This window comes from Bacteroides intestinalis DSM 17393 (assembly GCF_000172175.1).
GTDB lineage: Bacteria > Bacteroidota > Bacteroidia > Bacteroidales > Bacteroidaceae > Bacteroides > Bacteroides intestinalis.
This window is the reverse complement of sequence record NZ_ABJL02000008.1, coordinates 3,284,926-3,342,596: the sequence shown is the minus strand read 5'-3', so window position 1 is coordinate 3,342,596 and position 57,671 is coordinate 3,284,926. Positions and strand designations below refer to the sequence as shown.

Genomic DNA, 57,671 nt, shown 5'->3' with positions numbered 1-57,671 from the left:
CAGTATGAATGAACTGATGAAGCATACTTTAGTGCATTCAGTGAGCGGACGAATTGTAGAGGGTAAGGTTTTTTATATCATATTGCGAGGTTCCGGTTTCTTTCAAGTAGATGAAAAGTGGTAAAAGCAGATGTTGCGAATAGGTGTAAAGACGTCGATGTGGAATCCTTGGCACGGTTGTCATAAGTTTAGTACAGGGTGTCAGCATTGCTATGTTTATCGTACGGATGGTAAATATGGTAAAGATAGTTCTGTTGTAACAAAGACGGAAAAGTTCAATCTACCCATACAACAGAAGAAAAATAAAACATACAAGATACCTTCCGGTAATCTGGTCTATACTTGTTTTACTTCTGATTTTCTGGTAGAAGATGCTGACGTATGGCGTCCTGAAGCATGGGAGATGATGCGGTTGAGGCAAGATCTTCATTTCCTTTTTATCACTAAACGCATTGACCGGCTGAAGGATTGTTTACCTCCTGATTGGGGAGAAGGATATGATAATGTAACGATCTGTTGTACGATGGAAAATCAGGATCGGATTGACTATCGCCTGCCTATTTATAAGGCAGCTCCCATAAAGCATAAAATCATTATTTGTGAACCTCTTCTCAGTCGGATAGATTTCAGGGGAGAGTTAGGTGAATGGGTTGAGCAGGTTGTGGCTGGAGGAGAATCCGGTCGGGATGCCCGTATATGCGATTATGACTGGGTTTTGGAGATTCGTCGCCAATGCATAGATGCCAATGTAGGCTTCTGGTTCAAACAAACAGGCTCTTTTTTACTGAAAGAAGGAAAGGAGTTTAAAGTGGCCCGGCAGTTTCAGCATTCGCAGGCCCGTAAGGCAGAAATAAATTATGAGCCGGATCGCCCCTCTCTTATAGAAGAGAATACGGGTAATGTGATTTTGTAGTCCCCTGCGTTCAACTATCCTACCGGTTTGATTGTTATATATTCAATATATCAATAACATAAGATTTGTTGGAGAACTGAAGATATGAAACAACTCATATTTGTTTTTATATTGTTAACGAGTTGTCTGGCTTGTGCCAATAACCGCGCTGGGCAGACAGAAAAGAAAGAAGATATGAAATCAACTAAGGAAATTTATTTGGCAGGAGGCTGTTTCTGGGGAACCGAACACTTTCTGAAACTGATTGATGGCGTAGAGGCAACGCAAGTAGGTTATGCAAACGGCAATATTGCCAATCCGACTTATAAACAGGTATGTACCGGAACTACCGATTTTGCAGAAACCGTGAAAGTGCAGTATGATCCCGTGAAAGTGGACCTGCCTTTTCTTATAGATCTTTATTTCAAAACCATCGACCCTACCAGTGTAAACAAGCAAGGTAATGATAGGGGTACTCAATATCGTACAGGCATCTATTACACCGATCCGGCAGATTTATCGGTCATTCAGGAAACGGTACACCGTTTGGCTGCAACTTATACCCGTCCGCTGGCAGTAGAAATGAAGCCTTTGGAGAACTTTTATCCGGCAGAAGAATATCATCAGGATTATCTGGATAAGAATCCGGGTGGGTATTGCCATATCCATCCTGAGTTATTCGACTTGGCACGTAAGGCTAAAATGCAGAAGAAATCTGCCCCCGCTTATAGTAAACCGGATGATGCGGCCTTACGTTCCAAACTTACTCCGGAACAATATGCCGTGACTCAAAAGAATGCAACCGAGCTGGCTTTTCATAATGATTATTGGGATGAACACCGTCCCGGCATTTATGTAGACATCACTACGGGTGAGCCTTTGTTTGTTTCAACTGATAAGTTTGATTCCGGTTGTGGTTGGCCCAGTTTCTCAAAGCCGATTGACCGTAAACTTATTCAAGAGAAAATGGATACATCCCATGGCATGGTGCGTACAGAGGTCCGGAGTGCTGCAGGCGATGCCCACTTAGGGCATGTCTTTACAGATGGTCCAGCGGATAAAGGCGGTTTACGCTATTGCATCAACAGTGCTTCGTTGCGCTTTATTCCTAAAGATAAAATGAAGGTGGAAGGATATGGAGATTACATCGACTTGGTAAAGTGATGTTCCGTATCCGGATGATACTTATGTACGAAAAGGATGGAGTGCTTCTGGGGGTGTGGATATCTTATCCGTGTCCTTCCGGACAAAGAAATTTTAGATGTAGGAATGTGGGTGAATCCGGTATTTCGCAGGCAAGGGTATGCTACGCTCATAATTTCACATCTGAAGGAAACATGCTTGAAAGCGGGATATACTCCCATTGCGGGTTGTGCCGCTGATAATATCGTTTCGCGAAGAACGTTGGAAAAATGCGGGTTTATGACGAAGCATTGCGCTATCGTTTTTGAGTTTTAAAAACATTGTTTGCATTCGATATGTTATCATATCATAAATAAACAGTTTTCAAATAGTACGATTATGGCTAAAAAAGCCCTATTTGGAAGGTAAAGTATTTTTGTGGTAAAGGTTTCCATATTGTTTTGAGAAAGAGAATGAAGACTTGAATTGAGCAATGGAGTGCTTGTTGCAGTGTCACAGTTGTTTACGTGTGGAATATGAAGAGCGTATACCTTTCTTGACCCCATTAGTGCATCTGCTGGTCAGCAACAATGAGGGAGCAAGACTGTATGGATTTCGCGCACTTGCCAATACCCTGCATCTGCTTATAGATTTCATGGATGCGGATGGAAGTAGACATGTGATAAGCATTAAAGCGTTGAAAAACAGTTGTTCATGGTGCAAATCGAGTTGTATCCGAAGGACTGATTTCTGTTTCCTTTTTTGATTTCCAAATAATACAAAACGGCTTTTTTCGCGAAAAGTCGTTTTTGGTATATTGGTATATATGTCGGATCTTTGCAGAGTCAAAAAGATAAATTATTTAAAACAGAATTAAGCAGAAATGAATAAGCACTTTTACCTTAAACATGAGATTATGGCTTTCAATGATCCCCGCATCCAGAACATGCTCCGTCAGGAAGGCGGCAAGGCTTACGGCGCCTACTGGTATATAATGGAAAAGCTGAGCCTGCTGCCTGATATGGAAGCGGAGCTGAAATACCTGAAACCTTTTGCCACTCGTAATTTTACCTATCCTTATATGATGAAGATCGTTACGGATTTCGGTTTGTTCACCGTCACCGACAGTTGTTTTTCACCTGTGCAGCTCAATACGAAATGCGTTGTAGAACCGCAAAAAGCAGAAGAAAACATAGCGGAAAACAGTGGGCAAAATGGCAAAAAGTACCCGGACAATGATGTAAAACCGGGCAAAAATGCCGTCTTTTCGACGAAAAACAGGCAGACAATGGACAAAAATCGCGATGGAAATGAATCTGAAATAAATTGCAATACTCCGAATATCAGTGGCTTATCGAATGAAAATCTACAGCAAAAAGAGAATATAAGAGATATAATAACAACAGCAGCAAAAGAAAAAGAAATATCTGCTGCTGTTGATCGTAATGATACCAGTGTCCCTGCCGATACCGGTGTCTCCACCAATGCTTCCGTTGCTCCTTTTTCCGGCGGTAGTCCTCTTCGCGCCATTCGTCCCTGGCAGGAATTGGTGGACGGGCTGTGCCTGGAAAGCAGTTGGGCGGAAATCGCCTGCATGAAATCCGGCTATGGTGGTTTGTTGAACCGTCACTTCAAAGAGGCCGTAGGCTTTTTCAAGCAGCACATCCTGCTCTACGACAAAGGGCCGTCCTTGCTGAACAGCAGTGACGTACACCAGTATTTTGCTAATTTCACGGTTCCCGGCAGCCGTACCTCAGCCTTCCTGCATGCAGAGCTTTTGAAGCTGGAGGCTGCCGAGCAGAGCCATTCACTCGACCCTTACCGCTTCGAGAAGCGTATCGGTGGGCAGCGCACCTACATGGGTTGCCCCATCCCCGACGAAGCACCTCCCCGCCCGGAAGACAATGCTATCTGGAACGACCGGACGAAGCAATGGATTCTTCCCCGGCTTCGAAGCAAAGCGGCCTCGTGAAGTGACGAAATCCGTCTCACGGGACGGCACCACCTCGCCCCGTGGGATGACAAACATCCTTCCACGAGACGAAAAGAACGGTCTCGTGGGGCAAATCTTTGCATTGCGGCTTATCGTTGATACGAAATATGATTTAACCACGGAGCACTTGCGTTAGAGCTTCTCCGGTGTAGGCTATCTCAATTCCTCTTTCTCGCGTGCACGTATATATATAATGTATATCCTTCCGTGCCCGCCCACACCTCCTTTTAAAAATATGTTCTACAACATCCTTATCAATCAACGAGTTACAAATTAGTTTCAAAAAACTTGTGAAAAAATGATAGATATATTTGGATTGAATGGATATATGCGCTACTTTTGCACCCGCTTTCCAAGAGACGGAAAGCCTTGCAATTGACATTCTGACAGAAACGGCGTAAGAACTCTGACGTTTTTCTTTCCTTTTGCCTTAATTCCAACCAAGAATGCGGCAGTCGAAAAGAAATTTGAAAAAAAACTTCCGAAACATTTGGAGGTTATGTGATAAAGTTCTTACCTTTGCACCCGCTTTCCGAAAGGAATGCAATCGACGATTGACTTGCTGATTAAGAAACCGGTTTGCTAAGAACTCCTTTCTCTTCTTCTTTTACCTCCCTTTCGCAAAGAGAGACGACGAGAAAAAGAAAAAAGAAAAAAAACTTCCGAAATTATTTGGAGTATATGCTTAAAAGTTCTTACCTTTGCATCCGCTTTCTGAAAAGAAAATCAGTTTAAAAAAGAAGCGATCTTTGAAGAATTTACATAAACAATACAAGTAGTACAAGAGCAAGGTTACTGCATTTTTGGAGTAATCTTGGGTATAAAAAAAGAACCGTCAAGTAACTTATATATATAGGTAATTTGAAAACTTTTAATAGACCGAGCGTCCTGAACAGAGCAAGAATCGGTAGCAATACCGACTAACAATACTTTTACAATGAAGAGTTTGATCCTGGCTCAGGATGAACGCTAGCTACAGGCTTAACACATGCAAGTCGAGGGGCAGCATGACCTAGCAATAGGTTGATGGCGACCGGCGCACGGGTGAGTAACACGTATCCAACCTGCCGATTATTCCGGGATAGCCTTTCGAAAGAAAGATTAATACTGGATAGCATAACGAGAAGGCATCTTCTTGTTATTAAAGAATTTCGATAATCGATGGGGATGCGTTCCATTAGTTTGTTGGCGGGGTAACGGCCCACCAAGACATCGATGGATAGGGGTTCTGAGAGGAAGGTCCCCCACATTGGAACTGAGACACGGTCCAAACTCCTACGGGAGGCAGCAGTGAGGAATATTGGTCAATGGACGAGAGTCTGAACCAGCCAAGTAGCGTGAAGGATGACTGCCCTATGGGTTGTAAACTTCTTTTATATGGGAATAAAGTGAGCCACGTGTGGCTTTTTGTATGTACCATACGAATAAGGATCGGCTAACTCCGTGCCAGCAGCCGCGGTAATACGGAGGATCCAAGCGTTATCCGGATTTATTGGGTTTAAAGGGAGCGTAGGCGGATTATTAAGTCAGTTGTGAAAGTTTGCGGCTCAACCGTAAAATTGCAGTTGATACTGGTAGTCTTGAGTGCAGCAGAGGTAGGCGGAATTCGTGGTGTAGCGGTGAAATGCTTAGATATCACGAAGAACTCCGATTGCGAAGGCAGCTTACTGGACTGTAACTGACGCTGATGCTCGAAAGTGTGGGTATCAAACAGGATTAGATACCCTGGTAGTCCACACAGTAAACGATGAATACTCGCTGTTTGCGATATACAGCAAGCGGCCAAGCGAAAGCATTAAGTATTCCACCTGGGGAGTACGCCGGCAACGGTGAAACTCAAAGGAATTGACGGGGGCCCGCACAAGCGGAGGAACATGTGGTTTAATTCGATGATACGCGAGGAACCTTACCCGGGCTTAAATTGCAACTGACGGATTTGGAAACAGATCTTCCTTCGGGCAGTTGTGAAGGTGCTGCATGGTTGTCGTCAGCTCGTGCCGTGAGGTGTCGGCTTAAGTGCCATAACGAGCGCAACCCTTATCTTTAGTTACTAACAGGTCATGCTGAGGACTCTAGAGAGACTGCCGTCGTAAGATGTGAGGAAGGTGGGGATGACGTCAAATCAGCACGGCCCTTACGTCCGGGGCTACACACGTGTTACAATGGGGGGTACAGAAGGCAGCTACACAGCGATGTGATGCTAATCCCAAAAGCCTCTCTCAGTTCGGATTGGAGTCTGCAACCCGACTCCATGAAGCTGGATTCGCTAGTAATCGCGCATCAGCCACGGCGCGGTGAATACGTTCCCGGGCCTTGTACACACCGCCCGTCAAGCCATGAAAGCCGGGGGTACCTGAAGTACGTAACCGCAAGGAGCGTCCTAGGGTAAAACTGGTAATTGGGGCTAAGTCGTAACAAGGTAGCCGTACCGGAAGGTGCGGCTGGAACACCTCCTTTCTGGAGCGACGCTCAGAGTATAATGAGGCGCAAGCCAAGTATTATATTAAAAAAGTTGGTTCTTTAAGTCATGCTACCATAAGAACCTCTTGGACTACGAGTAATTGTTTATTTAAACATATAAAATGAGAAAGAAGAAGCCGAGCCGCAAGGCTAGGGTTTGACTGACAGTCCTATAGCTCAGTTGGTTAGAGCGCTACACTGATAATGTAGAGGTCGGCAGTTCAACTCTGCCTGGGACTACGCAGTTGGCAATCTGTTGGTTGCTTACTTCGGGGGATTAGCTCAGCTGGCTAGAGCACCTGCTTTGCACGCAGGGGGTCAACGGTTCGAATCCGTTATTCTCCACTCTACCTTTTACAGGTAAACGATCTTTGACATGATGTACAAAAAAAGTAAAGTTATAACAAGCTGAAAGTATATATCGAGCCATACGGCTAGGTAAGACTAAAAGTAAGCAAGGGCGCATGGCGGATGCCTTGGCTCTCGGAGGCGATGAAGGACGTGATAAGCTGCGATAAGCCGCGGGTAGGTGCAAATGACCTTTGATCCGCGGATTTCCGAATGGGACAACCCAATATCTTGAAGAGGTATTATCCTACTAAGTAGGAGGCAAACGCAGGGAACTGAAACATCTTAGTACCTGTAGGAAGAGAAAATAAATAATGATTCCCCTAGTAGTGGCGAGCGAACGGGGAACAGCCCAAACCATATGTGTTACGGCATGTATGGGGTTGTAGGACCACGTCGTGGGACGACAGTTAGTGAGTAGAATGATCTGGAAAGTTCAGTCATAGACGGTGATAACCCGGTATACGAAGCTAACTTAACCCTAGTGGTATCCTGAGTAGCGCGGGACACGAGAAATCTTGCGTGAATCTGCCGGGACCATCCGGTAAGGCTAAATACTCCCGAGAGACCGATAGCGAACCAGTACTGTGAAGGAAAGGTGAAAAGCACTTCGAACAGAAGAGTGAAATAGTCCCTGAAACCATGCGCCTACAAGCGGTCGGAGCAGCTTTATGCTGTGACGGCGTGCCTTTTGCATAATGAACCTACGAGTTACTTTTTCCGGCAAGGTTAAGGATCTTGAGATCCGCAGCCGAAGCGAAAGCGAGTCTGAACAGGGCGGATAGTCGGAAGGAGTAGACGCGAAACCAAGTGATCTACCCTTGGCCAGGTTGAAGGACAGGTAACACTGTCTGGAGGACCGAACCGATAAGCGTTGAAAAGCTTCCGGATGAGCTGAGGGTGGGGGTGAAAGGCTAATCAAACTTGGAGATAGCTCGTACTCCCCGAAATGCATTTAGGTGCAGCCTTGATTTATACTAATATGAGGTAGAGCGACTGATAAGATGCGAGGGCTTCGCCGCCTATCAAGTCTTGACAAACTCCGAATGCGTATTAGTTCTATATCAGGAGTGAGGGCATGGGTGCTAAGGTCCATGTCCTAAAGGAGAACAATCCGGACCATCAGCTAAGGTCCCGAAATAACCACTAAGTTGATCTAACGAAGTCAGATTGCTAAGACAGCTAGGATGTTGGCTTGGAAGCAGCCATTCATTTAAAGAGTGCGTAACAGCTCACTAGTCGAGGAGTTTGGCGTGGATAATAATCGGGCATAAGTGGTTTACCGAAGCTATGGGATGTTTAATACATCGGTAGGGGAGCATTCCACTCCGCGTCGAAGGTGAAGCGTGAGCTTTGCTGGAGCGTGTGGAAAAGCAAATGTAGGTATAAGTAACGATAAAGGGGGTGAGAAACCCCCTCGCCGAAAGACTAAGGTTTCCTGATCAACGCTAATCGGATCAGGGTTAGTCGGGTCCTAAGGCTCAGCCGAACGGTGAGGCCGATGGCAGAACAGGTTAATATTCCTGTACTACCTTAAAGAGTGACGTGGAGACGGAGGCGTGACAGTGCCGCGGACTGACGGAATAGTCCGTTGAAGGGTGTAGATGTTGATCGGGGTAGGCAAATCCGCTCCGAGAGTCGAACCTGATAGTATGGAGCGTTCTTCGGAACAATCCAATAGCGCATGTAATCATACTCCCAAGAAAATCCGCTAAACTTAATCTTTAAGGTACCCGTACCGTAAACGGACACACGTAGTCGGGTTGAATATACTAAGGCGCTTGAGTGATTCACGGTTAAGGAACTAGGCAAATTGACCCTGTAACTTCGGGATAAAGGGTCCCCACTGTAAGGTGGGGCGCAGAGAATCGGTCCAGGCAACTGTTTAACAAAAACACAGGGCTGTGCAAAATTGAAAGATGAAGTATACAGCCTGACACCTGCCCGGTGCTGGAAGGTTAAGAGGAGATGTCATCGCAAGAGAAGCATTGAATTGAAGCCCCAGTAAACGGCGGCCGTAACTATAACGGTCCTAAGGTAGCGAAATTCCTTGTCGGGTAAGTTCCGACCTGCACGAATGGTGTAATGATCTGGACACTGTCTCAACCGTGAGCTCAGTGAAATTGTAGTATCGGTGAAGATGCCGATTACCCGCGATGGGACGAAAAGACCCCGTGAACCTTTACTATAGCTTAACATTGAATTTGGGTAATTGATGTGTAGGATAGGCCGGAGGCTTTGAAGCAGGTACGCCAGTATTTGTGGAGCCGCTGTTGAAATACGGCCCTTTGGTTATTTGAGTTCTAACTCGTGATACGAGGACACTGTTTGGTGGGTAGTTTGACTGGGGTGGTCGCCTCCAAAAACGTAACGGAGGCTTCTAAAGGTGCCCTCACGACGATTGGTAACCGTCGGCAGAGTGTAATGGCATAAGGGCGCTTGACTGGGAGACTTACAAGTCGATCAGGTAGGAAACTAGAGCATAGTGATCCGGTGTTTCTGTATGGAAAGGACATCGCTCAAAGGATAAAAGGTACTCCGGGGATAACAGGCTGATCCCTCCCAAGAGCTCATATCGACGGAGGGGTTTGGCACCTCGATGTCGGCTCGTCACATCCTGGGGCTGGAGAAGGTCCCAAGGGTTGGGCTGTTCGCCCATTAAAGTGGCACGCGAGCTGGGTTCAGAACGTCGTGAGACAGTTCGGTCTCTATCTATCGTGGGCGTATGAAATTTGCGTGGCTCTGACACTAGTACGAGAGGACCGTGTTGGACTGACCTCTGGTTTACCAGTTGTGCCGCCAGGTGCATTGCTGGGTATCTAAGTCGGGATTGGATAAGTGCTGAAAGCATCTAAGTACGAAGCCAGCCACAAGATTAGATTTCTTAGGGTCGTCAAAGACGATGACGTTGATAGGATGCAGGTGTACAGGTGGTAACATCATAGCCGAGCATTACTAATTGCCCGTTCACTTTTGGTTCTTGCCTTGTATGGCGGATATATACGTTCAGTTTTCTGACTTTACTTTTTACATCGTGTCTGACTTATTCAGGTGACTATAGCATCAGGGTTCCACCTCTTCCCATTCCGAACAGAGAAGTTAAGCCTGATCACGCCGATGGTACTGCGTCAAGTGGGAGAGTAGGTAGTTGCCGTTTTTCAGGAAAGCCTCCATATCGAAAGATATGGGGGCTTTTTGTATTTACCCTCTACTGTTCTATTCAATTCTCCTCCTCCTGGAGGAAGAGTACCTGCAGGAAGAGGTGGCAGGTAAACAATATACTGCCTATTAATAATAAGAATAAGGAACCTTTTTCTCACCTACTCCCCTATCTTTTGTGTACTGATGGAAAGAATATTTAGTGCTGTTTTTACATTTTAATTGCATACTTATAATAGAATATGCATTGTTGTATTATCTTGTAATAGCACCTGATTATAGTTCGGAATTAATGATTAAAACTACTTAAAATCAAGAAATTATATCTTATCTTTGCTTTCGTATTTGGTGTTTTATTCGTACCTTTACTTCGTCTTAAAAGGTACTATAAATCCTTTATTTACTGAACATTATTTTTTTATTAAAAGAAAATTCGATTTTAGTAAAACAAAAAACAGTCATTAGCTGTTGTTACTAATAGAATTGAAAGCGACATGAGAACAACTGTAAAGACATTCTTGGTATTTGTGCTACTTATGGTGACCTATAGTCTCAGTAGCAGAGCCGTCAACTTTACGGGGATGGTTGATAAAGCAGCATCTACATGTGAGGTGAGTACTTCTTCATCATCATTAAAGAATGCTTCTTCAGATAATGTCGCTAATAATACACGAAGCTTATTTACTAATTCCAAGTTTATGTGGACTACGGATGCAGAACTTGGAAACAAACCTATCTCTGAAAGATATTCTTTTAATCCCTATCGTTTTCGCAGAGCTGTTGAAACTGCATCTTTTATGAAGGGGATTCTGTTAATTTCATCTCACCATAACTTATTGGTACACGATCAATCTAAATTATACTATTCAGATAAAGATCCGCATTACACTTCTTTTAGTAGTGAATACTACATCTATACTTTGCGGCGGATTGTGATTTAAACTTCCTTTTATTAGTTTTTCCTTTTTCCCTTTACTCCTTTCCCTAAATATGGCTGAAAGTAGGTGACCTTTTACAACCCTATGTCTTGGGGTGGGTTATACGGGTGTTAGCGGCGTGTTCATGCTGTGAAGGGGAGAACTATATCCATGCGCATAATTTTTAAAAATCAATTTTAATACAAACCCATTTAAATTTTTCATCATGGAAACTATTCAAAAGAAATCTGCCTCTTTTAAAGGCATCAAATCAGCCGGTTGGGTAATCGTAATTTGCTTTATCGTTGCCGTGCTTATTTTTCACTTTGTGTTGGGAAATCCCTCTAACTTTATGAACAATGACCCGAACAATCATCCGCTGCCAGGGAACTTCCTCGGTACTATCTATAAAGGTGGATTCATCGTTCCGGTTATTCAGACTCTCTTGCTGACTGTTATCGCACTGAGTATTGAACGCTACATTGCAATTGGTGCTGCTTTCGGTAAAGGTTCATTGGCTAAATTCGTTGCTAACATTAAAGCTGCTCTGGCTGCTGGCGATATGAAGAAGGCTCAGGAACTTTGTGACAATCAACGTGGTTCTGTTGCTAATGTAGTAAATGCTACTCTGAAGAAGTATGCTGAAATGGAAAATGATACGACTCTTGCCAAAGACCAGAAGTTGCTTGCTATCCAGAAAGAGCTGGAAGAAGCTACTGCACTGGAATTGCCAATGATGGAGCAGAATTTACCTATTATCGGTACTATCACTACTCTGGGTACATTGATGGGATTGCTTGGTACAGTTATCGGTATGATCCGTTCGTTTGCCGCTTTGGCTGCCGGAGGTTCTGCTGACTCAATGGCATTGTCACAAGGTATTTCCGAGGCTTTGATTAATACTGCTTTCGGTATCTTAACCGGTGCATTGGCCGTTATCTCCTATAACTATTATACCAATAAGATTGATAAGTTAACTTACAGCCTTGACGAGGTTGGTTTCTCTATTGTGCAGACATTTGCAGCTACGCATAAATAGATCGGTCGAACCCTTTTAAAATACTACAATTATGGGTAGAGCGAAAATAAAAAAGAAAAGTACGTTCATCGACATGACGGCGATGAGTGACGTAACTGTATTGCTGCTGACATTCTTCATGCTGACGTCTACGTTCGTGAAGAAAGAGCCGGTACAAGTTACCACTCCGGCTTCCGTATCCGAGATTAAGATCCCGGAAACGAATATCCTGCAGATATTGGTCGATCCGGACGGAAAAGTGTTTATGAGTCTGGACAAACAGTCTGACTTGCGCGAGGTGCTGGAAGCAATGGGGCAAGAATATGGGGTGACTTTCACTCCGGAGGAAACTAAGAAATTCTCATTGGCATCTACTTTCGGAGTGCCGATGAAGAGTATGAAGAAGTACCTCGATTTGCCGCAGGATCAGCAAGACGCTGTGTTAAAGAATGAGGGGATACCTACCGACAGTATCGATAATCAGTTTAAAGCTTGGGTACGTAATGCCCGTGCTACGAACAAAGATTTACGTATCGCCATCAAGGCGGATGCCAATACTCCTTATTCCGTAATCAAGAATGTGATGAACTCACTTCAGGACCTCAGAGAGAACCGGTATAACCTGATTACTTCTCTGAAGACTACTTCTGAAGACTAACAGAAAGGAAATATTATGGCTGAAATACAAGAAAGCGGCAATAAGAAAAAAGGCGGAAAAAATAAGCAAAAGAAAATGACCGTCAGGGTGGACTTTACACCGATGGTGGACATGAATATGTTGCTGATTACCTTCTTTATGCTTTGTACTTCACTGAGTAAACCTCAGACTATGGAGATAAGCATGCCGAGCAATGATAAGAACGTCACAGAAGAACAGCAGTCGAAAGTGAAGGCTTCACAAGCTATCACATTACTGTTGGGAGGTGACAATAAATTGTATTATTACGATGGAGAGCCCAACTATAAGGACTACAGTTCGCTGAAGGAAACAACCTATCAAGCGGACGGTCTGAGAGCAATGCTTTTGCAACGTAATAGAGCTGCTGTAAATGAAGTGAATAACTTGAAACAGCAGAAACTGGATCTTAAGATATCAGAGGAAGAATTTACGAAGAAACTGGGTGAAATTAAGAGCGGAAAGGATACTCCGACCGTAATTATCAAAGCCACAGATGATGCTTCGTACAAGAATCTGATTGATGCACTCGATGAAATGCAGATATGTAATATAGGTAAGTATGTGATTACGGATATCGCCGAAGCCGATGAGTTCCTGATAAAGAACTATGATAGCAAGGGAGAATTGTCGCAGAACATTGCCGAATAATGTGTAACACCTAAAAAAGTAAGAATATGGCTAAAGTAGATTTAAGTTCTTCGGAATGGTGTGACCTGATATTCAGTGGCAAGAATAAAGCCTATGGTGCTTATCAGTTAAGAGAGAAATCTCCGAAGCGTCATAACATTGCTGTGATACTGGTGATCGTCATCGCATTGGTAGGATTCAGTATCCCTACCTTGATTAAGATGGCTACGCCGAAACAGAAAGAAGTGATGACTGAGGTGACTACCTTATCTCAATTGGAAGAACCGGAAATTAAGCAGGAAGAAATGAAAAGAGTGGAGCCGGTTGCTCCCCCGCCTCCTGCACTGAAGAGTTCTATCAAATTTACGGCTCCCGTCATCAAGAAAGACGAGGAAGTGAGAGATGAGGATGAAATTAAGAGCCAGCATGAATTGGCGGAAACGAAGGTGACTATTTCTATCGCTGACGTGAAAGGTAATGACGAAGAGCATGGTAAGGATATTGCCGACCTGAAGCAAGTGGTAACACAGGCTGAACCGGAACCTGAAAAGGTTTTCGATATGGTAGAGCAAATGCCTCAGTTCCCCGGTGGTCAGACAGAGATGATGCAGTTCATCAGCAAAAACATGAAGTATCCGACTATCGCTCAGGAAAACGGAACACAAGGCCGTGTAACTTGCCAGTTTGTGGTGGGTGCCGACGGACGTGTACGTGATGTGAATGTACTGAGAGGTGTAGACCCTTATCTGGACAAAGAAGCTGTCCGCGTGATCATGTCTATGCCGAAGTGGATTCCCGGTAAGCAGAATGGTAAAGCAGTGTCGGTGAAGTATACAATACCAGTTGTGTTTAAGTTGCAATAATAATGTGTGTGTCATGAAAACGGTGAAACAACTTCAACTTTTAGGTTTGGCGGTGATACTGATTCTAGTGTCTGCCTGCCAAAGTAAGTCCAAGGACGGACTGACGGATACGTACACTTCCGGCGTGATAGCAATTGCTGCGGACGAAAGCTTCCAGCCTATCGTGCAGGAAGAGGTGGATGTATTTGAAGGTGTATTTCCTTTGGCAGGAATTGTGCCCCGTTATGTGACGGAAGTAGAAGCCGTCAATCTATTGCTCAAGGACAGTCTGCGGTTGGCAATCACCAGCCGCAGACTGACACCGGAGGAGATGAACTCTTTCAACAGCCGGAAGTTCTTCCCGCAGGAGATAAAGATTGCTACGGATGGGTTAGCGTTGATTACCAATAAAGATAATCCTGATACGCTAATTACCGTGAATGATATTCGCGACATCCTGACGGGAAAGACCACACAATGGAGAGAAATTTATCCGGCATCTCAGCTGAAAGATATTCGTCTGGTATTTGATAACAAGAATTCCAGTACCGTTCGTTTTGCTGTAGATTCTATTTGTAAGGGTGCTCCACTGTCAGACCAGATAAAGGCGTTGAAGACTAATAGAGAGGTCATTGACTTTGTGTCAAAGACTCCTGATGCTATCGGTATTATCGGCGTGAATTGGCTGAGCGACCGCAATGACAGTACTGGACTCTCCTTCAGCAAAGAAGTACGGGTGATGTCCGTCAGTGCTGCCGACAAGGCAACGCCGGAAAACAGTTTCAAACCCTATCAGGCATATTTGTTTTACGGTGATTATCCGTTGACACGCAGCATCTATGCCCTGTTGAACGATCCGCGAAGTGCACTTCCGTGGGGATTTGCTTCTTTCCTCGCATCCGACCGGGGACAGCGGATTATTTTAAAGTCGGGATTAGTACCCGCTACCCAACCGGTACGGGTGGTGAATATAAAAGATAAATAACTAAAATGAATGCTATTATGAAAACGATGTTAGTTCTTAGTATGGGAGCGTTGCTGTTGGCCGGCACACTTTCCGCACAAACGCCTGTACCTGAATGGCAGGCTGGGGTAGATAAAATGAAAAGCCTGATTCAGACAAATCCTGCACAAGCTTCTGAAGAAGTAGGGGAATTGCTGAAAGGGAAAAACAAAAAGAATGTGGATCTTGTAACTTCCGTAGCCCATGTTTATCTGGATGCCGGGAAGCTTACCGAAGCTCAGGAATACCTGGCAATGGCGAAGAAAGCCGATAATAAAGATCCCAAGGTATCTGTGTTGGAGGGTGATATTGCTCTTGCACAAAAAAATATAGGGCAAGCTTGCCAGCTTTATGAGCAAGCCATCTATTTTGACCCGAATTGTAAGGAGGCTTATCTGAAGTATGCACAGGCTTATAAGTCTGCCAGTCCTGCACTGGCTATTGAGAAGTTGGAACAACTCAAAGCTGTAGATCCGAATTGTCTGGAAGCCGATAGGGAACTGGCGGAGGTATACTATTCCAGCAATCGTTTCGGCAAAGCTGCTGAAATGTATGCTAAGTTCATCGATACGCCTCTTGCTACGGAAGATGATATGCTGAAATATGCTTTTGCACTGTTCCTTAATCATGATTTTGAGAAGTCATTACAGGTTGCTCAGAAAGGTTTGCAGAAGAATGCCCGTCACGCTGCTTTCAACCGTCTTGTCATGTATAACAATACGGATCTGAAACGCTATGAAGATGCGGAGAAGGCTGCTCATGCTTTCTTTAATGCTTCGGACCGTGCTGATTATTCTTACTTGGATTACCGTTATTATGGTGCTCTGCTGAGTGCATTGAAGAAATACGATGAAGCTATTATAGAATATGGTAAAGCATTAGAGAAAGATGGTACGCAAGTAGACTTGTGGCGTGAAATCTCCGATGCCCATGAAATGAATAATAATTATGCAGAGGCTATTGCTGCGTACCGTAAATATTACGATGCATTAGCCAAAGACAAGAAGACTCCTGAAACATTATTCCAGTTAGGACGTCTTTATTACGGACAGGGCACGTCTTCGGACTCGCTCGCCGTGCAGCCTGCCGACCGTAAACTGGCATTGCAGTCTGCTGACTCTGTGTTCACCCTTGTTTCCGAACAAGCTCCCGACAGTTATCTGGGAGAAATGTGGCGTGCCCGGACCAATTCTGCCATGGACCCCGAAACTACTGACGGGCTGGCGAAACCTTATTACGAAAAGGTAATGGACATGCTGCTGAGTAAAAATGAACCGAAGTATAACTCTGCGTTGATAGAGTGCTACAGTTATCTGGGCTACTACTATCTGTTAAAGAGCGACTATCCTACTTCAAAAGAGTTCTGGAATAAAATTCTGGCTATAGACCCCACCAATGCTACTGCCAAAAAGGCGTTGGAAGGCATCAAATAGCAACAATTTTAGTTGTTTGTCGTGTCGGGAGGAGTGGAGAGTGATTCTTAGCTCCTCCTTTTTTTATGTTTTTTTCTGTAAACGCTTGGATTATTAAAAAGATTATCTACCTTTGCGGCGTACTAATAAACTAATACACTAATATTGGAATTAACAAGGTGTCAGATACCAGTTGACAAGGCCTTCTTCTTGTATCTTATTTCCTTGCCACCTATAAAAACATATAAGTATGCTACAGGTAGAAAACATTTCGTTCAGTTATCGTCGGGGGAAAAAAGAAGTCCTGCACGATTTTTCGCTCTCATTAGAGAGAGGTAGGGTATACGGGTTACTGGGAAAGAACGGTGCCGGCAAATCTACACTGCTTTATCTGATGAGCGGTTTGCTTACTCCTAAGAGTGGGAAAATAATGTACCATGATACCGATGTACGTCGTCGGTTGCCTATCACACTACAGGATATGTTCCTGGTTCCCGAAGAATTTGAATTACCTCCTATATCTTTAGTTAGCTACGTGGAGCTGAATAGTCAGTTCTATCCCCGTTTCAGTAAGGAGGATATGGTGAAATATTTGCATTACTTTGAAATGGAGCAGGATATTGATCTGGGAGCCTTGTCTATGGGGCAGAAGAAGAAAGTCTTTATGAGCTTTGCATTGGCTACCCACACCTCACTGTTGATTATGGATGAACCGACCAATGGTCTTGATATTCCGGGTAAGAGCCAGTTCCGTAAGTTTATTGCTTCGGGCATGTCGGACGATAGAACTATTATTATCTCTACCCATCAGGTGCGGGATATTGATAAGATACTGGATCATGTGGTGATCATGGATAATAGTCATGTGTTGCTTGACGCATCCACTGCCAACATCTGTAGTAAGTTTCTTTTCGTTGAAAGTGATGACCGCGAATTGACAGAAGCAGCAATTTACACGCTTCCTTCCATACAGGGTAATTTCTTGATGTTGCCGAATACGGATGATGAAGAGTCGGAGATCAATCTTGAATTGTTGTTCGGTGCTGCGCTTACGGACCCTGAGAAAATAAAAGGAATGTTTCACCCTAAACAGAATGAACAATGATACGCGATACCTTTTTTAGTGCACCCCGTTTTGTGAACTTATGTCGCAAAGAAATGGTGGAGAGTTGGAAGGCAAATTTGCTCCGCTTCGTAATGATGTACGGTATAATGGCGATTGCTTTCGTATGGAACGGATATTTTCAATATAATTATCCGGAAGGTCTGATTAATAGAGGGGTAACTCAGGATCCTATCTGGAATTTTGAGTTAGGAGCTTTCGTCTGGGCACTTGTTATTATGGGGCTTTTGAGTGCTTCGTTTATAATGGAGCGCATGAAGACTAAAACGAGCCGGATAGCTATGTTGATGATTCCTGCCACAATGTTCGAAAAGTTTTTCTCACGTTGGCTGGTATTTACCTTCGGTTTCCTTATCGTATTTCTAATAGCTTTCAAACTGGCGGACTGGACACGTGTAACAGTTTATATGATTAGTTATCCCGAGTTGAAAGGCATTATTGCTTCTACTCCGCTTTCCCATCTGGTAGGAAAAGGACAATTCTGGACGGTTTTCGATGATTGCAATTATTTCATGTTGGGAGTAAGTGCTTATTTCTTTGCACAGTCCCTGTTTGTTTTGGGTAGCTCCATTTGGCCAAAGAATTCATTTGTGAAGACTTTTTCAGCTATTGTTGTGATTGCTATAGTTTATATAGCGATAGGCTCAGTATTAGCGAAAATGCTATTTGAAGGTCGCAGTGGTGGAGTAAATCAGACCGTATCGGATGAAACGATGACACTCTCAACTACGGTAATCTTTTTCGCAATGGCCGTCTTTAACTGGATAGTTGCCTATTTCCGTTTTAAAGAGTCTGAAATCATTAACCGCTGGTAAGTATGAATTTTAAAGAAAGTAAAGCCATCTATCTTCAAATAGCAGATCGCATTTGTGACGAGGTACTTCTCGGGCAATATCGGGAAGAGGAACGCATACCATCCGTCAGAGAATATGCAGCTGTGGTAGAGGTGAATGCCAATACGGTGATGCGTTCATACGATTATCTGCAATCGCAGGAAGTTATCTATAACAAACGTGGTATCGGTTATTTTGTTGCTTCCGGTGCTCGCGCGTTAATCCTTTCATTGCGCAAAGAGTATTTCCTCAAAGAAGAAGTAGATTATTTCTTTAAGCAGATGTATACCCTCGGTATTTCGGCGGAAGATATGTCCGCTATGTATCGGGAATTTAGTAAGAAACAAAAATAAAGAAGAAGATTATGAAACGAACAACTTATATAATATTTGGAATGTTGCTTACCGGATTGGTTGTGGTGTGCGCTGGCATATTCTACGCCTCTATGCAAGTTACAGGTTGGGATAATAATTTCCTGGATATTAAAGGAGAAAAGAAGACGGTTCAACTGCCGGAATGCAAAGTTATACAGATGGTGGCAATTAGAAATATCATCACTACCGGCGAGGGCGAAAAGAAGGGAATAAGAATGCCGGCATTTGGAGAGCTCCCTTTGAAAATTACTCCTGCCGAAGCTGGACAGGGAACTTTCACTTATGCTTCCGGTATGGATGAATTTATGACGATGAACTCAGTTGGAGATACATTACGTATCGTATTTGATTTTCCTAATGATAAGCTTGAAAAGAAATATCATGACCTGTATTGGCTTTATTTACGCTCCGAAGAGATGACTATAGCTCTGCCGGATCATGTTCAGTTCTTACAGACCAGTCTTGAAGCTCAAAAAATGACTGTTGAAGGGTTAACCCGCGATTCATTGTCTTTGATGGTGCAAGATTATGCTACCATAAATGACTGTAATTTTAGAGCTCTAACAGTCCAGAATGGTGCGTGGTTGTTTAATACTGGCAAAGCGGACAATTTGTATCTTCATTTGAACGGGATACGGAGTTGGAATGTGAATGCAAGTTCTTTCCATGTTGATACGGAATATCTATATGCTCATGGTAATCAAAAATGTACTTTGGAGAAAGGCGAATGTCGACAGGTACTTTGGATGCCTCAATCGGAAGGCGCTTCATTGGATATAAAGTTGAAAGAAGCAGCGACAGTAGTTGTGAAATAACAATAGGTATTGCTAGAATACGAAAAAAGACCGTTGAAAAACGGTCTTTTTTATTTAGTTGCGGAGATCCGACTCGAACGAATGACCTTTGGGTTATGAGCCCAACGAGCTACCAACTGCTCCACTCCGCGATGTTTAACGGGTGCAAAGGTACGGCTTTTTGTGGAATAAACAAATAAAATCCATCTTATTTTTCCTAAAAAGTGTAACATATAGCCTAACATGTTGATAAGTAGCTTTATAGTAAATATGCTTTTTTATCCTCTTCCTGTGACCGAATGTTAATAAAATCTGCGTTTTCTTGTGTGGTATACAGAAATGTTTTACTTTTGCTCAAATTATTAAGCAATGTGCAATTATTAATATATGGCCGTATCGAAGACAAAAGCTAAATTAGTGGATGTAGCCCGTCAGCTATTTGCAAAGATGGGTGTTGAGAATACCACGATGAACGATATCGCCCTTGCTTCAAAGAAAGGTAGAAGGACGCTCTATACCTATTTTAAAAGTAAGGAAGAGATCTATATGGCTGTTGTCGAATCGGAGCTGGACATCCTTTCGGATATAATGAAGCGGGTGGTAGAGAAAGATATCTCGCCCGATCAGAAGATAATCGAAATGATTTATACCCGCCTGGATGCCGTGAAAGAGGTGGTGTACCGGAATGGAACACTCCGTGCTACCTTTTTCCGTGATATATGGAGGGTAGAGAAGGTGCGAAAACGTTTTGATGCCAAAGAAATACAGCTTTTCAAGGATGTTCTCCGTGAGGGCGTGGAGAAAGGGGTGTTTCTGGTTGACGATATCGACATGACTGCCGAATTGGTGCATTACAGTGTGAAAGGTATTGAAGTGCCTTACATACGTGGGCATATAGGTGCTAAACTGACCGATGAAACACGTGGACAATACGTTGAGAACATCGTGTTCGGAGCACTGCGTAGAAAAGAATAACTTTAATCAATAATTAAAAAAGTATGGGATTATTAGATGGAAAAACAGCCATTGTAACTGGTGCTGCACGCGGTATCGGTAAGGCTATCGCATTAAAGTTCGCTTCTGAAGGAGCAAATATCGCATTCACTGACTTGGTGATTGATGAAAATGCAGAGAATACGGCAAAGGAAATTGAAGCAATGGGCGTGAAAGCTAAAGGTTATGCTTCAAACGCTGCTAATTTTGAAGATACTGCCAAGGTGGTAGAAGCTATTCATGCAGACTTTGGCCGCATCGATATTTTGGTAAACAATGCAGGTATCACCCGTGACGGTCTGATGATGCGTATGAGCGAGCAACAATGGGATATGGTTATCAACGTTAACCTGAAATCCGCTTTCAATTTCGTTCATGCTTGTACTCCGATTATGATGCGCCAGAAAGCTGGTAGCATAATCAATATGGCTTCTGTTGTAGGAGTTCACGGCAATGCCGGACAAGCCAACTATGCAGCTTCCAAAGCAGGTATGATTGCCTTGGCTAAATCTATCGCACAGGAATTAGGTTCTCGCGGTATCCGTGCCAACGCTATCGCTCCGGGCTTTATCCTGACCGATATGACTGCTGCATTGTCTGACGAGGTAAGAGCCGAATGGGCAAAGAAGATTCCTTTGCGTCGTGGTGGTACTCCCGAAGACGTGGCAAACATTGCTACCTTCCTGGCTTCTGATATGTCTTCTTATGTATCAGGACAGGTGATTCAGGTAGATGGTGGTATGAATATGTAAGAAAGCGTATGACTGTCGTATACGAGGACAATCATATCATTATAGTCAACAAGACCGCTTCCGAGATCGTTCAGGGAGACAAGACGGGGGATACGCCGCTTTCGGAAATCGTAAAGCAGTATCTGAAGGAGAAATACCAGAAACCCGGTAATGTCTTCATCGGTGTTACCCACCGGCTGGACCGCCCCGTGAGCGGTCTTGTTGTATTTGCCAAGACCAGCAAGGCGTTGTCCCGCCTCAATGAAATGTTCAAAACCAGTGAGGTGAAGAAGACTTACTGGGCTATCGTAAAGAATGCCCCGAAGGAGCCGGAAGGAGAATTGGTGAATTATCTGGTGCGCAATGAGAAGCAGAACAAAAGTTATGCTTATGATAAGGAAGTGCCGAAGAGTAAAAAGGCTATCCTGCACTATCGGTTGATAGGTAAGTCGGATAATTACTTTCTGTTGGAGGTGGATCTGAAGACCGGGCGGCATCATCAGATACGATGCCAGCTGGCAAAGATGGGATGTCCTATCAAGGGAGACTTGAAGTATGGCTTTGCCCGTTCCAATCCGGATGGAAGTATTTGCCTGCATGCACGTCGTATCAGTTTTGTGCATCCGGTATCTAAAGAAATGATTGAAGTGGAGGCACCTGTGCCGCCGACGAATCTTTGGCAAGGCTTTCAGATGATATAGGAAAGAGCTTACTATAAAATAGAAATGCGTCAAAAGACAGGATAGTCTTTTGACGCATTTCTATTTATGGCTTTACCCTCTTATCAGAAGCGTGGCTTCACATATTTATCCTGAGAGGAAGTAAAACGTAATCCCGGTATGCTGTTACTCTTTCTTGGGAAGCTGATGGACTTGATAAGCGAATAATCATCCGCATCCAGTGCATAATATTCGTCCGCATCGGCTGTTTTCACACAAACTGTCCAGTCGAACATATTTCCGAAGATAGACAGGGCATCCTCTTCAGGGTTGAAAGAAGGAACTCCGGTCTTGATCACATCATAAGTCTTATTGTTCAGCACATAGAAGTTGTTATCCATATCCGTCAGGAAACCCAGCGTCTTGCGGTCCTTGAACTCCGTGATGAAAAGATACTTCGCATTTAAGCCTTCCGGCAGGGAAATAGCACGTACATACGGGCGTCCTTTCGTTTGTTTCAGATGGAAAAGTCTTCCTTCATTGTCTAAAATCAGATAACCTTCATCGTACTCCTTGCGAGTGGTGGGATTACCAGCCAACCGGCGGGCAGGGAATTTAAACCCTTTCTTCACCATAGCCTCTGTGAACAGTTGGCTTTTGTCAGCATCTACCGTATTGGTTTTCATACCGATAAATTCAATTCCTTTCGAGGTGATACGGAACACATCATCGGGCATAATCAGATCCACGCGTCCCGACATACTCTCCAGCAAAGGATAAAGTTCTATCTTGGAGGCATTGATATCCGAAGCTGCCGAGCGGAAGCTGAAATTCGTAAGCTGCACTTCGCGCGGAGTGACGGCAACACCATTGATGCTGTCCGGGAACCGCTCATCCGCCATAAGCTGGCGCATGTAGAAGAACGGGAGAATACTGTCCGTCTGCTCCTGTGTATATACATTACCGGACTGGTCGCGCCGTACCACGCCTTTGCCATCTTCATTGCCCATGGAGAGGAAGTCGCCGAGGACACAACTGTACATGGAAAAAGGAACCTTCGATGGCTTTGCCGCAAAGAAAGAATAACACCAAGGCAACTGCCAGATAATGAGCAATGCAATGGTGATGTATAAGAATATTTGACTAAAACGTTTCATTGTCTTTTTCGTTCTTAATAGTGAATGTATAACCTGTTAATCTTGTTCTCCTGCCTTGAACCGTGCAATGGAGAGCCATGAGAGACTTGCCGTGAGCAGGGTGTAGATTGCCAGCCAGGGCAGGAAAGCGTTGTAGGCTTCCGGTGCCGGAGCCAGGAAAAAGATACGCAACAGCAATACAGAGATTACCAGATTGAGGACGCGGCGTTTCCAGGTCGGTTCTAGGCATATCCATGAAATCAGAAGATAAGCGGCAATACCTGCCAAATACCAGGGAAGAACTGTCAGCAGAATCCGCGAATAAAGTTCCGGAGCCAGGACGCCTTGCATGTAAACCGTCATCAGCAGGTAGTTGGCGGCAAAGCAGATAAGTAACACTACCAGTCCGTAGAGCAGCATCAGGTTAATCATCCGCAGTTGCGGGTAGGGCAGATGCAATGTCAGTTTCAGGCATTTATGGTGCATTTCGGGTACGAATTGTACCAGAGCAAGCAGTATCCCGACCAATAGAGGAATAAATTCCAGTAAATCCACGAATACGGTATCCCGTGCCAGCATAACTTCCCAAACGTGTTCCACGCCTTTCATGCTGGCAACACGGTTGATGCGCAACATCGAGTATCCGGCAAAACCGAGCGTTACAAGCAGTGCAAGCAACAGATACCAGCGGGTTTTAATCCATTCTTTATAAAATATAGCGTTCATGTTAGTTAATTATGAATTATGAGTTATTAATTATGAATTATGGGTTATGAGTTATGAATCGTGAGGTAGAAACAGACTTCCTGCTCTGCATAGTAATTCATAATTCATAATTTATAATTCATCATTTAATCAGTATTTTCCCGTCAGTCCGATAAAAGCATCTTCCAGGTTTACAGTCTCGCATTTCAAATCGCTGTAAGGCACTTGCAGGGCTTTGAAACGAGTCTCTACTTCTTGTTGAGGCAGGAACGAGAAGGTTTCCAGCGTGTTTCTGATAAGAGACGGATGGTAGAAATCCTTATCTTCCGGCATCTTGTAACCTTCGGGCAACGTGCAGGTATAGCGGCGTATCGTGTCCAGGAGTTCCTTTACGGGTTGCTGGATGAGGATACGTCCGTAATCCATGATGATGCAGTCGTCTACCAGGCGTTCCATATCCTGAATGATGTGCGAGGTCAGGAAAACAGTTTTGTTTTCCGAGCGGGCATAGTCACGCAGATAGTCCACGAAGAGGCGGCGGTAGCCGGGGTCCAGACCGAGAGAGAAATCGTCCAGTACCAGCAATTCCGGGTTTTGCGCCAGGATAAGTCCCAGTGCCACTTGCGAACGTTGTCCGCACGACATACGCGAGATGCGCTGTCCGGGAGCTACTTTCAGTTTGTCCATCAGGTCGTAGTACGCTTCTTTGCGCCACTGTCCCGGATAGAAAGCAGAATAAAACTTCTCAATCTCCCGGATGGTCATGAACTGATATTGCACGTGTCCCTCGATGAGCAGACCGATGTTACGGCGTGTTGAGGGGTGCATCGTCTGAATGTCCTGTCCGAAGATGGAGCATTGGCCGGAGCGGGGTTTCAGGTAACCGCTCAATATATTGATCGTTGTGGTTTTTCCTGTACCATTCTTCCCCAGCAGTCCCAGGATGCGCCCTTTAGGCACGCTGAAGCTGAGGTTTTCGTAAATTAACCGTTTGCCATAATAGTGCGTCAGGTTATTGCATTCAATGATATTCTCCATTGATATCTTTTGTTTTTAGTATTGAACCTATTTTAATTACTCGTTAGCTGCATGGATTGATCTCGGAACTCCTGTAGGTAATTCCATTTACCCCAAATGGTAACTCCATTTACATGCCGGGGTAAAGGTCGTTACATACCGAGGTAAAGAGCGTTACAATAAGCGGTAAAGGTCGTTACATGCGGCGGTAAATGCTTTTACCTCTTGCGGTAAATGCTCGGTAAATGCAATGCTTTGATAATTAGACTGCTAACCAATGTTTATACCTCGGGCTATATGCGAAGCTTGAGTCGTTTATAGAAATAGAAAAAGTAACGGAATCAGTATACCTGCTGCAAGTTCTATACCTCCGCGTCCCCACAAGCCTTTTGGTCCTTTCAGCATCACCATTCCCGTGACGGTAATAATGATGAGTCCTACGGCAAACACATCTGCGAAGTGAGTCCACCATCTTCCGGGATTGTAATGCAGCTTGGTCAGGGCGCTTATCAACGGACGACGTGTCAGCTTCTCGTAAACGGCTTGCTGGGTCTGCAGATTGACCATCAGGTTGGAACCGCCTTTCAGGAATACCTTCATCTGGTTTTCCTTCGGGAAGTAATGTTTGGTATAGTTCTTTTCTTCACCGAGTGGTGCCAGCAGCTTCAGGACATCATCCTTTTCCATTCCGGCTTGCGGTGGCATCACTTCGGTAATGGTATATTCCTGTCGTTCTACCGAGTAATTGGGATTGATCGTATTCCGGTGGTTCATCACAATTCCGGAGATGGCATATATCAATACCATCCCCGAGAAGAAGAATGAGAAGTCCCGGTGGATTATCCGGCTCCATTTCCGAAATGCGGTTCCCGCCTTACTGAATTTCATAGTTGGCGGCTTCCATATAATAGAATGACAGATAGGGCTTTCCTGATTCGGCCTGACGCTTGGCTATTTTGGCGCGGAAGTCAGCGATACGTGCTTCGGGCGTATTGGCTGTTTCGCCGCGTGCTTTCTTCTCAGTGCTGCATCCGGCTTCGCCTTCACCGTGCTTTTCGGCAGCGGCAGCTTTCAAGCGTGATTCCCATTGTTGCAGATAAGCTTCGTCCACACGTTGTTCTTTCAGGGTTCCGGTGACGCGAACGATGCTGTTGACGCACTTCGTATCGAAAGAACCCAGTTTGGCTGCTTCTACACGGATGGTCTGTGTGTCGTCGCTACCCATCAGGAAGATTTTGGTGGCGCCGTGCTTGCAGGCATGTGTACATACACCTTCGATGGTGACTTCCTGGTCGGTCAGTGACTCGGCGTTAGCCAGAAGATCGTCTATTTCCATGGCACCGGAGGCCTGTTCGGTGGTTGCGGTTTCTTCAGTGCTCTTCTGCTTGTTGCTGCAAGAAGTTCCGATAAAGAATAATGCCATGATGGCGGCTGCGATTGATAATGTTTTAGTTCTCATTGTTGTTTTTTGTTTATTGTTAATCATTATTGTTGTTAAAAAGTAACTCCCAAAGTCCACGTCAGCTCATGGCGTTGACTCCCTTTCGAATATTCCACGTCGAATGCTTTAGTCATGGCGTAGCGGATAGAAGTATATCCTTTCATACCTTTTGCACCTATTGCATGCGCGTATTTGAAGCCGATTTCCCCTTTCAGCCGTTTGCAGGTAAGGTATTCAAATTCTTGGTGCAGAAACGTATCCATACTTTTGGGGGCGGACTGGCTCTCCGACGGAGTGGCATAGGTTCCGTCTTTTAGGGCGTTTCCATTACCCAAAACGTATGTTCCGCCTAAATATAGACTATACATATCTTTTGAGTGACATATGTTGTGTTCACCTGACAAATGAAATGTTGTGGAGGTGATATCCTGTTTCCGGTAATACGGATACATAGAAGCTGTAAGTTCTCTGCTGAAATAAGAAAAGCTGCCTTTTGCCACCCATGCAGGACATCCGTCTGTTACCAAAAAGTTGCCTCTATATTCAGCACTCAGATTCAAAGTGGTCTTGTCTGTGGTATCCAGCGTTCCGTAATAATCTACATTATTGATACCACCACCTTCATTGTTATACCGATAAATATTCTCGAAATTGTTCAATGTTTCTTGTTGGAAATCAATGTGCAGGGAATGCAAATTTTTCCGTTCTTGTAAAGTTAGTGTTCCGTTATACGACAGTATATCAGACTCATGTTCGCTATAAACTACTGTGGCAGGAGATTTCTTACCATAATATCCACTACGTGATTTATAGGCAAATTCATTAAAGAATTGAAGTTTTGGAAGAATGTGCCATTTCAATTGTAAGGCTCCTCCATGATATTCATTGAACAATGGTTTTTCTTCACCCTCTTTTGTATATCCGTTTTCTCCGAACTGTTCCATAACCCCGAAGAAACTACCGTAACTGATCAGTGAATTATATATCTGGTCAGTAGTGCCATACATGTCCAGTAACAGTCCCTCCGTACTTCGGCGATAATAATAGTTTGCCCCCAACTCAATTTGTTTGTTGAGTAGATAACTTACTCCGACAGTCACATTCATATCAAGTAGTTTGTTGACATGACGCAAGTCCTTTTGCTTGGCATAATTGGCAGCAGTGTAATCTACCTTTCCTCCGATCGTTATCTTTTTTGAGAGGTCGGCACTGACGGCTCCTACCAGATGATAGTTTTCCTGCTTTTTATCTCCCCGATTTTCATCGGTATATTCTACGATGTCGAAAGGAGTATTCTTCGGATTGATAAAATATGAACCACTCATGTTTTTGCCCGCAAAGTTACGGTAGTCTACTTTCCCGTAGAATACTACTTTGGAATTGAGACGATAGAATGACTCCACCTGAGCACCGAATTCCAAGCTATTGTCCGACTGGAAATAATCAATAAATCCTCCGTTCTGTTTATCTACGTATACCTCTGCCGTAGTGATACGAGGGATAGGCAGTGTATGTAGTCCGGCGGCATTCTCACTGTTAAGCCAGGCTTCCGATTGCTTGATATACGGAAGATTCTTCCAGCCAATAGAGTCGGAATATTGCACTGCAAAGACGGAGCAGATAGCTCCGCTAAGCAGTGTGAATAGGAGTATTCTCTTATTTATAAGCATCAATACTGGGCTGTTTTCGTAGTTTAATTGTTCAAGAGAGGCAGTTATTAATCTCTCAAAGAAGCTTGTTTACGCTGGTGGAAATCATTTGTCGAATTATTCGTATCCTGGTAAATGATACGTGCTCCATTCTTCAGAGATGCCTCAGCGTCTATACCACTTGGATCAGTGCTTCCATCTGTTCCATAATTATAGCTGTAAACCAGTTTACCACTATTTCCTTCCACTGCTTCGGTAGCTTGTTTGTCTACGTTGCGGTATGAAGTGTAGCCCTGTGCATTGGTCAGGACTGTGTATCCAGCATCAATAGCAGGCGTCAGGCGCTTTTGACTCTTGGCCAGTTGTGCCTGGCTGAAAACTTCCACTGCATCCAGTATCCAGTCTGTAGGAACTTTTGCGCAACGGTAAACAGCATTACCTTCTTTATCGGCTGTGTAATGATAATCTGTGTTGCTGGCGAAGACCTCAGGAGTGACATCGTGAGTCGAGAAAATGAAGAATGCGGGAGACTGGTTGCTCAATACCCATGCTGTTCCTTGCCCATATTTATAAGCTGTAAAATAGTTTGCAGTAGGAATACTCTCTGAAGGAGTGGGGTAATAGTTTGTCTGACTAAAGTCTTCAATATCATATGTACAATAATCTGCAGTGCTTAAATTCACAGAGTTAGAGTAAGTCAATGTGTGGTTGATGGCTCCGTTCAGAGCTATAACTACTTGTTTCCCGGCTTCGATGGTTAAGTTTCTGGGCAAATACCAGATTCCACATCCGGCAGGAATATAGTTGTCGTTGGCATAGGATAGTACTCCGTCTTTATAATCGTTGATTGTAGAGTTTGCATTGTATGGGTTGACCATTCCTAAGCAGAAGTTTTCCAACGTGGCAGCCTGTTCTGAATTGTTATATAGTATAACATACTTGTCATATTGATAATTTCCGGAACCGTCATCTTTCTGACATCCGCCTACATACAACTCTTTGATAATAACTTGTCCTGATTTGGATTCTGTTAAGGCCACTTCTACGACACTGTCACCAGTCCACGTTTCCGTTACCGTGATGCCGCTTTTAACTCCGTTCAGTATAAAGGAGTAACCGTTTGAAGCGCGTTTTTCAGAGGCAGAAGCTTCATAGATACCTGCCGGTACAGTGAAAGCAGCCTTACCATTGGCATCGGTGGTAGCATCATAAGTAGTACCTGTACTTCCGGTTAACTTTACCGGAACTCCTTCTACTGCACTTAATTCACTTCCTGACGGATAAGCCAGTTGTACAGTCACCAGATAGGTTTTGTACACATCATTCTCATCGTCGCTGCACGCTGCGCAAAAGAGTAATACACTAAGAATTAGAAAAGCATACTTTTTCATTTTCATTTCTATTTTAATTAAACACTTATAATTTTAGTCTGATTGACAAACCGTAGTAGAACTGCGGAATGTATGAACTGTTGTAGAGTGATGATTCCTGATTGTCTTGTGATGATTTCACCCGTCCCATGTGGTTGAAGAAGTTATTTGCGTAGAATGAAATGGAGGCAAAATCTCCGATCTCTTTTGTCAGGTTAATGTTGGCGGAGAAATACGAGGAAATCTTGTTGGGGTTAAAATAGTAAGATGTACTCGATTTAGTTACGAGTTTTGCCAGCTCATTATATAACGCTGTGTCATTCTCCTTTGCCCATGCAAATTTCTCTGCAAAAGGTATCCGGGTATCCGGATCTTCCCACGTAGAGTAATAGAGCGGGTAAACAGCTACATATTTGTTTTTTCCGTAGATATCATAATCAGTACTAAAGTAATCTCCGGCATTCTCCAGGGCAAAGCCTCTACTTTCTCCGTTGCTGTATTCCGACAAATTCTTCTTATAATTATAGAAGGAACCTTCTATTCTCATAGAGAGGATCATTCGTATTTTGGGAATATGCGTTGTGATAGTCAGATTCATATTAAGCTGTTTAGACAAGCTGCCGTTAGAAACGGAAGCAGAAGTAGAAGAGGAAGTAGAGGTTATGGAGGAACCTCCATAATAACCCACATACTTATATGGGTTGCCATCAGCCATATTCGATGCTGAGCTTGGCATCCATGCAATCAGGTTTTCTTCTATACCTTTATAATAGTAATAATTTCCATCTAGGCGGACTGATGTTCTCAGCGCGGGGATTTGTGCGAAGTCAATAATCCAGTCGAGTCCCATTCTTTCTACCGGTGAACCGTTTCTATATTGGATGTTCGATTTGAATGTATTGCGGGTATTATAAGATAATTCCTGGCTTGGGTATGCACCTGTTTTATCTGTAACGGTAACGATACCTGTCTGCTGGTCAATACTGTAAACCCTGTTTGCCGAAGGAATTTCGCAATTATTCAGATGCTCTTGAGTTGTCAGATTATAAGAATAAGGTGTGTATACATTGGTACGCATGTATGGATTGTACGTTCTGTTCCGGAAAGCTGATACCGAGACCCTTGTTCCTTTGATGGTGGCTTCCATACCGATCTCTGCTTGTCGGGTATATTGCCACTTCAGGTCGGGGTTATAGATGGCTTTTGAGGGAATCGTGCTGTAAGCATAGAAAGTGGTTCCGTCACTCATAGTTCCGGGAGCAAAGGCCAGTTTATCCGAGTAAGAGGGTGATGGGTAAAGGACTTCAAATGAAGGTAGTTTTACGGATTTACCTACACCGCCATATACATTTAAATTGCTGACCCATTTATCTGCATTCTTCCATAATGTATATTGCGCATTGAAACGTGGAGAGAAACTATTTACTGTTCCGTATTCGGAGTTCTTGATATAGGTGATATCCGAACGTACTCCTGCTGTCAATTCCAGGGAAGAAGAGTTTTCTCCGAGAGGAAGTATTATTCTATCTTCCAGATAGCCTGCTATATTATTAAGAAATGGCAATTCATCATAGCGATATTCACGCCAAGTAGGTGCATAGCGCATATCATCGTAATAGAGTCCCCGGCCTTTGTTACCGCTACTATTCAGTTCCGCCCCAAGCATGATTCTGTTGGAAATCTTTCCCCAACGTTTTGCCCAGTCGGCTTTTAGTTTCACTGCATAGCTGACAGGTTTGTTATCGGTATATGCCAGTTGATACCAGTATCCGGTAGGACTGAGGATAATTTCAGCATTTGGATTCTCATCATAGTTACTTGCTATGAAGTAGCCTTCCTGCGTACTATGAATAAGGGGCTGCGTGGATGCACTGCTTTTATTGGTATTTACTTTAGATAGCTTGTCTGAGTATGACATGGAGGCTGTCAGTGAGAGGTTGGTTATCCACGGTCTGTTCAACAGCCAGTTCAGTCCGATGTTTCCGCGAAAGGTGTAATCGCGTGTTTTTGTATAAGTATCTTTAAAAGCATCCGGGTCGGCTTCAGAATTGTAACCACCTATGTTTCCGGTAAAGCCCGCATTCAGTGAAAGTGGACGCTGGGCTTTCCGGTTCAGGGTATTAGAGTAAGTCAATGTTAAAGAATTGCGATCATAGGCAGTATGTGGAGAGGCCAAGTCAGAGGTTGACTTTGTGCGTTCCAAACTGGTATTAATTGTACCTGCTCTGTCTCCAAGCAAAAAGCCTTTACTTATAGCAATTTGTTTTGTTTTAGGTTGGGTGACCAATTCGATGATAAACGGTGTTTTCCCTTTCCGCGTATTTATTTTTACGATTCCGTTTGATAAATCTCCATATTCCACAGATGGGATTCCTGTAATGATTTCTACTGATTCAATGTTTGAAGAACCTATATTGCGCAGACCGACACCTTTTGTTTCACTCATCTCCGAGTTGTTTTGCAGGCGTACACCGTCTACTGTGATGGCAGTGCCGAAAGAAGCATTTCCCATTTCGCTGCTTCCGCTTCGTAGAGCGATACGTTCGTCAGAGCTTGCCAGATTCTGATCACCGGTTGATTTACCGCCCGGCAATAGAGTGCTGAGACTGCTGACATTTAATATTTGTGCATGATCCAAAGTGGCACGATCTATCGTATATGAAGTTGTTGGATCACTTATTTTTTTCTGTGCTGTAACCACCACTTCATTTAGCGTCAGATTATTTTCTTGTAGTGTGATTAGTAGGTCTTCGATGTTTTTCTGTACATCTATATCCAATGTCTGCGTAACGTATCCCAAATATTGTGCAGTGATTTTTACTTTGCCGGCTGGTACTTGATTGATAGTGAACGCTCCTTTTTCATTACTAATGGCCCACAATTCGTATCCGGGCAAGTATACTGTAACGAACTCCATTGGAGACTTGTTCTTGTTATCAACAACCCGTCCCTTAATTGTATAATGCTGGCAGAATCCTGATTGTATAAAGCCTAAAATGAAAAGAAAGAATAATATATATCTGTTAGCCATCGGGGATGTTATATTAAAACGGTAGTGCTACTACTATTTTTTTTGCAAAGGTAAAGAGATGGTGACAGGTAGGAAATCGCTATTTGTTGGTAATTTAAGGATGTCGTTGGGGGATGAAGTACTTATAAGTAGGTATTTAAGTTTCTGCAAGAAGATAGATGATAGGGTTGGGGCTAAAACGACAAAAGCCGTTCCCCAGAATAGACAAGGAGGGAACGGCTTTTGTGGCAGTGTGCTTACTATTATTCAGCAGGCTGTGCAGGTGTTTCCGTTGCAGGAGTACCATTGGCGGGAGCGTTGGCTGCAGGTTGTTCAGCTTTCGGTTCCTCTGCCTTTGGTTCTTCTGTTTTGGGTTCTTCCTTGGCAGGCTCAGCGGTTTTGGGCTCTTCAGTATTTCCCGTTGCCGGTTGTTGCTGTTGAGTTTTCACCGGGTCCTGAGCATTTGCCACGAAAGAACCACCACAAACAAACATAAACAGGGCTGCTACTAATACTAACTTTTTCATAATCATTTGCTTTTAATTGTTATACTAAATATATATTTTATAGTTAAGAGTTTAGGTTTCCTTTTTTTGATTTAGGAAGCTTGACGCTTACGTAAAATATAGTTGCAAAGCCCGTGCCAGTGAGAAGGCTGATTGAACAAGTTGTTGATTACTAGTGCTATTGAAGATTTTGGAATATGTGGTACAGTGTGGAATTGTGTGGAAAGTGTGGAATCAGGTGTGGAGAAATTCCACACTAAGGTACTCTATTGCATACCAAGTCCGTACCAACACCGTACCAACTCCGTGTCAAGTCCGTACCTATTCTAACTGTATAGATACGGAGTAGGTACGGACTTGATGCGGTTGGTATACGGTGCGAAGAGCCTTTTTAGCTCTCTATTTCGTAAAGTTTCAGTTTATTATACAGGGTTTTGCGGTCTATGCCCAACAGTTGAGCTGCCCGGCTCTTGTTATTTCCCGTTTGCCGCAATGCTTCGATTATCTGATGCTTTTCTGCTTCTTCATTACGTAATGGCAGACCTACGTGGGGATGAGTGATTTGCTGCAACTCGGTCAATTCTTTCAACGTGATAAGTTGGTCCTGCGCTAATAGGGTGGCACGGCGTACCACATTCTTCATCTGTCGCAGATTTCCCGGCCAGTGGTATTCCAGCAATACCCGGGATGCTGCATCATCAAACCCGATCAACTGTTTGTCCAATTCCCGATTGGCTTGGTCGAGGAAGAAGTTGGCAAAGAGAAGGATATCTTCTCTCCGGTCCTTGAGTTCGGGCATGCGTAGGGTGAACTCATTGATACGGTGGAACAGGTCCTGGCGGAAAGTCCCTTTTTCGATGGCCTGTTCCAAATCTTCATTTGTAGCAGAAACCAGGCGTACATCTACAGTGATTTCTTTATTGGAACCTACCGGGCGGATTTTCCGTTCCTGCAAGGCACGTAACAGTTGTATCTGGACTTCGTAACTGAGATTGCCTATTTCATCGAGGAAGATGGTTCCTCCGTTGGCTGCAACAAAGGCTCCTGTTTTGTCTGTCAATGCTCCGGTGAATGAACCTTTTACGTGTCCGAAGAACTCCGATGCGGCAAGTTCTTTTGGGATGGAGCCACAGTCGATGGCAACGAAAGGCTGACCGGCACGCTTGCTGAGTTGATGGATACGGTGGGCTACATATTCCTTACCCGTTCCACTGGCACCATTGATCAGTACCGACATCGTGGTGGGGGCAACCAGTCTTACATAATTATAGAGTTGTTTGGCTGCATCACTCTCTCCTTCCAGATAGTCGGAAGACGGAGTGCCGCCTGCATTTTTCTGATGGGTACTTTCTTCTTTCCCGAAACTGGGGGCTTGTCTGGGAGAAGCAGCGGGTTGTTTCACAGCCTCACTGATTTTCTTTAGAAGTTCGTCCGGATTTACAGGCTTGGCAACGTAGTCGCTGGCACCTAATTTCATAGCTTGCACCGCCGATTGTATATCGGCATAGCTTGTCATCATGATGAGCGGAATGGACAGACCTTGCTCTCCCAACCACTTCAACAGGTCGATGCCGTCCTTGTCGGGCAGACGCAGGTCGGACAAAATCAAGTCGGCACCCTCTGTTTCCAAATGTTTCTGGGCGCGGGCGATACTGCTGACGGAAGCTACCTGAAAGCCTTTTTTGCCTAACCAGGTCTTCAGCATCATACCGTAAGTAATGTCGTCTTCAACGATGAGTATAGATTTCATTGCCTTATCTTTTGTCTCTTTTAAGACACAAAGGTAAACCGATTTGTCTGAAAATCGTATATTTGCAAACTTAATTTAAATAAAAAGCGTTATGAAGAGGAATTTCATTGTATTATTAACCATACTGATTTGCAGCGTTACAGCCTGCCAATCGGGACAAAAGAAAGATAGAAACATGGATCAGGAAACTAAATTGAAGATCGAAACAACTGCGGGTGACATTATCGTGAAATTGTATAATGAGACGCCGCAACATCGTGATAACTTCATCAAACTGGCGGAAGAGGGTACATACGAAGGTACATTGTTCCACCGTGTCATCAAGGATTTTATGATACAGGCAGGTGACCCTGACTCAAAGAATGCTCCGAAAGGAAAGATGCTGGGTGCAGGTGATGTAGGTTATACGATTCCGGCTGAGTTCGTTTATCCGAAGTATTTTCATAAGAAAGGTGCATTGTCTGCTGCGCGTCAGGGTGACAATGTGAATCCGGAGAAGGAATCGTCGGGTTGCCAGTTCTACATTGTGACGGGTAAAGTGTATAATGACACTACGTTGCTGGGCATGGAGAACCAGATGAACCAGAATCGTCTGACTACTGTGTTCAATGCTTTGGCACAAAAACACATGAAGGAAATCTATAAGATGCGTAAGGAAAATGACCAGGATGGTCTGATGAACTTGCAGGATACACTGTTTGCACAGGCTGAGGCGGAAGTTGCCAAGCAACCGGAATTCCACTTTACACCGGAGCAGGTGAAGGCTTATACTACGGTAGGTGGTACTCCGCACCTAGATGGTGAATATACTGTGTTCGGCGAAGTGATTGAAGGCATGGATATAGTAGATAAGATACAGCAGGTAAGAACGGACCGTAGCGACCGCCCGGAAGAGGATGTGAAGATTGTTAAGGTCAAGGTGATAAAATGATAGGATGATAAGATGGTAAGATGATAGGATGATAGGATGATGGAGAAAGAGGATATTATAAAAGATAAGAGTATGGATTTTGCTATACGTGTCGTGAATTTATGTAAATATCTTAAAAAGGAAAAGCAGGAATATGAGATATCCAAACAATTAGTTCGTTTAGGTACAGCTATAGGTGCTTTACAACGCGAAGCTATGCATGCTGAAAGTCAGGCGGATTTTATTCATAAGTTTGCTATTGCGCAAAAAGAATGTAATATTACTCGTAGTATTAAAACTGCGGAAAGTCATATACCTAGCTAATAATCCTATCATCTTACCATCTTATCATCCTATCATTCAAAATAATATGAAGATAAATAAATATAGTCTTAATAACGGTCTGCGACTGGTGCATTACCAGGATCTCAGTACTCAGATGGTAGCACTGAACATCGTTTATGATGTAGGTGCCCGGGACGAACATCCCGAACATACCGGCTTTGCCCATTTGTTCGAACATCTGATGTTTGGTGGTTCTGTGAATATACCCGACTATGATGCTCCTTTGCAATCGGCAGGTGGCGAAAACAATGCCTGGACGAACAATGACATTACAAACTATTACCTCACTGTTCCCAAGTCGAATGTAGAGATTGGCTTCTGGCTGGAGTCCGACCGTATGATGGAATTGGCATTCAGTGAACAAAGCCTTGAAGTGCAGCGCGGTGTGGTCATGGAGGAGTTCAAACAGCGTTGTCTGAATCAGCCTTACGGAGATGTGGGACATCTTATCCGTCCGTTGGCTTATGAGGTGCATCCGTACCGCTGGCCTACCATCGGAAAGGATTTATCGCATATTGAACAAGCTACACTGGAGGAAGTGAAGTCATTCTTCTACCGCTTTTATGCACCTAATAATGCTGTACTTGCCGTTACCGGAAATATATCGTGGGAAGAAACTGTCCGATTGACAGAAAAGTGGTTTGGCCCGATTCCCCGCAGGGATGTGCCTGTGCGACAATTGCCGCAGGAACCCGTACAGACAAAGGAACGCAGGCAGGTGGTGAAACGGCCTGTCCCCCTGGATGCGCTGTTTATGGCTTATCACATGTGTAGTCGCGAGCATCCTGACTATTATGCTTTTGATATCCTTTCAGATATCCTTAGTAACGGACGTTCCAGTCGCTTGAACCGGCGGTTGGTGCAGGAACAGAAATTGTTCTCCGTCATAGACGCTTATATTTCGGGTACGCGTGATGCGGGATTGCTGCATATCAGTGGAAAGCCATCAGCCGGAGTATCACTGGAACAGGCTGAGGCCGCTGTACGCAAAGAGTTGCAGGAGTTACAGCAAGTGGCGATAGAAGAACAGGAATTGGAGAAAGTAAAGAATAAGTTTGAATCCACCCAGATATTCGGGAATATCAATTACCTGAATGTAGCCACAAATCTGGCATGGTTCGAATTGGCCGGACAGGCAGAGGATATAGACCGTGAGGTAGAACGGTATCGCGCAGTGACGGCAGAGCAGCTGAAGGCAGTTGCACAAGAGACTTTCCGTGAGGAAAACTCGGTGGTATTATATTATGAGAAAGATAAATGAATAGATTAATTGCTATATACAAGGGGCATTATAAAGCCCTCTTTTACTTAGGACTTCCCATCGTTATCGGCCAGATGGGTGTCATTGTTCTCGGATTTGCCGATACTCTGATGGTGGGACACCACAGTACGGCCGAGTTGGCTGCTGCTTCTTTCACCAATAATCTTTTTACACTTTGCATTATTTTCAGTACCGGTTTCTCTTATGGACTGACGCCTGTGGTGGGTGAGTTCTACGGTAACCGTCGTTTCATGAAGGCCGGACAAGCTTTGCGCTCAAGTCTGCTTGCCAATGTTTTGGTAGCGCTGTTGCTGACACTTATTATGACTGTCGTCTATTTCTGTGTGGAATACATGGGGCAACCCGAAGAACTGATTCCCTTGATAAAACCCTATTTCCTGATTCTGTTAGCATCCCTGGTATTTGTTATGCTATTTAATGGCTTCAAGCAATTTACGGATGGCATCACCCAAACACAGACAGCCATGTGGGTGCTTCTTGGTGGAAATGCATTGAATATCATAGGTAACTATATATTGATTTACGGAAAGTTCGGCTTTCCGGAATTGGGGTTGTTGGGCGCGGGTATCAGTACCCTGTTCTCGCGTATTGTTATGGTCATTGTTTTTGCACTGGTTGTTTTCCGTAGTCGCAGATTCTTAAGATATAAGGCGGGGTTCTTCCGTTTGGGATGGTCGAAACAAATGTTCAGGAGACTGAATGGACTTGGATGGCCGGTCGGCTTGCAGATGGGCATGGAGACGGCTTCATTCAGTCTCAGCACGATTATGGTCGGTTGGTTGGGAACCATTGCTTTGGCATCACATCAGATTATGCTTACTATTTCTCAGTTCACCTTTATGATGTTTTACGGGATGGGGGCGGCGATTGCCGTTCGTGTCAGTAACTTCAAGGGGCAGAACGATATGGTGAATGTCCGCCGTTCAGCATATGCCGGTTATCACCTCATCTTGGCAATGGCGGTGGTGCTTCTGAGTATTGTGTTTCTGTTGCGCAATCAGGTTGGGGGCTGGTTTACAGATAGCGTGGAGGTTTCTGCCATGGTATCTTCTTTGTTCCTTCCATTCCTGGTTTACCAGTTTGGTGACGGATTGCAAATCAGCTTTGCCAATGCCCTGCGTGGTATCGCAGACGTAAAACCGATGATGTTCATTGCATTTATTTCCTATTTTGTTATATCTTTGCCTGTAGGATACTTATGCGGTTTCGTGCTGGGTTGGGGTACGGTCGGCGTATGGATGGCTTTCCCATTCGGACTGACGAGTGCAGGCATTATGCTTTGGCTGCGTTTCCGTTATAAAACGAGATGAAGGAAAGTGATACTATCACCCTATCACTATAATATATAAATATGAATAATGTCTCCAAGAAGAAGATAGCTGCCGGTTATGTGGTCCTGTTGGCAGTCTTGCTTTATTCCCTGTTCTTCGTGCACCGGGAAATGGAGAATCTTATGAGCTCGGATAATAGTGATATCCTGCGTACGGATAGCCTGATAGGGCTTTTGCGGGAAAAAGATGCTAATACGGTCCGCTTGCTGCGTACGCTGAGCGAAGCTAATGACAGCATGATTTCCGCTCGGGAGGTGGAGCAGATTATAGCCGAGCAGGATACCATTATCACCCAACAGCGTGTGCAACGTCGTGTTACTGCTCGTCGTGATACCGTTGTGACTCAACCTAAGAAGAAAGGTTTCTTCCGTCGTCTGGGGGAAGTCTTCGTTCCACCACGCAAAGATTCTGCTGTTCAGGTACAAACTACCCTTGAAGTTGCTACGGATACTGTGCTTGATGCTTATAATCCTGTTGATTCACTGCACGCAAAATTACGTACCGTTGCCCAGCAAAAGAAAGCAACTAATAGTGTGATACAGCGCCGTAAGCGGACTTTGCAACGCCTTGATCATGCGCTGAGTGCCCGTATTGATAGTCTTTTGAAGGGATATGAACAGGAAACTCTGCTGCGTGCCCGTGAAGAGGCCGAGTATCAGAAAGCGGTACGACATCGTTCTGCTACGATTATTTCAGGCATTGCTGCGGGGGCTGTTGCGTTGTCCGTTATCTTTCTTGTCATGATCTGGCGGGATGTTACTCGTAGTAACCGCTATCGGCGTCAGTTGGAAGAAGCTAACCGCTTCGCCGAAGAGTTGCTTGCCTCTCGCGAAAAGCTGATGCTTGCCATTACCCACGATTTCAAAGCTCCCTTAGGTTCTATCATGGGGTATGCAGATTTGCTCTCCCGGCTCACTGTTGACGGACGGCAACGTTTCTATCTTGACAATATGAAAACCTCCTCAGAGCATCTGCTGAAACTGGTTACCGATTTGCTCGATTTTCATCGCCTCGACTTGCACAAAGCTGAGATAAACCGTGTTACTTTCCATCCTGCACGCCTGCTGGAAGAAATATACGTCAGCTTTGAACCGCTGACTTCTGCCAAAGGATTATCTTTGAAATGTGAGATAGACCCCGAACTGAAAGGAACTTTCATCAGTGACCCTTTACGCTTGCGTCAGATTGTCAATAACTTGCTTTCCAATGCAGTGAAGTTCACTTCGGAAGGTGGCATTACGCTGACTGCCAGTTTTGTGCCGAAAGGTGATCCGGCTTTCTCCGGAAATCACTTGAAGCTTTCTGTTATCGATACGGGAAAGGGAATGGAACCCGGTGACCGTGAACGTATCTTCCAGGAATTTACCCGTTTGCCGGGAGCACAGGGAGAGGAGGGATTCGGCTTGGGATTATCTATTGTCCGTATGCTGGTGCAACTGCTGGAAGGGCGTATCGAAGTGGATAGTGTGCTCGGAAAGGGGAGTACGTTTACGTTGCGGGTACCTTTGTATCCGGTGAGAGTTGGGGAAGTTGAGAGTGGAGAGTTGAGAGTTGAGAGTTCTGTGCAGCATGATAGCGCAGCCCCCTATAGCGCAGCCAACTCTCCACTCTCCACTCTCAATTCTCCACTTATTAACCTTCTTTTGATTGATGACGACCGTATTCAGCTCACTCTCACTTCTGCTATGCTTGCACAGAGTGGCATCACTTCTGTTTCTTGTCTGCAATTGGATGAACTGTTGGAAGCCCTCCGCACCGATACTTTCGATGCATTGCTTACCGATGTGCAAATGCCTGCCATGAATGGTTTCGACTTGCTGAACCTGTTGCGTGCTTCGAATATTCCGCAAGCTAAGACTATACCCGTGATTGCTGTGACTGCCCGTAGTGATATGCAACGTGAAGAGTTTCTGAAACATGGTTTTGCCGGAAGCTTGCACAAACCATTTATGGTGAATGAACTGTTGGCAGAATTGGATATTGAAAAGAGAGAAACAGGTCTTGTTACTCCACAGAATCATATAGGAACGAATGCTGTACAGACCGATAAGATTGCAACTGAAGCTGTGCCTGCTTCTGCATTAAATTTCTCTGCTCTCACTGCTTTCTCAGGTGATGATCCTGATGCGGCAAAATCTATTCTGGAAAGTTTTGTCACAGAAACACGCCTGAATGCTGATCGCTTGCGACAGGCATTAGATGTTGAAGATACAGACGGCATTGCCGCCATGGGGCATAAGATGCTTCCCTTGTTTACTTTACTGGGAGCTAACGAACTTGTTGCTTTATTGAAAGAGCTTGAAGCCTCACGCGGGGAAGTATTCAGTGAAAAGATAAAAGAGAAATCTTTCTCAGCACTCGCTCAGATTGAAGATATCGTAGTACAGGTAGAGGAATAAATAGCCTTTTTGTCTTCTACATCAACCAAATGTCGTTAGAATTTGTTTACTTTGTAACGATTTAAACACTGACTATCGATTGACGTCCTAATGAGAAGAAAATGGTTGAAATGGGTGGTGTGGATACTGCTCACCCCTATCATATTGTTTGTAATACTGATGGTATTGCTTTATATCCCTCCCGTACAGAACCTGATACGGAAGCAAGCCACTGCCATCGCATCCGAGGCAACGGGTATGGATATATCTGTTGAGCGCATCGACCTCCGCTTTCCGCTGAACCTGCTGGTACGCGGTGTGCAGGTCATTCAGCCTATACAGGCAGATAAACAAATTTCCTCTGTTCCCGGCGACTCCCTTGCCGTGAAACAGGTTTCCGATACCCTGCTGACACTGGAAAGCCTGAACGTGCGCGTGCAGGCATGGCCGCTGATACGCGGAAAAGTAGAACTGGACGAGGTTACTGTGAACGGAGTTTTCCTAAACTCTGCCGATCTTATAGAGGGTATTCGTGTACGTGGTGTGTTGGGGCGTTTCTTCCTCGAAAGTCACGGTGTAGACCTGAAGAAAGAAGATGCTATTATCAACCGCGTGGAACTGAGTGATACTCATATGCTCGTTGTGATGAACGACACTACCACTGCCGAACCGGATACCACGACTGCCGCCCTTAACTGGAAAGTGGCTTTACACAAGTTGGCATTGAAGAACGTTTCCGTTGATTTGCAAATGCCGCTGGATTCCATGCATCTTGCTGCCCGTCTGGGTGATGCAGAGGTGGATGATGCGGTTGCTGACCTGGGCGGACAGATGTACGGTCTGAAGAAATTTGAATTGAGCAGTACTACGGTTAACTATGATGCGGGTAGCCAATTGCTCAGTGCCATTAATAGCCTGATAGATACCGGTAGTCTTGCGGCTACCGATAGCACCGGTGTGAAACCTGCCCCGGGCTTTGATGCTTCGCACATTGCCTTGCGGGATATTCGCATTGGAGTGGACTCCGTGCTTTATCATGGACGGAACATAAATGCCGTTATCCGGGAATTCTCTATGAACGAGCGTTCCGGCCTGAGCATCACTTCACTGACGGGACGGGTATTTGCTGATTCCACTGTTATTCAGGTGCCTTCTTTAAAATTGCTTACCCCACACAGTGAAATGGATTTCACCGCCCAGACTTATTGGGAATTGGTAGAAATTCCCACTTCCGGACGACTCTCCGCCCGTTTCAATGCCCGCATCGGTAAGCAGGATGTAATGCTCTTTGCAGGTGACTTGCCTGATACATTCAAGGATGCATATCCTTTCCGCCCTCTTACCATCCGTGCCGGTACGGAAGGTAACTTCAAGCAGATGCAGATTTCCCGCTTCAATATCGACCTGCCGGGTGCTTTCACCTTGAATGGTGGTGGTGAGATTTGGAACCTCACCGACAGTTTGACGCGCAACGGAAGCATTGACTTTGATATCCGGACACAGAATCTGAATTTCCTTACCGGATTGACAGGTGTCACCCCCGACGGTTCTATTGTTGTGCCGGACAGTATGCACCTTGCTGCGCGACTTGGTTTGGATGGCCCCAATTATGATGCCAGCCTGAAATTGAAAGAACGCGAAGGGCTGTTGAATCTGCTGGCTCGTTACAACACTTCTACCGAAGCCTATCAGGCAGACCTTCATGTGGATGCCTTGCAAGTGCACCACTTCTTGCCTAAAGATTCTATCTATACACTTTCGGCTAAGATTGCCGCCAAAGGAAAAGGATTCGATCCCGCCAATCACCGTACCGTGGCTGCTGTACAAGCTTCTCTCGGTGAATTACAATACGGACACTGGAATATCTCCGGCATCGACCTGACAGCCGGATTGAAATCCACTCTTGCCACTGTACACATGACGAGCGACAATGCCCTGCTGAAGATGCAGGCGGATGCGGATATGCGTCTTGACCGTAAATACCTGGATGGCAAGGTGGCTATGAATGTGGAGAATGTCGGTCTGCATGAGTTAGGTATTTCTCCTAAACCATTGAAGCATCCTTTCGCTTTCACTCTCGGTGCCGAAGCACGCCATGACTCTATCAAGATGAACATGGATGCAGGCGACCTCGACTTTCAGTTCCGTGCCCGCAGTACCTTGCAGAAACTGATGGATCAAGGTACTGTCTTTGCCACACTTCTTACCCGGCAGATAGAATTGAAGCAACTCGACCATGCAGAATTACGGAAAGCACTGCCTTCAGCCGGTATGCAACTGAAAGCCGGTAAGCAGAATCCTGTCAGTTATTTCCTGGCAACCAAGGATATTTCTTTTGATGACTTTATATTGCGTTTTGGCGCCACACCCCGACGTGGTATCAACGGGCGAACTGCTATACATGGTCTGCGTATGGACTCCTTACAACTGGATACCATTTTCTTTGCTATCAGCCAGGACACTGCACGCATGAAGTTGCAGGGGGGTGTTATAAATGGACCAAAGAACCCTCAGTTTGTCTTCCGCAGTACACTGACGGGTGAAATCCGTAATGAAGATGCCGAACTTACCCTGAATTATGTGGATGCGAAGGGAGATACCGGACTCGATCTGGGTATCAATGCCCGTCCTTTGATAGAGGGCCGGGGTAGGGGTAATGGTATTGCCTTCCGCCTGACACCTGCCGAGCCTATCATTGCTTTCCAGAAGTTCCACTTTGTAGATAACAGCGACTGGATTTATCTGCACAAGAATATGCGCGTCTACGCTAATGTCGACATGGACAGTGAGGACGGACTCTGCTTCCGTATGCAGTCCGACCGGTCTGACACTGTCTCTTTACAGAATATAAATCTGGAATTAATCCGTTTCCGCTTGGATAAACTAAGTGGCATTCTGCCTTATATGCCCCGTATCACGGGACTTTTCTCTGCGGAAGCAAACTATATACAAACAGCAACCTCCCTGCAAGTTTCCGCTGAAGCCGGTGTGGAAAAGCTGACTTACGAACGCCAGCCGGTAGGTAACATCGGACTGGGCGCCACATGGCTTCCGGGTGATAAAGGCACGCACTATCTGAATGCCTATTTCCGGTCGGGAGATCAGGAGGTGCTGACTGCCGATGCCGTATTAACTCAGAAGAACGGACGTGATTCGCTTGAAGTCAACACCACTTTCGAGCATTTCCCGCTTTCCCTTGCCAATGCCTTTATGCCCGATCAGGTCGTTACTTTCACAGGTGACATTGACGGTGGACTTTATATCAATGGAGATATGGAGAAACCAAAGATGAGCGGCGATCTTTCATTAGACAGTGTCTCTGTCTACGCCCGTCAGGCAGGTGCTCGCTACTGGTTCGACAATCGTCCGTTGAAGATAGAGAATAACCAGCTTATATTTAATAAGTTTGCTATATATACCACCAGTCGTAACCCCTTCACGATAGACGGAAACGTGGACTTCCGGAATATGGACCGACCGACAGCAAACCTGACCTTGCGTGCACAGAATTATACTCTGCTCGATGCACCCCGCACACGCGAGAGTATGCTTTACGGTAAAATCTTCGTGGACCTGAACGCTACCGTACGCGGTCCGCTGGATGGACTGACCATGCGCGGAAACATGAATCTGCTGGGTAATACGGATGTAACCTATGTGCTGACCGATTCGCCCTTGACAGTAGAAGACCGTTTGGGTGAACTCGTTACATTCACTTCCTTTACGGATACTACTTCGGTACAGGCAACGGAAGTTCCCACTATGTCGCTTGGCGGTATGGACATGTTGATGTCTGTGCATATTGATGATGCCGTACGCTTACGTGCCGATCTCAGCCCTGACCGCAGCAGCCGTGTGGAATTGGAAGGTGGAGGTGACCTGAATCTGCAATATACTCCGCAAGGCGATCTCACATTGTCCGGTCGCTATACGCTGATCGGTGGTATGATGAAATATGCCCTGCCCGTTATTCCTCTGAAAGAGTTCCAGTTTGTCAACGGAAGCTATGTGGACTGGACGGGTAATCCGATGAACCCTTCGCTCAACCTGACTGCTACGGAGCGTGTCCGCGCTTCCGTATCCGATGGTGATGACGGTGGTTCGCGTATGGTGAACTTCGACGTTTCCATCAGCATCAAGAATCGTTTGGAGAACCCTGATTTGAGTTTTAATCTGAGTGCCCCTGAAGATGCCACTGTGCAGGGTGAGCTGGCAGGAATGAGCGCCGATGAACGAAGCAAGCAGGCCATCACCATGCTTGCCACCGGTATGTATCTTTATAACAGCGGAAAAGGTGGTGGTTTAACCATGGGTTCCGCACTGAACAGTGTGCTGCAAAGCCAGATTAATTCACTGACCGGGAACCTGAAGAATGCTTCCCTCAGTGTGGGTATTGAAGACCGTACTGCCGCCGAAACGGGCGATAAACAGACGGACTACAGTTTCCGCTATTCGCAGCGTTTCTTCAATGATCGTGTACAGATCATTATCGGTGGAAAAGTGTCCAGTGGCGCCAATGCAACGAATGACGTAGAATCGTTCATCGATAATATTTCTTTGGAATATCGTCTGGATAATAGTGGTACACGCTATGTCCGCGTATTCCACAACAAGAACTATGAAAGTGTGCTCGACGGTGAGATAACCGAGACAGGTGTCGGCCTTGTGCTTCGCCGGAAAATGGACCGCCTGAGTGAGCTGTTCATATTCAAGAGAAAGAAGAAAGTAGAACCTGTAAGCGAATAGTGTAAAAGAAATAGCAATAGTATGATGCCTCTCGAATCATTCTCAGTTCTCCTCCTCCCGGGAGGAGGAGTACCCGAAGGGGGAGGTGGTAGGCACATACATAAATTCTTAATACATAGAAGAATAAAATGAAGAAACTTGTATATATACTCCTTGCAACCCTGCTTCTGGCAGCCTGCTCCACTACTAAGCACCTGCCTGAAGGCGAAGTGCTCTACACCGGTCAGAAGCCGATGATTGTAGAGAACCGCTCCGATACCAAGGTAGGCGAGACCGCTATGGAAGAAGTGGAAGCCGCCCTTGCCAAAGCCCCCAATAACTCTCTGCTCGGTAGTTCCGAATACCGCATTCCTTTCCCTTTCGGACTGTGGGTGTACAATGGTTTTGGAAAGTACAAGAAAGGTTTCGGAAAGTGGATATTCAACCGCTTTGCCGCTACTCCCGTGCTCATATCCTCCGTTAATCCGGACATCCGACAGAAAGTAGCGACAAATATCCTGCACGATTATGGGTACTTTAATGGTACAGTAAGCTATCAAACTTTCGTTAATCCCAAGGACAGTCTGAAAGCCAAGTTGCAATATACGGTCGATATGCGCAACCCGTACTTTATTGATACCGTTTATTATAGGGGATTCAACAGTACCACCATGCAGATTATCAACCTCGGTCGCCGTCGCTCCCTGATCAGCCCGGGTGAACAGTTCAATGTTACCGATCTTGATGGTGAGCGTACCCGCATCAGCGGCCTGCTGCGTAATATGGGGTATTACTATTTTCGCCCTGACTATCTGACTTACCAGGCTGATACAACCCTCGTTCCCGGTGGGCACGTCAGCCTGCGCATGATCCCCGTTCCCGGTATGCCGAAGGATGCCGAACGTCCTTTCTTCGTAGGTAAAACCAATTTCTACCTCCAAGGGCCACAAGGACAAATGCCCAATGACAGTCTCTACTACAAGACTTTTTGGATACACTATTACGATAAACTGAAGATACGTCCCAATATGCTTCACCGTTGGCTGAACTACCAAGGTTATCAACGGAAACGGCAGGAACTGGACAAGGGAGGTATGCGCCGTCGTCCGGAAAAGTTGTATAGCCAGTATCGGCAAACACGTATCCAGGAGCGTCTGGCAAGTGTAGGTATTTTCCGTTATCTGGAGATGCAGTACACGCCCCGCGATACGGCGCTCGTTTCCGATACGTTGGACGTGAATATCCGTGCTATGCTGGATAAACCGTATGATGCTGAACTGGACTTCAATGTTACGATGAAAAGTAATAACCAGACCGGCCCCGGTGCCGCCTTCACCGTAACGAAGAACAACGTCTTCGGCGGTGGTGAAACCTGGAATGTGAAAGTAAACGGCTCTTATGAATGGCAGACGGGTAAGAACAGCAGTTCGCTGATGAATAGTTACGAGTTGGGCTTATCTTCTGCACTTACCTTTCCGCGTATCGTCTTTCCCCGGATGGGTACCAAGGAATATGACTTCCCGGCTTCCACTACCTTCCGTGTCTATATAGACCAGATGAACCGTGCCAAGTACTATAAACTGCTTGCGTTCGGTGGAAACGTTACGTATGACTTTCAGCCTGTGCCTACCCGGAAACACAGTATCACGCCCTTCCAATTGACATTTAACGTGTTGCGTAATCCGACTGCGGCTTTTGAGGAAATACAAGCTCAGAATCCGGCCCTTTACATCAGCCTCCGTAATCAGTTTATTCCTAAAATGGAATATACATACACTTATGATAATGCTTCTCTCCGCACAGTCCGTAACCCCATTTGGTGGCAGACTACATTCGGCTCTGCCGGTAACCTGACCTCTTTGGTTTACAAGGCATTCGGACAGTCGTTCAGCAAAGAAGATAAGAAACTGCTGGGAGTTCCTTTCGCACAATTCCTGAAGCTGAATTCGGAGTTCCGTTATCATTACAGGATAGATAAGAACCAGATGATTGCTTCCCGTATTGCAGGAGGATTTATCTGGTCCTATGGAAATGCGACGACTGCACCATATACCGAACAGTTCTACATAGGTGGTGCCAACAGTATCCGTGCCTATTCTGCACGCAGTATCGGCCCCGGTGGCTATCCACCCGATAAAGAGAAAAAGTATTCCTATATCAACCATGTGGGTGATATCCGTATGGAAGCAAACGTGGAATATCGTTTCCGTATTCTCGGCGATCTGCACGGAGCTGTCTTCCTCGATGCAGGTAATGTCTGGTTGATGCGTAAGGATGAAAACCGTCCCAATGGGCAACTGACGTTGAAGAATTTCCCGAAACAAGTTGCTTTGGGCACAGGTGCCGGTCTGCGCTACGACCTGGATTTCCTTGTATTCCGTTTCGACTGGGGTGTGGCACTGCATGATCCGTATGATACAGGAAAAAAGGGATATTATAATATTCCGAAGTTTAAAGATGGTATGGCATGGCATTTTGCTATCGGCTATCCATTCTAACGGTGAGTTTTGTACGATAGAGCTAAAATATGAATCAATTGTCTACCTCTCTTGACTTTATTTTTTGTAATTTTGCCCCCGTAATCAAAACAAGGATACACTAACCTTTTTAAATAATAACTAAGTATGAAACCAACTTTATTCTTATTGGCAGCCGGAATGGGCAGCCGTTACGGTGGCTTGAAGCAATTGGACGGACTGGGTCCGAATGGCGAAACTATTATGGACTATTCAATTTATGACGCCATTAACGCCGGATTTGGTAAGCTCGTTTTCGTAATCCGTAAGGATTTTGAGAAAGACTTCCGTGATAAAATTATTTCAAAATATGAAGGTCATATCCCGTGTGAACTGGTGTTCCAGTCTATCGACGATCTGCCCGAAGGCTTCACTTGTCCCGAAGGTCGTACGAAACCCTGGGGAACCAACCATGCCGTAATGATGGGTGCTGATGTAATTCAGGAACCGTTTGCTGTTATTAATTGCGACGACTTCTATGGTCGTGACTCTTTCCAGGTAATGGGTAAATTCCTCTCTGCACTGCCCGAAGGTTCAAAGAATGTATATTCAATGGTAGGTTTCCGCATTGGCAATACACTAAGCGATAGCGGTACTGTATCTCGTGGTCTTTGCGGTACGGATGCCAACAACCTGCTGACTTCTGTTGTAGAACGCACTAAGATCCAGCGTATGGATGGCGAAGTGAAATACATTGACGATAATGGCGAATGGGCAGCTACCCCCGAAACTACTCCGGTAAGTATGAACTTCTGGGGCTTTACTCCTGATTACTTTGCATACAGCTTCGATTTCTTCAAGAGCTTCCTGAGCGATCCGAAGAATATGGAGAACTTGAAAAGTGAATTCTTCATCCCGTTGATGGTAGATAAATTGATTCAGGACGGTGTTGCTACATGCGAGGTTCTTGATACTACAAGCAAATGGTTTGGCGTGACTTATCCTGAAGATCGCCAAAGCGTTGTAGATAAAATCCAGGCTTTAGTGGATGCAGGTGAATACCCTGCCAAGCTGTTCTAAGTCCGGGAACTTTGCGAAAGCAAATTTAGAATTAGAAATAGAAGGGAGTTATCGTAAGATGATTCCCTTTTTTAATTTCACGGCAATGTATCTTTTAAAGTTGTATCGTAGCTTCGCAAGCCTCGGCTACTGCCGGATGATGTGTGATGAAGATGAATGTCTTGCCTGTGCAGTCTCTGCGCAGGTTTTTAATTAATTGTCGTTCCGTTTCGGGATCAAGGGCAGAGGTGGCTTCATCCAACAGCAGGATGTGTCCGGGACGGAGGAGGGTGCGGGCGATGGCGATACGCTGGGCTTGTCCTTCGCTGAGGCCGCCACCTTGTTCATTGAGATTGGCATCTATTCCATCTGGTAGAGAGAGGACGAAGTCGGCACAGGCGGTGCGGAGAGCCTGGAGCATTTCGGCTTCAGTGGCATGAGGATTACCCATTAGCAGGTTGTCACGAATGGTACCGCTGAAGAGAGTGTTTCCCTGGGGAACATAGACGAAGTTGGAACGGGTTTGAGGGGAAACTTCAAGAGTTGAGAGTGAAGATTGTGTTATGTTTGCAGGTGAAAGGGTAATACTTCCTTCTTGCGGGTCAGCGAGTGCGAGAAGCAACCGGATCAGGGTGGTTTTTCCGGCGCCAGTTTCACCTAATACGGCAGTACAGCTTCCGGCAGGGAAGTTGCAGGAGAAGTGATTTAGTATAGGGCGGTCACCTGTTGAATAACTGAATGTGACATCTTTCAATTGTAAATCCGGGGTTTGGAGGAATAGTTGTGATGCTCCGCTTGTTTCAGCGGGAAGTTCTTCCAGTTCTATCAATCGCTCTACAGCGGTGAGGGCATTGATAAAGGAAGGTAGCAGGCGTGAAAGATCGAGTGCAGGCCGTTGTACTTTTCCTACCAGTTGCAGGAAGGCAGTCATTGTTCCGAAGGTGATACTGCCTGTGCTGAGGCGCACAGCACCCCAAAGAAATGCTGTAAGATAGCCGCCGGAGAACGCAAATGCCACCAGCATACGTGCAGAGAGTGAAAAGCGGGTACGACCGAATATCTGACTACGGAGTACATCTTGCAGGTCATCCAGCTTTCCGATATGCCGGTCGCCTTGTTCCAGGGTTTTGATGACGGTGCGGTGTTGCAGGCTTTCTTGTATAACGGATTGGATGCGGCTGTCGCTCTGCCGGATTTCACGGGTGTAGCGACGCATTCGTTTCATATAGAAGCGGCTACCTAATAGGAAGATAGGTAGAATACCTACCACTACCCAGGGCAGGGACGGATCGAGAAAGCAGAAGAATACAAATGCGGCTATCAACTGAACGATGGTAACTATGAAAGCAGGGATTGTGCTGGTCAGTAACTCCACGATGGAAGCAGTATCCTGTTCCACCCGGTTTACGATGTCGCCGGTGTGAAAGCGTTCCAATTCGTTCCAACGGCTTTGTAATAGACGGGAGAAGAGGCGATGGCGCAGTGCATTTCCTGTTTCCACTTGCATACGGGTACTGAGCCAGGTATCGACGGCTCCACACAGAAGTTGAGCGATTAACAAAGCAATGGTAAGGATGGCGGCATTGGTCAGGCTTCCGATGGCGGTGCCTGTGGCAATGTCGATGACGACCTTGGAGGCATAAATAAAGACAAGAGAGACCGCTACCCCAATGATGCCTGTGAGGCAGGAGAGGAGAATACGTCCCCGTTGTCCACGAGATACTTCCCAGATGTACTTTATTTGCTTTGTCTTCATAATGAATCAGCTTGTAACTCATTTACTTTATGATTCCGGCTTCCAGCCAATTCTTTATCAGTTGTTCTGCATCCCGCTTTGCGGTTTCAGAGTCTACTTCATAATTTTCCATAAGGAAGTCGGTAAGGGTGTCGGCATTGAAATCCATTCCTTCCACATGTTTCCAAAGATGGGCTGCTGTAGAGTTCAGACTAATGATGTTATTGAAATCCACATTTTGAGTGCCGTTGTACATGATGATGTATTCGTCACCAATCTGATGTAAAGTAAATCCGTCCTTGATTTTCATAGTTCGTACTTATTGGGTTGTTACTCTTCTGATTCTTCTGAATATCGCCAGTAACCATCGCCTTACAGGGGTTAGTTTCAGCCACCAGAAAGAATAGCGCTGCCAGATACGGCCATTGCACGGATATTCTTTTTCTTTACGGATGGCGGCAATCATTATTCCCATGACATCGTCTACGCTCGTTTGTTCGGTTATCCGTATATTACCGTCGCCTTGCAGTGTTAGCTCTTTGCCGTTGCGGCGGGTGATGCGGTGGAAAACGATACGTCCGTTCGTATCTCTGGCGAGTACGACCGTATTCAGATGCAGATCGTTATCGGTAAAAGGACCTAAAACAATGCGGTCGCGACGATCCACAAGAAATGGGTTCATACTATTTCCTCTGACTGTCAGGGTTACGGTATGTCCTTCGCTGATGAGGCGTGCTACTTCGGGTAACAGTACCTCGTTGGGGATGATTCTTTTTCGTCCGTTATCTATCATAATGTTGGTTTAGCTTGTAGCTTGTTGCTTAATTGTATTAAAACAAACCTCCGCCGCCTCCCTGTCCGGCAAGCATTTCAGAAAATACACCGGAGTATGGGCCGCAAGATATTTCACTGTCTCGATGACACCATTATTCAATTCTCTCACTTCCTTCAGATTAGAGCACGACGGCAATAGCGATGCGAATGCCCGTGCCGGACTCTCCCGCTGAATCTCATTCATCGGCGCCTGTTCCAATCGTACAAATGCCCCTACAGGAACAGAATCATTCTTGTAGCAAGGCGTCTTTCCGCTCCAGGGTGAACCGTAAACTGTGGCTTCCCCTGTTTTCCGGTTGAAGTGTACGATGGGATTATCGTCGTTCAGCAGTTCACAGCCGGGGATATGTTTTAGCCACAACCCGCTGTGCGTACTCTTTCCCGTTCCGCTTTTGCCTTGGAAGAGATATCCCTTTCCATCTTTCTTTATGACGGAAGCGTGCATTAATACAGTATCGGAACAAGCTGTATTGAAAGCATAAATCATCATTAGGATATTGTTGAGCACAAATGCATCCGCTTCTGTTGCGTGCAGGAAAAGGATACCTTTGGTAAATCCGTAGAAGAAATAAGCTGTGTACTCTTTTGGATCGTTGGGAGCGAGGATAGTAATGAGATAAGAGTCCGTATCCGGGATCACGCTGATCCTGCACGTGGCACTTTCCCATTCGAACTCGATGAGTGAGCGATATTTTGCATGGTCTTCTTCTTGGGTTTCACTCTCCGGCTGGATGGCAAGTGAAAATGCTATTTTGAGTTCTTTCTCTTTGTATGTATCTAAAGATAACAGGAAAGGTTTCAGGGAGGGAATCAACTCTTCCGTTTTCCAGTGTGGAATGGTGGAGGAAGTACCGAATAGATGAGGCCCTACTTGATATACCTGTGCGTTACGCTCTCCTTTCATAATCTATAATATTTGATGTACCGGTGTAAAGGTAGAGGAATTCTTCTGATTGGACAACTGAATTTTACACAATATTACAGGTTTCGGTTCATTTCTCCAGTCTTTTTCGTTTCGGTATGTTCCGGAGATGCTATATCTTTGTAGGCAATGAAATTATTAATCTTGAATAAACCATGAAAACTGTACTTATCTGGTTGGCTTTATGCTTCGGCACCCTGATGACCACTTGTGCCAATGGAACGGCTTACCTTTTTTCTTATTTCATCAATGACAGCAGAGACGGACTGCATCTGGCTTATAGTTACGATGGCCTGAACTGGACCGCCCTGAATGGTGGCAAGTCATACCTGCTCCCTGTCGTGGGGAAAGATAAACTGATGCGTGATCCGAGTATTTGCCAGGCACCCGACGGCACCTTTCACATGGTCTGGACTTCCAGTTGGACCGACCGGATTATCGGTTATGCCTCTTCCCGCGATCTGATTCATTGGAGCGAGCAGCGAGTCATCCCCGTCATGATGCACGAACCGACTGCCCACAATTGCTGGGCGCCCGAACTTTTCTACAATGAACCGTCGCAGACATATTATATATTCTGGGCAACTACCATTCCCGGCCGTCATAAAGAAGTAGCAACCAGTGAGAGTGAGAAAGGGTTGAATCATCGCATGTACTACGTAACTACGAAAGATTTCCAGACCTTCTCGAAGACCAAAATGTTTTTCAATCCCGATTTCAGTGTCATTGATGCTGCCATCGTGAAAGACCCGAAGAATGAGGACCTGATTATGGTGGTGAAGAATGAAAACTCCAATCCGCCGGAGAAAAATCTCCGCATTACCCGTACCAGAAATTTGTCGAAAGGATTCCCCACTAAAGTTTCTCCTTCTATCACCGGAAACTATTGGGCAGAAGGACCTGCCCCCTTGTTTGTGGGTGATACACTCTATGTTTATTTCGATAAATACCGTGACCACCGTTACGGTGCAGTCCGTTCACTGGATCATGGCGAGACTTGGGAAGATGTGTCCGATCTGGTTTCATTCCCCCGTGGCATCCGTCATGGGACGGCTTTTGCTGTGGATGCTTCCGTTGTGGAAACTTTGATAGCAAATCGTAATTATAATCCTCTGATTCCCGATAATCTGGCTGACCCTTCACTTTCTAAGTTTGGCGATACCTACTACCTCTATGCTACTACTGACCTGGACTATGGTCTCGGTCGTGCCGGAACGCCGGTAGTGTGGAAGTCGAAAGATTTTGTGAACTGGAGCTTCGAAGGCTCGCACATCCAGGGCTTCGACTGGGCGAAAGGCTATGATTGGGTGAATGACAAAGGAGAGAAGAAAACTGGTTATTTCCGTTATTGGGCTCCCGGAAAGGTGATTGAGCAGAACGGTACTTACTACCTCTACGTCACCTTTGTGAAACCGGATGAAAAGATGGGTACGTATGTCATGATAGCTGATCGTCCGGACGGTCCTTTTCGTTTTGCTGAAGGTAACGGGCTTTTTGCTCCGGGAGTGGAAGGTGTGGATAGTCCGTTTATCGTAAATGACATTGACGGGGAACCTTTTATAGATGACGATGGCAATGGTTATCTCTTCTGGCGCCGTCGGTTGGCTGCCCGTCTTTCTGCGGACAGGCTTCATATAGAAGGTGAGCCGCTGACTATGCAGACTGCCCGTCAGGGATATTCCGAGGGTCCGTTGATGTTTAAGCGGAAAGGTATCTATTATTATGTATATACGTTGAGTGGAAATCAGAACTATGTCAATGCTTATATGATGAGCCGTGAATCTCCGCTTAGTGGCTTCGTCAAGCCGGAAGGTAATGATATCTTCCTTTTCTCCGCTCCCGAAAACCAGGTTTGGGGACCCGGTCACGGGAATATCTTCTATGACGAAAAGACGGATGAATACATCTTTCTCTATTTGGAATATGGCGATGGTGGAACTACCCGCCAGGTATATGCCAACCGGATGGAATTTAATGAAGATGGAACCATCAAGACCTTAGTGCCCGATATGCGTGGCGTAGGCTATCTGTCCGCGCCTCAGGAGACACGCCGGAACTTGGCGTTGCAGGCTGACTTCCGGGCTTCCAGTGAGAAAGCTCCCCGTACGGCGGTGGTAGACATCGAGACACAACCGAATGATCCTCTGCCGGAGAAAGCCTCGGTGAAGAAATATACCCGTACACATACTTATCAGGCTGCCCATGTAGGCGATGAATCGAACGGAACCCGCTGGATGGCTGCCGTCACGGATAGCAGTCCGTACATTACGGTGGATTTGAAAGAGATGCGCAACGTTGGCGAATGCCAGTTCTATTTCACCAAGCCCACAGAAGGGCATACATGGAGACTGGAAAAGTCTGTCGATGGCAAGCATTGGCAGGTGTGTGCCGAAGAAAAGAAACTTCAGGCACGGTCTCCCCATGTGGCTAAGGGTATTGGCGAGGCACGTTATCTCCGCTTACATATTCTGCGGGGAGATGCGGGGATGTGGGAATGGAAAATATATGAGTAAGGCAATGGTGATGCCTCTCTATCAATATTTATAAGTCAGCATAATACGCCCTTCCGAAGTATTGGAAAAGACATTGGCGTGATACCTGTATTTGGTATCGCGGGTGTAGTTCATAAATGTGCTGGTGAGGTACAGTTGCTTCCGCAATTTCAGGTCCAGCCGGAGGCCGACTGCATGGAGAATGGCCCTCGAACGGTCGCCCTGTGCATTGAGTGTCTTCGGTTCCACTTCGTCCCAGTTGATGTCTTGGGGATACCCTTTCCAGGTGAACATGTGGTAGACTTCGTAGATGGTGGATATGGCAAGACGGTCCTTGTAGGTAAAGTTAAAGTTGAGCTTGCTGCTGTAGCCGCTGGCCAGGTTGTAGATGCGTTCGTCCACTTGATAATAGTCGCTGAGGGCACCTCCCAGAAGGATGGCGTTGAGGTAGGCGTAACCGTCTATTCCCCAATTTCGTTTGAGGTTTCTTTTGTAGATGAGGCCGCCGCCCACAGAAGCGGGTGTACAGAATTTATAAGGTACTTTTGCCGATACTGCTGATATCGTGTCCGAATCGTAGTAATCGAAGTGCTGGTACAGCCCAAGGCTGAGGTAGTGCTTCTCATTGTTCACTAACTCTTTGGCTACCAGTCGGCCAATGATGTTTATCTGTCCCAGGACCGGTTGATCTTTCTGCCAGTTCAGGGTCGCCTGGATGGAGAAATAGTCATAGGGTTTGGTATCTTCCGCATCGAAGCGGTCGCCGTATTCGACGTTGATTTCGGAGGCCAGACCCACACCTTTGTCCAGAATCTCGTCTTTCAGTTCTAGGGTACGTATGCCCAGAGATACATCCACACTTACATCAGGTACCCCGAATTGTTTGCCCGAAGTGGAACGTCGCTTCCAGGCATCTCCGTTGATAATACGGGTCAAGCCGCGCATGGGGGACACTAGGAACCCGGCAAACTCTAGTCCAAAGCGTGACCAGCCGATTTTCCGGTCGTCGAGGATGAGGTCGGAAACCCTGTAGGTCACTTCGCCTAGGGCCATACCACCAATGGGGGTGGCAATGATGTCGTTGGTAGAGGGGTACTCGTTTTCCATAAACATCTCCCACATGAAGCTGCCGCCGAAGGCAAAGAGCCCGGACTGCCAGAAATTGTATCCGTTGGATCGGGCTGAGCTGAAGTACAGGCTACCGTGGTAGGGGTGCATGAACATATTGGTAGCCATGGCGTCATTGTCCCACACGAAACCATGCTTGAGGTTGTCCTTGATGGTACGCCCATTGATGTAGGCAAAGTCAGCCTTACGGATATAGCGGTCGAAAGCCCAGACTCCCATATTGATGCCGAAGACCATGGTGCCCGCCTGAAGCCCCCTTTTGTGGGAGTAATAGTCTATATCGAGCGAGTCGGCAGGTTTTGGAGTGGCTAACCGGTGGCGAATGGCGAGTTGCGGATAAGCCACATCAATGGCTATCAGGAAGGCGAACAGAGTCAGCAGTAACTTTTTCATGATGCAAACATAGGGATTATTATCAAATGCACGTAGTTGTATTTTTCGTAAAAAGTCTCTATAACTTCTTATTTAACTCGTTTGCAGCATAAAAGGTTTGCGATAGGGACACTTTTCTGTATACTTGTTTCTCCGGACAGGACAGAGAGGAATTGAAAAATAATGGCTTGTGGTGCATGAGTTGGGGGAGTTTCTTTATCTTTGTCGCAGCTGCTGCGGTGAAAATGTTAGCAACTCTAAATTCTTACTAAGAATATGCTGAAGGAGAACCGCGTTATTGTTGCTGAAGGCGGTCCTACTCTTCCGACACGGATGTATGAAGTAGAACTCTTTAAAACCATAGAAAGTTATGTCAAACGATGAGTGGAAGGAATTAAGCGAGAAATTGCACTATGGGTTGGCACTGGCCGAGCAACGCATGCTTGAGAAAAAAGCACAGCGGAACGAAACTGTGATAGTGGGTACACCTGATGGTGAAATAAAAGCCATTCCTGCCCGACGTCTGCTTCGTAAGGCAAAGCAGCGAAAGATGAAATAAATATCTTCGCTTGCTGGGAATGTGGAGATATACGTTCTTTTTCTGTATCCCCGCTATCTCATCGAATTCCGAAACATCTGCGGCGTCACCCCCGTATGTTTCTTAAAAAACTTATTGAAGAAAGCTGCATTATTGAACCCCAGACCCAGTGCAATATCCTTCACCGGTGTATTCTCCGTGCGCAGTTGTGTCTTGGCATCCATGATGAGTGTCTGATTGATAATTTCCATTGCCGTATGCCCCGACTCTTTCTTGACAAGCCGGCAAAGGGCTGATGGCTGCATATTCATCTTCCTAGCATAATGCGCCACCTGATGCTCCCGGGCATAGTCTGCATGTACCAGTCTGACAAAAATCCGGTACTGCTGGAAATGCCTGCTACCCGGCGTTTCTATCAGCTTCGCCTGTTCCGGACAAAGCTCGGACACCCCCTGTAACATCAGGCTCAGGAACGACTGGGACATAGCTTCACTCAAATTCTCCCCTATCTCTTTATAAAGGTGCGATAGAAACGTAAACATTTCCGCATATAGCATGGAAGCCACCTCCGACAGCGGGAAAACATAGTGCTTGCCGATGA

45 protein-coding genes, 3 tRNA genes and 3 rRNA genes (2 of these 51 only partly in view) are annotated in these 57,671 nt (G+C 45.4%); 34 read left to right on the top strand and 17 right to left on the bottom strand.

What is annotated here, in order from left to right:
- The 21 genes from BACINT_RS22740 to BACINT_RS22635 all read left to right on the top strand — a co-directional run.
- A protein-coding gene (locus BACINT_RS22740; protein WP_007667688.1) for a hypothetical protein crosses the window boundary here: on the top strand, positions 1 to 124 show its 3' portion. 56 nt of this gene lie to the left of the window's left edge; the window shows 124 of its 180 coding nt (coding positions 57–180); its start codon lies off the left edge, out of view; it ends in the stop codon at positions 122 to 124.
- A 15-nt stretch (positions 125 to 139) separates the two neighbouring features.
- Positions 140 to 913: a DUF5131 family protein gene (locus BACINT_RS22735; RefSeq protein ID WP_044155436.1), complete on the top strand. Its 774-nt coding sequence runs from the start codon at positions 140 to 142 to the stop codon at positions 911 to 913.
- An 84-nt stretch (positions 914 to 997) separates the two neighbouring features.
- Positions 998 to 2,056: a peptide-methionine (R)-S-oxide reductase MsrB gene (msrB, locus tag BACINT_RS22730; protein ID WP_007667682.1), complete on the top strand. Its 1,059-nt coding sequence runs from the start codon at positions 998 to 1,000 to the stop codon at positions 2,054 to 2,056.
- 36 nt (positions 2,057 to 2,092) lie between these two features.
- On the top strand, positions 2,093 to 2,350 hold the full coding sequence (locus BACINT_RS24870) for a GNAT family N-acetyltransferase (protein WP_007667679.1): 258 nt from the start codon (positions 2,093 to 2,095) through the stop codon (positions 2,348 to 2,350).
- Between the two features lie 580 nt (positions 2,351 to 2,930).
- On the top strand, positions 2,931 to 3,986 hold the full coding sequence (locus BACINT_RS22720; RefSeq protein WP_232288783.1) for a DUF7833 domain-containing protein: 1,056 nt from the start codon (positions 2,931 to 2,933) through the stop codon (positions 3,984 to 3,986).
- A 955-nt stretch (positions 3,987 to 4,941) separates the two neighbouring features.
- Positions 4,942 to 6,464, top strand: a 16S ribosomal RNA gene (locus BACINT_RS22710).
- A gap of 169 nt (positions 6,465 to 6,633) precedes the next feature.
- Positions 6,634 to 6,707 (top strand) — tRNA-Ile (locus BACINT_RS22705).
- A gap of 31 nt (positions 6,708 to 6,738) precedes the next feature.
- Positions 6,739 to 6,812, top strand: a tRNA-Ala gene (locus BACINT_RS22700).
- Positions 6,813 to 6,911: 99 nt separating this feature from the next.
- Positions 6,912 to 9,794 (top strand): 23S ribosomal RNA (locus tag BACINT_RS22695).
- A 68-nt stretch (positions 9,795 to 9,862) separates the two neighbouring features.
- Positions 9,863 to 9,972, top strand: a 5S ribosomal RNA gene (gene rrf / locus BACINT_RS22690).
- Together the 16S, 23S and 5S rRNA genes with 2 tRNA genes alongside form the textbook arrangement of a ribosomal RNA operon.
- A gap of 496 nt (positions 9,973 to 10,468) precedes the next feature.
- Complete coding sequence (locus BACINT_RS22685; protein ID WP_044155171.1) at positions 10,469 to 10,915, top strand: hypothetical protein; 447 nt, start codon at positions 10,469 to 10,471, stop codon at positions 10,913 to 10,915.
- 202 nt (positions 10,916 to 11,117) lie between these two features.
- Complete coding sequence (locus tag BACINT_RS22680) at positions 11,118 to 11,930, top strand: MotA/TolQ/ExbB proton channel family protein (RefSeq protein ID WP_007667673.1); 813 nt, start codon at positions 11,118 to 11,120, stop codon at positions 11,928 to 11,930.
- Positions 11,931 to 11,961: 31 nt separating this feature from the next.
- Positions 11,962 to 12,567, top strand: a complete 606-nt coding sequence (locus BACINT_RS22675; RefSeq protein ID WP_007667672.1) for an ExbD/TolR family protein — start codon at positions 11,962 to 11,964, stop codon at positions 12,565 to 12,567.
- Between the two features lie 12 nt (positions 12,568 to 12,579).
- Positions 12,580 to 13,236: an ExbD/TolR family protein gene (locus BACINT_RS22670; protein WP_085930034.1), complete on the top strand. Its 657-nt coding sequence runs from the start codon at positions 12,580 to 12,582 to the stop codon at positions 13,234 to 13,236.
- Between the two features lie 26 nt (positions 13,237 to 13,262).
- Positions 13,263 to 14,078, top strand: a complete 816-nt coding sequence (locus BACINT_RS22665) for an energy transducer TonB (RefSeq protein WP_007667667.1) — start codon at positions 13,263 to 13,265, stop codon at positions 14,076 to 14,078.
- Between the two features lie 13 nt (positions 14,079 to 14,091).
- Positions 14,092 to 15,042, top strand: a complete 951-nt coding sequence (locus BACINT_RS22660; RefSeq protein ID WP_007667665.1) for a PstS family phosphate ABC transporter substrate-binding protein — start codon at positions 14,092 to 14,094, stop codon at positions 15,040 to 15,042.
- A 5-nt stretch (positions 15,043 to 15,047) separates the two neighbouring features.
- Positions 15,048 to 16,493 (top strand): tetratricopeptide repeat protein, encoded by a 1,446-nt coding sequence (locus BACINT_RS22655; protein ID WP_007667662.1) that lies wholly within the window; start codon positions 15,048 to 15,050, stop codon positions 16,491 to 16,493.
- A gap of 229 nt (positions 16,494 to 16,722) precedes the next feature.
- Positions 16,723 to 17,577 carry an ABC transporter ATP-binding protein gene (locus BACINT_RS22650; RefSeq protein WP_007667660.1) on the top strand — a complete coding sequence of 285 codons (855 nt, stop codon included), beginning with the start codon at positions 16,723 to 16,725 and terminating at the stop codon, positions 17,575 to 17,577.
- The gene (locus BACINT_RS22645; protein WP_007667655.1) at positions 17,574 to 18,410 is read left to right on the top strand and encodes a hypothetical protein; all 837 of its coding nucleotides are present in this window, start codon (positions 17,574 to 17,576) and stop codon (positions 18,408 to 18,410) included. Before BACINT_RS22650 ends, BACINT_RS22645 begins: the two co-directional genes overlap by 4 nt.
- Positions 18,411 to 18,412: 2 nt before the next feature.
- A complete protein-coding gene (locus BACINT_RS22640) occupies positions 18,413 to 18,781 on the top strand; it encodes a GntR family transcriptional regulator (protein ID WP_007209418.1) in 369 nt (122 codons plus the stop codon).
- 11 nt (positions 18,782 to 18,792) lie between these two features.
- A complete protein-coding gene (locus BACINT_RS22635) occupies positions 18,793 to 19,617 on the top strand; it encodes a hypothetical protein (protein ID WP_007667654.1) in 825 nt (274 codons plus the stop codon).
- Positions 19,618 to 19,675: 58 nt separating this feature from the next.
- On the opposite strand, the gene BACINT_RS22630 is transcribed toward BACINT_RS22635, so the two are convergent.
- Positions 19,676 to 19,748: transfer RNA gene (locus BACINT_RS22630), tRNA-Met, on the bottom strand.
- A 235-nt stretch (positions 19,749 to 19,983) separates the two neighbouring features.
- Between BACINT_RS22630 and BACINT_RS22625 the strand changes: the two genes are divergently transcribed.
- From BACINT_RS22625 to BACINT_RS22615, 3 genes are read left to right on the top strand one after another with little or no spacing between them, the layout of a single operon-like run.
- On the top strand, positions 19,984 to 20,571 hold the full coding sequence (locus BACINT_RS22625; RefSeq protein WP_007667653.1) for a TetR/AcrR family transcriptional regulator: 588 nt from the start codon (positions 19,984 to 19,986) through the stop codon (positions 20,569 to 20,571).
- Positions 20,572 to 20,594: 23 nt separating this feature from the next.
- Complete coding sequence (gene fabG, locus BACINT_RS22620) at positions 20,595 to 21,341, top strand: 3-oxoacyl-[acyl-carrier-protein] reductase (RefSeq protein ID WP_007209579.1); 747 nt, start codon at positions 20,595 to 20,597, stop codon at positions 21,339 to 21,341.
- A gap of 8 nt (positions 21,342 to 21,349) precedes the next feature.
- Positions 21,350 to 22,021, top strand: coding sequence for an RluA family pseudouridine synthase (locus tag BACINT_RS22615; protein ID WP_007667648.1), 672 nt, complete (start codon positions 21,350 to 21,352; stop codon positions 22,019 to 22,021).
- A gap of 83 nt (positions 22,022 to 22,104) precedes the next feature.
- Here the strand turns inward: BACINT_RS22615 and BACINT_RS22610 are convergent, their stop codons facing one another.
- The 10 genes from BACINT_RS22610 to BACINT_RS22565 form a co-directional block, all read right to left on the bottom strand.
- Positions 22,105 to 23,136 carry a DUF4857 domain-containing protein gene (locus BACINT_RS22610; protein WP_007667647.1) on the bottom strand — a complete coding sequence of 344 codons (1,032 nt, stop codon included), beginning with the start codon at positions 23,134 to 23,136 and terminating at the stop codon, positions 22,105 to 22,107.
- A gap of 36 nt (positions 23,137 to 23,172) precedes the next feature.
- The gene (locus BACINT_RS22605) at positions 23,173 to 23,841 is read right to left on the bottom strand and encodes a hypothetical protein (protein WP_007667646.1); all 669 of its coding nucleotides are present in this window, start codon (positions 23,839 to 23,841) and stop codon (positions 23,173 to 23,175) included.
- A 129-nt stretch (positions 23,842 to 23,970) separates the two neighbouring features.
- Positions 23,971 to 24,858 carry an ABC transporter ATP-binding protein gene (locus BACINT_RS22600; RefSeq protein WP_007667645.1) on the bottom strand — a complete coding sequence of 296 codons (888 nt, stop codon included), beginning with the start codon at positions 24,856 to 24,858 and terminating at the stop codon, positions 23,971 to 23,973.
- A 294-nt stretch (positions 24,859 to 25,152) separates the two neighbouring features.
- Entirely contained in the window at positions 25,153 to 25,725 is a 573-nt protein-coding gene (locus tag BACINT_RS22595; RefSeq protein ID WP_007667644.1) for a PepSY-associated TM helix domain-containing protein, read from the bottom strand.
- Positions 25,712 to 26,296 carry a hypothetical protein gene (locus tag BACINT_RS22590; protein ID WP_021967641.1) on the bottom strand — a complete coding sequence of 195 codons (585 nt, stop codon included), beginning with the start codon at positions 26,294 to 26,296 and terminating at the stop codon, positions 25,712 to 25,714. The genes BACINT_RS22595 and BACINT_RS22590 overlap by 14 nt, the downstream gene beginning before the upstream one ends.
- A 35-nt stretch (positions 26,297 to 26,331) precedes the next feature.
- Positions 26,332 to 27,948 (bottom strand): DUF6850 family outer membrane beta-barrel protein, encoded by a 1,617-nt coding sequence (locus BACINT_RS22585; protein ID WP_007667642.1) that lies wholly within the window; start codon positions 27,946 to 27,948, stop codon positions 26,332 to 26,334.
- Between the two features lie 47 nt (positions 27,949 to 27,995).
- Complete coding sequence (locus BACINT_RS22580) at positions 27,996 to 29,318, bottom strand: DUF4876 domain-containing protein (protein WP_182426059.1); 1,323 nt, start codon at positions 29,316 to 29,318, stop codon at positions 27,996 to 27,998.
- A 25-nt stretch (positions 29,319 to 29,343) separates the two neighbouring features.
- Positions 29,344 to 32,328 (bottom strand): TonB-dependent receptor, encoded by a 2,985-nt coding sequence (locus BACINT_RS22575; protein WP_007667640.1) that lies wholly within the window; start codon positions 32,326 to 32,328, stop codon positions 29,344 to 29,346.
- 242 nt (positions 32,329 to 32,570) lie between these two features.
- Positions 32,571 to 32,834, bottom strand: a complete 264-nt coding sequence (locus BACINT_RS22570) for a hypothetical protein (RefSeq protein WP_021967645.1) — start codon at positions 32,832 to 32,834, stop codon at positions 32,571 to 32,573.
- Positions 32,835 to 33,204: 370 nt separating this feature from the next.
- A complete protein-coding gene (locus tag BACINT_RS22565) occupies positions 33,205 to 34,563 on the bottom strand; it encodes a sigma-54-dependent transcriptional regulator (protein WP_007667638.1) in 1,359 nt (452 codons plus the stop codon).
- Positions 34,564 to 34,654: 91 nt separating this feature from the next.
- Here BACINT_RS22565 and BACINT_RS22560 point away from each other — a divergent pair, with 91 nt between their 5' ends.
- The 8 genes from BACINT_RS22560 to BACINT_RS22525 all read left to right on the top strand — a co-directional run bounded on the left by BACINT_RS22560 (position 34,655) and on the right by BACINT_RS22525 (position 49,070).
- Positions 34,655 to 35,494 (top strand): peptidylprolyl isomerase, encoded by an 840-nt coding sequence (locus BACINT_RS22560; protein WP_007667628.1) that lies wholly within the window; start codon positions 34,655 to 34,657, stop codon positions 35,492 to 35,494.
- Positions 35,495 to 35,530: 36 nt separating this feature from the next.
- Complete coding sequence (locus tag BACINT_RS22555; RefSeq protein WP_007667618.1) at positions 35,531 to 35,797, top strand: four helix bundle protein; 267 nt, start codon at positions 35,531 to 35,533, stop codon at positions 35,795 to 35,797.
- A gap of 46 nt (positions 35,798 to 35,843) precedes the next feature.
- Positions 35,844 to 37,079: a M16 family metallopeptidase gene (locus BACINT_RS22550; RefSeq protein WP_007667615.1), complete on the top strand. Its 1,236-nt coding sequence runs from the start codon at positions 35,844 to 35,846 to the stop codon at positions 37,077 to 37,079.
- Positions 37,076 to 38,410 (top strand): MATE family efflux transporter, encoded by a 1,335-nt coding sequence (locus BACINT_RS22545; protein WP_007667613.1) that lies wholly within the window; start codon positions 37,076 to 37,078, stop codon positions 38,408 to 38,410. Before BACINT_RS22550 ends, BACINT_RS22545 begins: the two co-directional genes overlap by 4 nt.
- A 41-nt stretch (positions 38,411 to 38,451) precedes the next feature.
- The gene (locus BACINT_RS22540) at positions 38,452 to 40,830 is read left to right on the top strand and encodes a hybrid sensor histidine kinase/response regulator (protein ID WP_007667611.1); all 2,379 of its coding nucleotides are present in this window, start codon (positions 38,452 to 38,454) and stop codon (positions 40,828 to 40,830) included.
- Between the two features lie 90 nt (positions 40,831 to 40,920).
- Positions 40,921 to 45,555 (top strand): translocation/assembly module TamB domain-containing protein, encoded by a 4,635-nt coding sequence (locus tag BACINT_RS22535; RefSeq protein ID WP_007667609.1) that lies wholly within the window; start codon positions 40,921 to 40,923, stop codon positions 45,553 to 45,555.
- A gap of 128 nt (positions 45,556 to 45,683) precedes the next feature.
- The gene (gene tamL, locus BACINT_RS22530) at positions 45,684 to 48,032 is read left to right on the top strand and encodes a translocation and assembly module lipoprotein TamL (protein ID WP_007667607.1); all 2,349 of its coding nucleotides are present in this window, start codon (positions 45,684 to 45,686) and stop codon (positions 48,030 to 48,032) included.
- Positions 48,033 to 48,158: 126 nt separating this feature from the next.
- Positions 48,159 to 49,070 carry a glycosyltransferase family protein gene (locus tag BACINT_RS22525; protein ID WP_007667604.1) on the top strand — a complete coding sequence of 304 codons (912 nt, stop codon included), beginning with the start codon at positions 48,159 to 48,161 and terminating at the stop codon, positions 49,068 to 49,070.
- A gap of 94 nt (positions 49,071 to 49,164) precedes the next feature.
- On the opposite strand, the gene BACINT_RS22520 is transcribed toward BACINT_RS22525, so the two are convergent.
- From BACINT_RS22520 to BACINT_RS22505, 4 genes are read right to left on the bottom strand one after another with little or no spacing between them, the layout of a single operon-like run.
- The gene (locus BACINT_RS22520; RefSeq protein ID WP_007667603.1) at positions 49,165 to 50,805 is read right to left on the bottom strand and encodes an ABC transporter ATP-binding protein; all 1,641 of its coding nucleotides are present in this window, start codon (positions 50,803 to 50,805) and stop codon (positions 49,165 to 49,167) included.
- 22 nt (positions 50,806 to 50,827) lie between these two features.
- Positions 50,828 to 51,094: a PqqD family protein gene (locus BACINT_RS22515; RefSeq protein WP_007667602.1), complete on the bottom strand. Its 267-nt coding sequence runs from the start codon at positions 51,092 to 51,094 to the stop codon at positions 50,828 to 50,830.
- Between the two features lie 9 nt (positions 51,095 to 51,103).
- Positions 51,104 to 51,577: a S24/S26 family peptidase gene (locus BACINT_RS22510; RefSeq protein WP_007667601.1), complete on the bottom strand. Its 474-nt coding sequence runs from the start codon at positions 51,575 to 51,577 to the stop codon at positions 51,104 to 51,106.
- 9 nt (positions 51,578 to 51,586) lie between these two features.
- Complete coding sequence (locus BACINT_RS22505) at positions 51,587 to 52,522, bottom strand: hypothetical protein (RefSeq protein ID WP_007667600.1); 936 nt, start codon at positions 52,520 to 52,522, stop codon at positions 51,587 to 51,589.
- 173 nt (positions 52,523 to 52,695) lie between these two features.
- On the opposite strand from BACINT_RS22505, the gene BACINT_RS22500 reads away from it, so the two are divergent.
- Entirely contained in the window at positions 52,696 to 55,053 is a 2,358-nt protein-coding gene (locus BACINT_RS22500) for a family 43 glycosylhydrolase (RefSeq protein WP_007667599.1), read from the top strand.
- Positions 55,054 to 55,074: 21 nt separating this feature from the next.
- Here BACINT_RS22500 and BACINT_RS22495 read toward each other — a convergent pair whose 3' ends face one another.
- Complete coding sequence (locus tag BACINT_RS22495) at positions 55,075 to 56,553, bottom strand: DUF3943 domain-containing protein (RefSeq protein ID WP_007667598.1); 1,479 nt, start codon at positions 56,551 to 56,553, stop codon at positions 55,075 to 55,077.
- Between the two features lie 349 nt (positions 56,554 to 56,902).
- On the opposite strand from BACINT_RS22495, the gene BACINT_RS22490 reads away from it, so the two are divergent.
- Positions 56,903 to 57,091 (top strand): hypothetical protein, encoded by a 189-nt coding sequence (locus tag BACINT_RS22490; protein ID WP_007667596.1) that lies wholly within the window; start codon positions 56,903 to 56,905, stop codon positions 57,089 to 57,091.
- 53 nt (positions 57,092 to 57,144) lie between these two features.
- Here the strand turns inward: BACINT_RS22490 and BACINT_RS22485 are convergent, their stop codons facing one another.
- Positions 57,145 to 57,671, bottom strand: the 3' portion of a protein-coding gene (locus BACINT_RS22485) for a helix-turn-helix domain-containing protein (RefSeq protein ID WP_007667595.1). Its footprint extends 319 nt past the window's final position; 527 of the gene's 846 nt are visible here — the last part of the coding sequence; its start codon lies off the right edge, out of view; it ends in the stop codon at positions 57,145 to 57,147.

Coding starts and splice junctions, on each gene's coding strand:
- msrB (WP_007667682.1), top strand. CDS start 998: ATGAAACAACTCATATTTGTTTTTATATTGTTAACGAGTTGTCTGGCT.
- BACINT_RS24870 (WP_007667679.1), top strand. CDS start 2,093: ATGGAGTGCTTCTGGGGGTGTGGATATCTTATCCGTGTCCTTCCGGAC.
- BACINT_RS22720 (WP_232288783.1), top strand. CDS start 2,931: ATGGCTTTCAATGATCCCCGCATCCAGAACATGCTCCGTCAGGAAGGC.
- BACINT_RS22685 (WP_044155171.1), top strand. CDS start 10,469: ATGAGAACAACTGTAAAGACATTCTTGGTATTTGTGCTACTTATGGTG.
- BACINT_RS22680 (WP_007667673.1), top strand. CDS start 11,118: ATGGAAACTATTCAAAAGAAATCTGCCTCTTTTAAAGGCATCAAATCA.
- BACINT_RS22675 (WP_007667672.1), top strand. CDS start 11,962: ATGGGTAGAGCGAAAATAAAAAAGAAAAGTACGTTCATCGACATGACG.
- BACINT_RS22665 (WP_007667667.1), top strand. CDS start 13,263: ATGGCTAAAGTAGATTTAAGTTCTTCGGAATGGTGTGACCTGATATTC.
- BACINT_RS22660 (WP_007667665.1), top strand. CDS start 14,092: ATGAAAACGGTGAAACAACTTCAACTTTTAGGTTTGGCGGTGATACTG.
- BACINT_RS22655 (WP_007667662.1), top strand. CDS start 15,048: ATGAATGCTATTATGAAAACGATGTTAGTTCTTAGTATGGGAGCGTTG.
- BACINT_RS22650 (WP_007667660.1), top strand. CDS start 16,723: ATGCTACAGGTAGAAAACATTTCGTTCAGTTATCGTCGGGGGAAAAAA.
- BACINT_RS22645 (WP_007667655.1), top strand. CDS start 17,574: ATGATACGCGATACCTTTTTTAGTGCACCCCGTTTTGTGAACTTATGT.
- BACINT_RS22640 (WP_007209418.1), top strand. CDS start 18,413: ATGAATTTTAAAGAAAGTAAAGCCATCTATCTTCAAATAGCAGATCGC.
- BACINT_RS22635 (WP_007667654.1), top strand. CDS start 18,793: ATGAAACGAACAACTTATATAATATTTGGAATGTTGCTTACCGGATTG.
- BACINT_RS22625 (WP_007667653.1), top strand. CDS start 19,984: ATGGCCGTATCGAAGACAAAAGCTAAATTAGTGGATGTAGCCCGTCAG.
- fabG (WP_007209579.1), top strand. CDS start 20,595: ATGGGATTATTAGATGGAAAAACAGCCATTGTAACTGGTGCTGCACGC.
- BACINT_RS22615 (WP_007667648.1), top strand. CDS start 21,350: ATGACTGTCGTATACGAGGACAATCATATCATTATAGTCAACAAGACC.
- BACINT_RS22610 (WP_007667647.1), bottom strand. CDS start 23,136: ATGAAACGTTTTAGTCAAATATTCTTATACATCACCATTGCATTGCTC.
- BACINT_RS22605 (WP_007667646.1), bottom strand. CDS start 23,841: ATGAACGCTATATTTTATAAAGAATGGATTAAAACCCGCTGGTATCTG.
- BACINT_RS22600 (WP_007667645.1), bottom strand. CDS start 24,858: ATGGAGAATATCATTGAATGCAATAACCTGACGCACTATTATGGCAAA.
- BACINT_RS22595 (WP_007667644.1), bottom strand. CDS start 25,725: ATGAAATTCAGTAAGGCGGGAACCGCATTTCGGAAATGGAGCCGGATA.
- BACINT_RS22590 (WP_021967641.1), bottom strand. CDS start 26,296: ATGAGAACTAAAACATTATCAATCGCAGCCGCCATCATGGCATTATTC.
- BACINT_RS22585 (WP_007667642.1), bottom strand. CDS start 27,948: ATGCTTATAAATAAGAGAATACTCCTATTCACACTGCTTAGCGGAGCT.
- BACINT_RS22580 (WP_182426059.1), bottom strand. CDS start 29,318: ATGAAAAAGTATGCTTTTCTAATTCTTAGTGTATTACTCTTTTGCGCA.
- BACINT_RS22575 (WP_007667640.1), bottom strand. CDS start 32,328: ATGGCTAACAGATATATATTATTCTTTCTTTTCATTTTAGGCTTTATA.
- BACINT_RS22570 (WP_021967645.1), bottom strand. CDS start 32,834: ATGAAAAAGTTAGTATTAGTAGCAGCCCTGTTTATGTTTGTTTGTGGT.
- BACINT_RS22565 (WP_007667638.1), bottom strand. CDS start 34,563: ATGAAATCTATACTCATCGTTGAAGACGACATTACTTACGGTATGATG.
- BACINT_RS22560 (WP_007667628.1), top strand. CDS start 34,655: ATGAAGAGGAATTTCATTGTATTATTAACCATACTGATTTGCAGCGTT.
- BACINT_RS22555 (WP_007667618.1), top strand. CDS start 35,531: ATGATGGAGAAAGAGGATATTATAAAAGATAAGAGTATGGATTTTGCT.
- BACINT_RS22550 (WP_007667615.1), top strand. CDS start 35,844: ATGAAGATAAATAAATATAGTCTTAATAACGGTCTGCGACTGGTGCAT.
- BACINT_RS22545 (WP_007667613.1), top strand. CDS start 37,076: ATGAATAGATTAATTGCTATATACAAGGGGCATTATAAAGCCCTCTTT.
- BACINT_RS22540 (WP_007667611.1), top strand. CDS start 38,452: ATGAATAATGTCTCCAAGAAGAAGATAGCTGCCGGTTATGTGGTCCTG.
- BACINT_RS22535 (WP_007667609.1), top strand. CDS start 40,921: ATGAGAAGAAAATGGTTGAAATGGGTGGTGTGGATACTGCTCACCCCT.
- tamL (WP_007667607.1), top strand. CDS start 45,684: ATGAAGAAACTTGTATATATACTCCTTGCAACCCTGCTTCTGGCAGCC.
- BACINT_RS22525 (WP_007667604.1), top strand. CDS start 48,159: ATGAAACCAACTTTATTCTTATTGGCAGCCGGAATGGGCAGCCGTTAC.
- BACINT_RS22520 (WP_007667603.1), bottom strand. CDS start 50,805: ATGAAGACAAAGCAAATAAAGTACATCTGGGAAGTATCTCGTGGACAA.
- BACINT_RS22515 (WP_007667602.1), bottom strand. CDS start 51,094: ATGAAAATCAAGGACGGATTTACTTTACATCAGATTGGTGACGAATAC.
- BACINT_RS22510 (WP_007667601.1), bottom strand. CDS start 51,577: ATGATAGATAACGGACGAAAAAGAATCATCCCCAACGAGGTACTGTTA.
- BACINT_RS22505 (WP_007667600.1), bottom strand. CDS start 52,522: ATGAAAGGAGAGCGTAACGCACAGGTATATCAAGTAGGGCCTCATCTA.
- BACINT_RS22500 (WP_007667599.1), top strand. CDS start 52,696: ATGAAAACTGTACTTATCTGGTTGGCTTTATGCTTCGGCACCCTGATG.
- BACINT_RS22495 (WP_007667598.1), bottom strand. CDS start 56,553: ATGAAAAAGTTACTGCTGACTCTGTTCGCCTTCCTGATAGCCATTGAT.
- BACINT_RS22490 (WP_007667596.1), top strand. CDS start 56,903: ATGTCAAACGATGAGTGGAAGGAATTAAGCGAGAAATTGCACTATGGG.